This window comes from Naumannella huperziae, from assembly GCF_054073625.1.
Map to the genome: position 1 here is coordinate 57,143 of NZ_JBSXPH010000001.1, position 57,098 is coordinate 114,240.

General features: G+C 71.0%; 52 protein-coding genes (2 of these 52 running past the window's edge). 34 read left to right on the top strand and 18 right to left on the bottom strand.

All coding sequences use genetic code 11. From position 1 onward, the window contains the following. The 5 genes from bla to ACXDC7_RS00275 all read left to right on the top strand — a co-directional run. Positions 1 to 609: the 3' portion of a class A beta-lactamase gene (bla, locus tag ACXDC7_RS00255; protein ID WP_179445375.1), read on the top strand. It extends 189 nt beyond the left edge of the window; only the last 609 of its 798 coding nucleotides appear in the window; the start codon falls outside the window, past its left edge; the stop codon is at positions 607 to 609. Positions 610 to 659: 50 nt separating this feature from the next. Beyond that, the gene (locus tag ACXDC7_RS00260; RefSeq protein ID WP_459220791.1) at positions 660 to 1,916 is read left to right on the top strand and encodes a glucose-1-phosphate adenylyltransferase family protein; all 1,257 of its coding nucleotides are present in this window, start codon (positions 660 to 662) and stop codon (positions 1,914 to 1,916) included. A gap of 1 nt (position 1,917) precedes the next feature. Next, a complete protein-coding gene (locus ACXDC7_RS00265) occupies positions 1,918 to 3,036 on the top strand; it encodes a GTPase family protein (protein ID WP_459220792.1) in 1,119 nt (372 codons plus the stop codon). 75 nt (positions 3,037 to 3,111) lie between these two features. After that, entirely contained in the window at positions 3,112 to 3,945 is an 834-nt protein-coding gene (locus tag ACXDC7_RS00270) for a hypothetical protein (protein ID WP_459220793.1), read from the top strand. A gap of 179 nt (positions 3,946 to 4,124) precedes the next feature. Beyond that, positions 4,125 to 5,474, top strand: coding sequence for an HNH endonuclease signature motif containing protein (locus ACXDC7_RS00275; RefSeq protein ID WP_459220794.1), 1,350 nt, complete (start codon positions 4,125 to 4,127; stop codon positions 5,472 to 5,474). A 52-nt stretch (positions 5,475 to 5,526) separates the two neighbouring features. Here ACXDC7_RS00275 and ligD read toward each other — a convergent pair whose 3' ends face one another. Beyond that, entirely contained in the window at positions 5,527 to 6,456 is a 930-nt protein-coding gene (gene ligD, locus ACXDC7_RS00280) for a non-homologous end-joining DNA ligase (protein WP_459220795.1), read from the bottom strand. Positions 6,457 to 6,553: 97 nt separating this feature from the next. Between ligD and ACXDC7_RS00285 the strand changes: the two genes are divergently transcribed. From ACXDC7_RS00285 to ACXDC7_RS00325, 9 genes are all read left to right on the top strand, one after another. After that, on the top strand, positions 6,554 to 8,314 hold the full coding sequence (locus tag ACXDC7_RS00285) for a glycoside hydrolase family 3 protein (RefSeq protein WP_459220796.1): 1,761 nt from the start codon (positions 6,554 to 6,556) through the stop codon (positions 8,312 to 8,314). Beyond that, positions 8,311 to 10,038, top strand: a complete 1,728-nt coding sequence (locus tag ACXDC7_RS00290; protein ID WP_459220797.1) for a serine hydrolase domain-containing protein — start codon at positions 8,311 to 8,313, stop codon at positions 10,036 to 10,038. Before ACXDC7_RS00285 ends, ACXDC7_RS00290 begins: the two co-directional genes overlap by 4 nt. A gap of 72 nt (positions 10,039 to 10,110) precedes the next feature. Beyond that, on the top strand, positions 10,111 to 11,730 hold the full coding sequence (locus ACXDC7_RS00295; RefSeq protein WP_459220798.1) for an ABC transporter substrate-binding protein: 1,620 nt from the start codon (positions 10,111 to 10,113) through the stop codon (positions 11,728 to 11,730). Beyond that, positions 11,727 to 12,746 carry an ABC transporter permease gene (locus ACXDC7_RS00300; RefSeq protein WP_459220799.1) on the top strand — a complete coding sequence of 340 codons (1,020 nt, stop codon included), beginning with the start codon at positions 11,727 to 11,729 and terminating at the stop codon, positions 12,744 to 12,746. The genes ACXDC7_RS00295 and ACXDC7_RS00300 overlap by 4 nt, the downstream gene beginning before the upstream one ends. Then, the gene (locus ACXDC7_RS00305) at positions 12,743 to 13,606 is read left to right on the top strand and encodes an ABC transporter permease (protein ID WP_459220800.1); all 864 of its coding nucleotides are present in this window, start codon (positions 12,743 to 12,745) and stop codon (positions 13,604 to 13,606) included. Before ACXDC7_RS00300 ends, ACXDC7_RS00305 begins: the two co-directional genes overlap by 4 nt. Next, the gene (locus tag ACXDC7_RS00310; protein WP_179445365.1) at positions 13,603 to 14,589 is read left to right on the top strand and encodes an ABC transporter ATP-binding protein; all 987 of its coding nucleotides are present in this window, start codon (positions 13,603 to 13,605) and stop codon (positions 14,587 to 14,589) included. The genes ACXDC7_RS00305 and ACXDC7_RS00310 overlap by 4 nt, the downstream gene beginning before the upstream one ends. Beyond that, positions 14,586 to 15,572, top strand: a complete 987-nt coding sequence (locus tag ACXDC7_RS00315; protein WP_459220801.1) for an ABC transporter ATP-binding protein — start codon at positions 14,586 to 14,588, stop codon at positions 15,570 to 15,572. The genes ACXDC7_RS00310 and ACXDC7_RS00315 overlap by 4 nt, the downstream gene beginning before the upstream one ends. Positions 15,573 to 15,642: 70 nt before the next feature. Then, complete coding sequence (locus ACXDC7_RS00320) at positions 15,643 to 17,469, top strand: gamma-glutamyltransferase family protein (protein WP_459220802.1); 1,827 nt, start codon at positions 15,643 to 15,645, stop codon at positions 17,467 to 17,469. Beyond that, a complete protein-coding gene (locus tag ACXDC7_RS00325) occupies positions 17,453 to 18,331 on the top strand; it encodes a transglutaminase domain-containing protein (RefSeq protein WP_459220803.1) in 879 nt (292 codons plus the stop codon). The genes ACXDC7_RS00320 and ACXDC7_RS00325 overlap by 17 nt, the downstream gene beginning before the upstream one ends. Here ACXDC7_RS00325 and ACXDC7_RS00330 read toward each other — a convergent pair. Next, positions 18,264 to 21,281, bottom strand: a complete 3,018-nt coding sequence (locus tag ACXDC7_RS00330; protein WP_459220804.1) for a glycoside hydrolase family 2 TIM barrel-domain containing protein — start codon at positions 21,279 to 21,281, stop codon at positions 18,264 to 18,266. The two genes, ACXDC7_RS00325 and ACXDC7_RS00330, sit on opposite strands and share 68 nt — an antisense overlap. Positions 21,282 to 21,375: 94 nt before the next feature. Here ACXDC7_RS00330 and ACXDC7_RS00335 point away from each other — a divergent pair, with 94 nt between their 5' ends. Genes ACXDC7_RS00335 through typA form a run of 3 tightly spaced genes read left to right on the top strand, consistent with a single transcriptional unit; the run spans position 21,376 to position 26,859 of the window. Further along, positions 21,376 to 23,163: an outer membrane protein assembly factor BamB family protein gene (locus ACXDC7_RS00335; protein WP_459220805.1), complete on the top strand. Its 1,788-nt coding sequence runs from the start codon at positions 21,376 to 21,378 to the stop codon at positions 23,161 to 23,163. Continuing rightward, positions 23,160 to 25,010 carry a hypothetical protein gene (locus ACXDC7_RS00340; RefSeq protein ID WP_459220806.1) on the top strand — a complete coding sequence of 617 codons (1,851 nt, stop codon included), beginning with the start codon at positions 23,160 to 23,162 and terminating at the stop codon, positions 25,008 to 25,010. Before ACXDC7_RS00335 ends, ACXDC7_RS00340 begins: the two co-directional genes overlap by 4 nt. Beyond that, the gene (typA, locus tag ACXDC7_RS00345) at positions 24,961 to 26,859 is read left to right on the top strand and encodes a translational GTPase TypA (protein WP_179445359.1); all 1,899 of its coding nucleotides are present in this window, start codon (positions 24,961 to 24,963) and stop codon (positions 26,857 to 26,859) included. Before ACXDC7_RS00340 ends, typA begins: the two co-directional genes overlap by 50 nt. Here typA and ACXDC7_RS00350 read toward each other — a convergent pair whose 3' ends face one another. Next, positions 26,860 to 27,285: a MarR family winged helix-turn-helix transcriptional regulator gene (locus ACXDC7_RS00350; protein ID WP_459220807.1), complete on the bottom strand. Its 426-nt coding sequence runs from the start codon at positions 27,283 to 27,285 to the stop codon at positions 26,860 to 26,862. Between the two features lie 86 nt (positions 27,286 to 27,371). Between ACXDC7_RS00350 and ACXDC7_RS00355 the strand changes: the two genes are divergently transcribed. Continuing rightward, positions 27,372 to 27,734, top strand: a complete 363-nt coding sequence (locus ACXDC7_RS00355) for an MFS transporter (RefSeq protein WP_459220808.1) — start codon at positions 27,372 to 27,374, stop codon at positions 27,732 to 27,734. After that, positions 27,731 to 28,864, top strand: coding sequence for an MFS transporter (locus ACXDC7_RS00360; protein WP_459220809.1), 1,134 nt, complete (start codon positions 27,731 to 27,733; stop codon positions 28,862 to 28,864). Before ACXDC7_RS00355 ends, ACXDC7_RS00360 begins: the two co-directional genes overlap by 4 nt. Before the next feature lie 9 nt (positions 28,865 to 28,873). Here the strand turns inward: ACXDC7_RS00360 and ACXDC7_RS00365 are convergent, their stop codons facing one another. From ACXDC7_RS00365 to ACXDC7_RS00385, 5 genes are all read right to left on the bottom strand, one after another. Further along, positions 28,874 to 30,169: a sulfatase family protein gene (locus ACXDC7_RS00365; protein WP_459220810.1), complete on the bottom strand. Its 1,296-nt coding sequence runs from the start codon at positions 30,167 to 30,169 to the stop codon at positions 28,874 to 28,876. Between the two features lie 3 nt (positions 30,170 to 30,172). Further along, entirely contained in the window at positions 30,173 to 30,844 is a 672-nt protein-coding gene (locus ACXDC7_RS00370; RefSeq protein WP_459220811.1) for a hypothetical protein, read from the bottom strand. 2 nt (positions 30,845 to 30,846) lie between these two features. Beyond that, entirely contained in the window at positions 30,847 to 31,278 is a 432-nt protein-coding gene (locus ACXDC7_RS00375; protein ID WP_459220812.1) for a helix-turn-helix domain-containing protein, read from the bottom strand. A 54-nt stretch (positions 31,279 to 31,332) separates the two neighbouring features. Next, positions 31,333 to 33,864, bottom strand: coding sequence for a glycoside hydrolase family 65 protein (locus tag ACXDC7_RS00380; RefSeq protein WP_459220813.1), 2,532 nt, complete (start codon positions 33,862 to 33,864; stop codon positions 31,333 to 31,335). A gap of 98 nt (positions 33,865 to 33,962) precedes the next feature. Then, a complete protein-coding gene (locus ACXDC7_RS00385) occupies positions 33,963 to 34,697 on the bottom strand; it encodes an HAD family hydrolase (protein ID WP_179445352.1) in 735 nt (244 codons plus the stop codon). A 200-nt stretch (positions 34,698 to 34,897) separates the two neighbouring features. On the opposite strand from ACXDC7_RS00385, the gene ACXDC7_RS00390 reads away from it, so the two are divergent. Next, positions 34,898 to 35,224, top strand: coding sequence for a hypothetical protein (locus tag ACXDC7_RS00390; protein WP_179445351.1), 327 nt, complete (start codon positions 34,898 to 34,900; stop codon positions 35,222 to 35,224). A 2-nt stretch (positions 35,225 to 35,226) separates the two neighbouring features. Here the strand turns inward: ACXDC7_RS00390 and ACXDC7_RS00395 are convergent, their stop codons facing one another. Beyond that, positions 35,227 to 35,817 carry a TetR/AcrR family transcriptional regulator gene (locus ACXDC7_RS00395; RefSeq protein WP_459220814.1) on the bottom strand — a complete coding sequence of 197 codons (591 nt, stop codon included), beginning with the start codon at positions 35,815 to 35,817 and terminating at the stop codon, positions 35,227 to 35,229. Between the two features lie 75 nt (positions 35,818 to 35,892). Between ACXDC7_RS00395 and ACXDC7_RS00400 the strand changes: the two genes are divergently transcribed. Continuing rightward, on the top strand, positions 35,893 to 37,047 hold the full coding sequence (locus tag ACXDC7_RS00400) for a DUF418 domain-containing protein (protein ID WP_459220815.1): 1,155 nt from the start codon (positions 35,893 to 35,895) through the stop codon (positions 37,045 to 37,047). 19 nt (positions 37,048 to 37,066) lie between these two features. On the opposite strand, the gene ACXDC7_RS00405 is transcribed toward ACXDC7_RS00400, so the two are convergent. Genes ACXDC7_RS00405 through ACXDC7_RS00420 form a run of 4 tightly spaced genes read right to left on the bottom strand, consistent with a single transcriptional unit; the run spans position 37,067 to position 39,634 of the window. Beyond that, positions 37,067 to 38,014: an asparaginase gene (locus ACXDC7_RS00405; RefSeq protein ID WP_459220816.1), complete on the bottom strand. Its 948-nt coding sequence runs from the start codon at positions 38,012 to 38,014 to the stop codon at positions 37,067 to 37,069. A 24-nt stretch (positions 38,015 to 38,038) separates the two neighbouring features. Then, entirely contained in the window at positions 38,039 to 38,989 is a 951-nt protein-coding gene (ygfZ, locus tag ACXDC7_RS00410; protein ID WP_459220817.1) for a CAF17-like 4Fe-4S cluster assembly/insertion protein YgfZ, read from the bottom strand. After that, entirely contained in the window at positions 38,989 to 39,489 is a 501-nt protein-coding gene (locus ACXDC7_RS00415) for an FABP family protein (protein WP_459220818.1), read from the bottom strand. The genes ygfZ and ACXDC7_RS00415 overlap by 1 nt, the downstream gene beginning before the upstream one ends. Positions 39,490 to 39,502: 13 nt before the next feature. Continuing rightward, on the bottom strand, positions 39,503 to 39,634 hold the full coding sequence (locus tag ACXDC7_RS00420; protein ID WP_281370017.1) for a hypothetical protein: 132 nt from the start codon (positions 39,632 to 39,634) through the stop codon (positions 39,503 to 39,505). A gap of 42 nt (positions 39,635 to 39,676) precedes the next feature. Between ACXDC7_RS00420 and dtd the strand changes: the two genes are divergently transcribed. Together dtd and ACXDC7_RS00430 are read left to right on the top strand one after the other, a co-directional pair. Beyond that, entirely contained in the window at positions 39,677 to 40,102 is a 426-nt protein-coding gene (gene dtd, locus ACXDC7_RS00425; protein WP_459220819.1) for a D-aminoacyl-tRNA deacylase, read from the top strand. Positions 40,103 to 40,287: 185 nt separating this feature from the next. After that, entirely contained in the window at positions 40,288 to 41,133 is an 846-nt protein-coding gene (locus tag ACXDC7_RS00430) for an endonuclease domain-containing protein (protein ID WP_459220820.1), read from the top strand. An 86-nt stretch (positions 41,134 to 41,219) separates the two neighbouring features. Here ACXDC7_RS00430 and ACXDC7_RS00435 read toward each other — a convergent pair whose 3' ends face one another. Continuing rightward, entirely contained in the window at positions 41,220 to 41,459 is a 240-nt protein-coding gene (locus tag ACXDC7_RS00435) for a MoaD/ThiS family protein (RefSeq protein ID WP_179445344.1), read from the bottom strand. 50 nt (positions 41,460 to 41,509) lie between these two features. On the opposite strand from ACXDC7_RS00435, the gene ACXDC7_RS00440 reads away from it, so the two are divergent. After that, the gene (locus tag ACXDC7_RS00440; protein WP_179445343.1) at positions 41,510 to 42,166 is read left to right on the top strand and encodes a winged helix-turn-helix domain-containing protein; all 657 of its coding nucleotides are present in this window, start codon (positions 41,510 to 41,512) and stop codon (positions 42,164 to 42,166) included. Here ACXDC7_RS00440 and ACXDC7_RS00445 read toward each other — a convergent pair. After that, positions 42,163 to 42,702 (bottom strand): hypothetical protein, encoded by a 540-nt coding sequence (locus ACXDC7_RS00445; protein WP_459220821.1) that lies wholly within the window; start codon positions 42,700 to 42,702, stop codon positions 42,163 to 42,165. The two genes, ACXDC7_RS00440 and ACXDC7_RS00445, sit on opposite strands and share 4 nt — an antisense overlap. A 24-nt stretch (positions 42,703 to 42,726) precedes the next feature. On the opposite strand from ACXDC7_RS00445, the gene mshD reads away from it, so the two are divergent. The 8 genes from mshD (at position 42,727) to ACXDC7_RS00485 (ending at position 52,225) form a co-directional block, all read left to right on the top strand. Further along, complete coding sequence (mshD, locus tag ACXDC7_RS00450; protein WP_459220822.1) at positions 42,727 to 43,602, top strand: mycothiol synthase; 876 nt, start codon at positions 42,727 to 42,729, stop codon at positions 43,600 to 43,602. Between the two features lie 113 nt (positions 43,603 to 43,715). Then, entirely contained in the window at positions 43,716 to 45,821 is a 2,106-nt protein-coding gene (locus ACXDC7_RS00455; RefSeq protein WP_246293351.1) for an RNA degradosome polyphosphate kinase, read from the top strand. A 2-nt stretch (positions 45,822 to 45,823) separates the two neighbouring features. Next, positions 45,824 to 46,708, top strand: coding sequence for an NUDIX hydrolase (locus tag ACXDC7_RS00460; protein ID WP_459220823.1), 885 nt, complete (start codon positions 45,824 to 45,826; stop codon positions 46,706 to 46,708). A 103-nt stretch (positions 46,709 to 46,811) separates the two neighbouring features. Then, positions 46,812 to 47,912 carry a phosphate ABC transporter substrate-binding protein PstS gene (gene pstS, locus ACXDC7_RS00465; RefSeq protein WP_179445338.1) on the top strand — a complete coding sequence of 367 codons (1,101 nt, stop codon included), beginning with the start codon at positions 46,812 to 46,814 and terminating at the stop codon, positions 47,910 to 47,912. A 115-nt stretch (positions 47,913 to 48,027) separates the two neighbouring features. After that, positions 48,028 to 49,029 carry a phosphate ABC transporter permease subunit PstC gene (pstC, locus tag ACXDC7_RS00470; RefSeq protein WP_343045928.1) on the top strand — a complete coding sequence of 334 codons (1,002 nt, stop codon included), beginning with the start codon at positions 48,028 to 48,030 and terminating at the stop codon, positions 49,027 to 49,029. Further along, a complete protein-coding gene (pstA, locus tag ACXDC7_RS00475; RefSeq protein ID WP_459220824.1) occupies positions 49,029 to 50,102 on the top strand; it encodes a phosphate ABC transporter permease PstA in 1,074 nt (357 codons plus the stop codon). The genes pstC and pstA overlap by 1 nt, the downstream gene beginning before the upstream one ends. Before the next feature lie 37 nt (positions 50,103 to 50,139). Next, positions 50,140 to 50,919 (top strand): phosphate ABC transporter ATP-binding protein PstB, encoded by a 780-nt coding sequence (gene pstB, locus ACXDC7_RS00480; protein WP_179445336.1) that lies wholly within the window; start codon positions 50,140 to 50,142, stop codon positions 50,917 to 50,919. Positions 50,920 to 51,241: 322 nt separating this feature from the next. Continuing rightward, positions 51,242 to 52,225, top strand: a complete 984-nt coding sequence (locus ACXDC7_RS00485) for a DUF2510 domain-containing protein (RefSeq protein ID WP_459220825.1) — start codon at positions 51,242 to 51,244, stop codon at positions 52,223 to 52,225. A gap of 9 nt (positions 52,226 to 52,234) precedes the next feature. On the opposite strand, the gene ACXDC7_RS00490 is transcribed toward ACXDC7_RS00485, so the two are convergent. Further along, complete coding sequence (locus ACXDC7_RS00490; protein ID WP_179445334.1) at positions 52,235 to 53,452, bottom strand: glycoside hydrolase family 3 protein; 1,218 nt, start codon at positions 53,450 to 53,452, stop codon at positions 52,235 to 52,237. Next, a complete protein-coding gene (locus ACXDC7_RS00495; RefSeq protein ID WP_459220826.1) occupies positions 53,449 to 54,846 on the bottom strand; it encodes a mycothione reductase in 1,398 nt (465 codons plus the stop codon). The genes ACXDC7_RS00490 and ACXDC7_RS00495 overlap by 4 nt, the downstream gene beginning before the upstream one ends. Positions 54,847 to 55,070: 224 nt before the next feature. Here ACXDC7_RS00495 and ACXDC7_RS00500 point away from each other — a divergent pair, with 224 nt between their 5' ends. Next, entirely contained in the window at positions 55,071 to 55,739 is a 669-nt protein-coding gene (locus ACXDC7_RS00500; RefSeq protein WP_179445332.1) for a helix-turn-helix domain-containing protein, read from the top strand. 487 nt (positions 55,740 to 56,226) lie between these two features. Here ACXDC7_RS00500 and ACXDC7_RS00505 read toward each other — a convergent pair whose 3' ends face one another. Further along, entirely contained in the window at positions 56,227 to 56,706 is a 480-nt protein-coding gene (locus ACXDC7_RS00505) for an Lrp/AsnC family transcriptional regulator (RefSeq protein WP_459220827.1), read from the bottom strand. A 110-nt stretch (positions 56,707 to 56,816) separates the two neighbouring features. On the opposite strand from ACXDC7_RS00505, the gene hppD reads away from it, so the two are divergent. Next, on the top strand, positions 56,817 to 57,098 hold the beginning of the coding sequence (gene hppD, locus ACXDC7_RS00510) for a 4-hydroxyphenylpyruvate dioxygenase (protein ID WP_459220828.1). The gene runs 924 nt beyond the window's last position; only the first 282 of its 1,206 coding nucleotides appear in the window; its start codon is at positions 56,817 to 56,819; its stop codon lies off the right edge, out of view.

Sequence of the window (57,098 nt, forward strand, 5' to 3'; positions counted from 1 at the left end):
GACCGGCGCCAGCACTTCCCGCCGTCGCTGGTGGACGGAGCCGGGTACGCCGCGGTGATGGCGGCCTGGCTGGAACAAGGACACGTGCCGACGACTGCCGAGGTGTGCGAGGCGGCCGTCGCCGATTCGGACAACGCGGCCGGAAACCTGCTGTTGCAACTGATCGGCGGGCCGGGTGCGATCACGGCGCTGGCGCGTGACCTCGGCGATCGGGTGACGGAACTGACGCGGTGGGAGCCGGCGCTCAACGAGTGGGCACCCGGCGACCTGCGCGACACCACGACTCCGCGCGCGATGGGCGAGAACTACGGGCAGTTGGTCGCCGGGCGGGCTCTCGGGGGGGCCGCCCGGCGCCGGCTGACCGGTTGGCTGTTGGCGAACCGGACCGGAGCGGACGATCTTCGCAAGGGCCTGCCGGCGGGCTGGCGGCTCGGTGACAAGACCGGCAGCGGGGCGTACGGCACGCGCAATGACGTCGGGATCGCCTGGACGCCGGCGGGCGTACCGATCGTGATCAGTTGCCTGACGAACGCCGATTCGGCGGACGCCGAAACCCGCAAGGAGCCGCTGGCCGAGGTCGGCCGGCTGTGTGCGGAGCTGCTGGGCTGACGCCGAGACGGGCGCCCGGCGGTGCGCCGGGCGCTCGCTAGCATGGCCGCATGGCTCGAGTACGGACGCTTGCGCTCGTCCTCGCCGGCGGTCAGGGCAGCCGGATGGACGTCTTGACCCGGGAACGGGCGAAACCTGCCCTGCCGCTGGCCGGCAGCTTCCAGTTGATCGACGTGGCGATGTCGAACCTGCACCACAGCGGCATTGACGACGTGTGGCTGGCGGTGCAGTACCAGGCGCGCTCGCTCGACGATTCGGTCGGCAATGGCCGGCCGTGGGATCTGGACCGGACGCGCGGCGGATTCCGGCTGCTGCCTCCCCAGGAGGGCGATTCGGCGGTCGAGGACGGTTTCGCGACTGGCAATGCCGATCAGTTGTTCCGGCTGCGCAGCGAGATCACGGCGCACGGCGCGGAGGAGGTGATCGTGCTGAGCGCGGACCATGTGTACCTGACCGACTATGCCGACGCCCTGGCGACCCACCGCCGCAAGGGCGCCGGGTGCACGATCGTCACCTACGACCTGGGCGCCGACCTCGGCATCGAGGAGGCGAGCAACCACGCGACCGTCGAGTCGAACCGGCTCGGCCGGGTGACCGACTTCGCCTACAAGCCGGAACGGCCGAGCACCGGGGTGGTCGCCACCGAGGTGTTCGTCTACGACACCCAGGTGCTGGTGGACACGCTCGGGGACCTGCACCGCGAGCTCGATGGTCGGCAGGAGGACGAGGACGACTCGGGTCTGGGCGACTTCGGCGAACATCTGGTGCCGCGGCTGGTCGAGCAGGGCCGGGCGTACGAGCACCGCATCGGCGGCTACTGGCGTGATCTTGGTCGGCCGTCGACCTATCTGACAGCGCACCGGGATCTGGCGCGCGATGATCATGGCGTGCTGAATCGCACCGACTGGCCGCTGCTGACGCGACAGATCCCGGCGGCCCCGGCCCGGTTGTCCGGCGGCGCCCGGGTCGACGAGTCGCTGATCAGCGGCGGTTGCCAGGTGGACGGTGAGGTACGCGGGAGCGTGCTCGGGCCGCGCGTGCGCGTCGCGGCGGGCGCGAGCGTGCGAGATTCGGTGATCTTCGCCGACTGCGAGATCGGGCCGGATGCGGTGGTCGAGGCAACGATCATGGACACCGGGGTACGCGTCGGCGAGCACGCCCGGATCGGCGGCGAGCCGAGTCGGCCCGACAGCCCGGATGACGACGAGATCACCCTGGTCGGCGCGGACACGACTGTGCCCGCGGGCGCGGAGGTGGAGGCCGGAGCGCGACTGGAGCCCGGCACCAGCCGGGTCGGGGGCGAGTGAGGTGTCGCAGTGGTTCACCGACGCGTTCCGGGCCGAGTATGACAAGCAGTCCGACGAGATCGGCCGGTTCAATCTGGCGGTGTTCGGCAAGACCGGGGTGGGCAAGTCCACGCTGATCAATGCGGTCTTCGGTGAGCCGGTGGCCGCGACCGGCATCGGCGAGCCGGTGACGAAGGACTCACATCTTTATCTTGATCGGCGTGGGCGCCTCGGCATCGTGGACACTCGCGGGCTGGAGATCGGCCGCGACGACAAGGCACTGGCGGCCGATCTGTCGAAGTTCGTGAAGGAGTATCGACGCAAGCCGATCAACGAGCAGGTGCATGCGGCGTGGTACTGCGTACGACCGATGGATCGACGATTCGAGGAGTCCGAGGCGCAGTTCATCCGCAATCTCGTTGATCACGGACTGGGCGTGATCTTGGTGTTCACCCAGGTGCCGTCACGCGACGGGGTGGTGCATCCGGACGTGATCGAGCTGGCGCGCCGGATCGAGCAGCTCCGGTTGCCGATCTTCGGCGAGCGGCCCGTGTTCACCAACGCCATGAGGGATCCGTTCACGGGTCAGCCGGCCTTCGGCTTGATCGACCTCGTCCAGGCGACCTTTCGCATTGTGCCGGAGGCAGCACATGCAGCCCTCGTCGCCGAACAGCAGGTGGACCTTGCGTCGAAGGCGCGCGAGTCGCACAAGACGATAGGGGCGGCAGCGGCCGGCGCGGCGGCGGCCGCGGCGACGCCGATCCCGTTCTCGGATGCGGCGGTGCTGGTGCCCATCCAGTTGGCGATGATGGGCCGGCTCGCGATCATCCACAAGCTGCGGTTCGACCGCGCGGCCATGCTGGCGGTCGCCTCGACCGCGGCCGCGACCACCGGTGGCCGGGCGGCGGTGACCGGGCTGTTGAAGTTCATCCCCGGGGCCGGCACGATCGCCGGCGGGGCGATCGGCGCGGGCGTCGCGTCCACCTTCACCTTTGCCATGGGACAGGCCTGGCTGGTGGTCTGCCAGCGGGCCGCGTCCGGGAATCTGCCGATGATCGGCGGGGTCGTCGATTCCGATGCCGTACGCGAGGTCTTCCTCGGCGAGTTGGGCAAGCGGATGCCCAAGATCAGGCGGGAGTAGCCGCGCGTTTCTTGCGTTCTTGGCAACCCTGCTGAACAGCGCGGCTTGGTCATACGGTCCCGCTATCTTGCAGACATGACTTCCGGAGGCGCTGAGAAGGAAAAGCCCCTGAGTTCCACCCGTGCACTGCACGACCTACTCCGTACTGTTCGGGCCGAAGCCATGCAGGGCGGACACTCTGTAGTGAAGGCTTGGTCAGGAGCGCTCGGGGTAGAGCACGGATCGCCGGAGTTTGTCAGGCGCCACATACGAGCAACTGGCCTGTTCAGCGAGATGCTTGCCGAACTCGACACCTTGGACGAGCCCGCCAAGAGCCGCTATGAGTCACGGCTGTGGATTTGGTGGGATGCCCTCGTCGAGCCAGCCGGGTGGTCAGAGACGGTCCGCGATCGGGACGACCCGCTCGATCACCTCGAGTCCATGGCCGACATCGTCGAGGCGCAGAGCGTCGAGCTCCGCACGGCGGCACAGAAGCTCAGGGATGCCCTTACCACGGCTCGCAGGATCGTTGTCCAGGCAGTCAACGACGGGGAGGTTGAGGAGTCTGCCGGCTCGCGGCTCATCGACTTGATCGATCGCCTCCTGCATGAGATCGATGATCCCCAGAAAAGCGTATTCCGCCTGAAGGATGTTGCCGCGACGTTCTTGGGCGATCTCCAGATCTTCCTCATCCGTTACCCACAGGCCGTTGGTGTGTTGTCCCGCGTAGTAGGAACGGTCATTGTCGGAATCACGGTCCTGATTGACCCGGTCGCGGCCGCTGGCCTCGCGAGCGCCGTCGCGGCTGGGTCATGGACTGCCGACAGAATCCTTGCGAGCGCCGAGCCAGTAATGCTCAAGGCATTGGAGTCGGGCGCGACGAGGGAGCTCGAGTCCGGGTCAGGCGACAGCGAGGAAACCGACAGCTAGTCCCAGTCCAATCAACGACCCGTTGCATGGTCCTGCTGGTGCGACCGGGACATCTGTGGGCACTCGAACTGTCAGTCGGTTCGCGGCGTCGACGCCGCGAGCAGCCGCGAAGCACTTGCTGTGAACAACGCGATTCGTTGCGCGGGAGATTGTCAGACCTCCTCCCTAGAGTTGGTTTCATGAATCGGGGGGCGATGAGCACGGCGGGCGCGCTGCTCGGCGCGGTCGCCGACCTGCGCCATGATCAACTTCGCGCCGAGGCCGATATCCTCGACGCGGCCGCCGAGTGGGCCGTGCTGCACCCCGACCTCGATGATCAACCGGCGACCCTGTGGTCGCGCGGCGAGGACACGCTGATCCCGCTGGCCGGCGCCGGCGCCCCCGGGGTCGACCCCGCGTGCGTTGCCGAGTTCGCGGCGGTCCTCGGCGTCACGACCGAGTCCGGGCAGCGACTGATCGGCGACGCGCTGGAGCTCCGCCACAGGCTGCCGCTGCTCTGGGCCGACGTGCAGGCGCTACGGGTGCCGGCCTGGCGCGCCCGCACGGTGGCCGAGGCGACCCGCGCGCTGCCCCCGGCCGCGACCGCCTACGTCGACCGACAGGTCACCGCGGTCGCCGGCAGGATCGGCCATGCCCAGCTCGCCCGGCTGGTCGCCGCCGCGACGGCGCAGTTCGTCGCGGCCACCGAGGATCCGGCCGGCGGTGACCCGGACGACGCCCGCGGCCGCGACGACGACCTGTTCGTGGAGGTCGAGTGCGATGTCACGGGCGTCGACGGCCGGGCGTACCTGTCGGGGACGCTCGAGCTTCCGGACGGCCTCGACCTGGCCGCCGCGCTCAGCGCGGGCGCCGAGGCCCAGCGGGCCTGGGGATCCGACGCCCCGCTGCACGCCCGCCGCGCCCGCGCCCTCGGCGACCTTGCCCGCCACCAGCCCCTGCTTGATCCCTCCCATTCCGACCCGGCCGGCGACCTGGACCAGGCTCGACCGGCGGATCCGGACGGCGCCCGACCGGCGGGGCGCACGATCGTGTTGTACGCCCATCTGAGCGCCGACGGCGCGCGGGCGCCGTTCGGGCCGGTCGGTCGGCTGGGCAACACCGACTCCCCGATCACGCCCGATCAGGTCCGCGGCTGGTGCGCCGCGCCGGGCACGACCGTCGTGGTGAAGCCGGTGATCGACCTGAACCGGCCGCGGACGTCACCGCGCTACGCGATCCCCGATCCCATCCGCGAGCAGGTCATCCTGCGCGACCCGACCTGCGTGTTCCCGTGGTGTGCGAAGAACAGCCTGCGCGCCGACATCGACCACATCACGCCCTGGCCGCACGGCCCGACGCACACCGACAACCTGGCGCCGCTGTGTCGCCGCCATCACCGCCTGAAGACGCTCGCGGGTTGGCGCTACCGCCGCCTGCCCGGCGGCGGCTACCTGTGGACCAGCCCGAACGGGTGGACCATCGTCCGCGACCGCACCGGTACGCGGCCCGCCCGGCGCCCACCCGAGCGGCCACCGCCGGACAGCGGCTGATCGACCCCGGCGACCCCTGCTTGTCCGGCAACCCCTACTTCTCCGGCAACCCCTACTTCTCCGGCAACCCGTCCCGATCGGCCCACTCGAGCAACGGCTCGATGGCGAACGGATGATCATCGATGCCCGCATGCAGATCGCCGAGCTCGGCGAAGCGCCCCGGCATCGTGAGCACCGTGAAATCGTCCGGCTCGGCATCGCCGACCTCGTCCCAGGTCAGCGGCGCCGAGACGGTCGCGCGCTGGTTCCCACGCACGGAGTAGGCCGAGGCGATCGTGTGGTCGCGGGTGTTCTGGTTGTAGTCCACGAACAGCTTCGCCGGATCGCGATCCTTGCGCCACCACGTCGTCGTCACCTCCTCGGGCAGCCGCCGCTCGACCTCGCGGGCGAACGCGAGCGCGGCCCGGCGTACCTCGGCAAAACCATGATCGGGATCGATCCGCACATAGACGTGCATCCCGTGGCCTCCCGAGGTCTTCGGCCAGCCGACCGCTCCCAGCTCGTCCAGCACCTCGTGCGTCACCTCGGCCGCCCGCAGCACCCGCGACCACGGGCACTCCGGCCCGGGGTCAAGATCGATCCGCCACTCATCCGGGCGCTCGACATCGGCGCGGCGCGAGTTCCACGGATGGAACTCCACCGTCGACATCTGTACCGCCCAGATCACCTGCGCAATCTCCGTCACGCACAACTCATCGGCCGTCCGCCCGAAGCGCGGGAAGAACAGCTCGACCGTGTCCACCCAGTCCGGCGCGCCCTGCGGCAACCGCTTCTGGTGCACCTTCGGCCCCGACAACCCCTTCGGGAAGCGGTGCAGCATCGTCGGCCGCTCGCGCAACGCGTTCACGATCCCGTCGCCGATCGACAGGTAGTAGTTGGCGAGATCCAGCTTGGTCAGCCCGAGCTCGTCGAAGTAGACCCGCTCCGGATTGCTGATCCGGACGGTACGCCCGCCCGCCGCCAGCTCGATCGCCTGACCCATGCGATCACGCTACCGAGGGTTGACCCCGAGATGCCCGCTGGCTAGCTTCGCAGAACGGCCCGATCCGGGCGCTCCCCCAGAAGGAGGTCGGTCGACGATGACCACCTTGACCCGTCCCGCCCGCCTGTTCGCGGCCGCTGTCCTGGCCGGGGCGCTCGCCCTCGCCACGGCCGCCACCCCGGCCCGGGCCGCCGATCCGGCGACCCGCTGGGCCGACGCGACCCTGCGCCGGATGAGCCTGGAGGAGAAGGTCGGCCAGCTCTTCGTCAACTATGTCTACGGCGCGAGCGCCGACGCCGCCGACAGCCGCAATACGGAGCGCTACGGCGTCGCCACCCCCGCCGAGGTCGTCGCCAAGTACCGCCTCGGCGGCGTGATCTACTTCGCCTGGTCCGACAATGTCGCCGACCAGTCCAAGATCGCCGGCCTGAGCAACGGCCTGCAGCGCGCAGCCCGCGACGCCAGCCCGCGTACCGACATCCCGCTGACCATCAGTACCGACCAGGAGACCGGGCTGGTGGCCCGGATCGGACCACCGGCGACCGAGTTCCCCGGTGCGATGGCGCTCGGTGCCACCCGCGATCCCGAGGCCACCCGCACCACATACGCGATCACCGGCCGCGAGCTGCGCGCCTTCGGCATCAATGCCGACTACGCCCCCGACGCCGATGTCAACGTCAACCCGGCGAACCCGGTGATCGGCGTACGCTCCTTCGGCTCCCGCCCCGACCTGGTCGCCGAGCACGTCCCGCAGGCGATCGCCGGCCTGCAGAACGCCAAGGTCAGCGCCGCCGCCAAGCACTTCCCCGGCCACGGCGACACCAATGTCGACTCCCACACGGGATTCCCGGTGATCAACCACACTCGCGAGGAGTGGGAGACCATCGACGCGCCGCCCTTCCGGGCCGCGATCGAGGCCGATGCCGACATGATCATGACCGCCCACATCTCGGTGCCGGCACTCGATCCCAGCGGCGACCCGGCCACCTTGTCCGAGCCGATCGTCACCGGCATCCTGCGTGATCAACTCGGCTACGACGGAGTGGTCGTCACCGATTCCCTCCGGATGGATGCGGTACGCCAGAACTATCCCGACGCCGAGGTGGCGGTGCGGGCCATCGAGGCGGGCGTGGACGTGCTGCTCGACGCGAACTCGCCCGACGTCCAGTACCGGGCGGTGATCGATGCCGTCCGCTCCGGCCGGCTCACCGAGGAGCGGATCGATCAGAGCGTCCGGCGGATCCTCGCCATGAAGTTCGAGCGCGGGGCCGTCGCGATGTGGCAGACCAACCCGAACCTGCGTGATCGCGTGGTCGGCACCGCCCGCAATCTCGCCACCGCCCAGGAGATCGCCGACCGCAGCATCACCCAACTCACGGACGCCGCCGACCTGGTGCCGCTCGGCGCCGGGCGCACGCTCGTCACGGGCGCCGGAACGGCCCCGGTCGATTCCCTCACCCGGGCGCTGCGCGACGGCGGCGCGGACGCCGAGGCCCACGCGACCGCGACCAACCCCGATGCCGCCGCGATCACCGCCGCCGTCGAGCGCGCCCGCACCGCCGACCGGGCCGTGGTGATCACCAACAACGCCCGGGCGAACACCGGTCAGGCCGCGCTGGTCGACGCGCTGAACTCGGCCGGCGTACCGGTCGTGGTGGTCGCAGTCGGCGTGCCCTACGACATCGCCTACCTCGACACCGAGAGCTATCTGGCGAGCTATTCGCGCAATGATGTCGCCCTGCGCTCCGTCGCCCGGGTGCTCACCGGGCAGGTCGACCCGTCCGGTCGGCTGCCGGTCGACATCCCGTCGGCCGACGACCCGGACGAGATCATCTACGAGTTCGGGAGCGGCGAATGAGCCGCCGGCTGGGCGTGCTCGCCGCCCTCGCTATGGTCCTGATCATGGTTCCGAGCAGCCCGGCGAGTGCCGCCGACGGTGCGGCCCGAGGGCGCTTCGATCGCCCGCAGGACGGCTTCGCGCGGCCCACCACCTCGCTGGGCGAGAGCACCCCGCAGCGGATGCGGCTCGACCCGGCACCGATCGCGGAGGCCTGGCGACAGGTGCAGTCCTATGCCGAGGCGCAGCCGGACGGCCGTCCGCGCTACCCCGGCGGCGTGCTCACCTACGGCTATCAGGGCAAGATCGTCTTCTCCGAGGCGTTCGGCGAGGCGGTGCGCTACGGGCCCGGCCAGACGGTGCTGCCGGCCGACCAGCGGATCGCCACCCGGACCGACACCATCTATGACCTGGCCTCGATCTCGAAGCTGTTCACCTCGATCGTGGTGCTGCAGCAGGTGGAGCGCGGCCGCGTCGACCTGGACGCCGCGGTCGCCGACTATCTGCCCGAGTTCGCCGCGAACGGCCCGGACGATCCCGATGGCAAGGCCTCGATCACGGTACGCCAACTGCTCACCCACACCTCGGGGCTGCCTCCCTTCCTGCCGCTGTGGCGTGATCAACCCGATCCGGACAGCCGGCTTCGAGCCGCCCTGACCGCCAAGCTGAGCAACCCACCCGGCAGCACCTACACCTACAGCGATCTGAACCTGATCGCACTCGGCGAGCTGGTGCACCGGGTGAGCGGCAAGACCCTTGATCGACTCGTCGCCGACGACATCACGGGCCCGCTGCGGATGACCGACACCGGATACAACCCCGACCCGTCGCTGCGTCCGCGGATCGCGGCCACCGAGGAACAGCGCGCCCCGGACCGCGGCGTCGTGTGGGGCGAGGTGCACGACGAGAACGCCTGGAGCCTCGGTGGCGTCGCCGGGCACGCGGGCGTCTTCTCCACCTCGGCCGACCTCGCCCGGCTGGCCCAGGCCATGCTGAACGGCGGCGTCCTGGACGGCCGGCGGATCATGCAGCCCGAAACCGTCGAGGCGATGATCACCAACGAGAACACCGGGTTCCCGGGAGACGATCATGGGCTGGGCTTCGAGCTGAACCAGCACTGGTACATGGACGGGCTGTCGGGCCCGCGTACCGCCGGACACACCGGCTACACCGGAACCTCGCTGGTGATCGACTTCGACAGCCGGTCGTTCGTGCTCTTGCTGACCAACCGGGTCCATCCGTCCCGCGAATGGGGCAGCGTCAACCCCGCGCGCACCGCCGCAGCCCGCGGGCTCGCCGATGCCCTGGCGGTGCGCCCGGTCGCCGGCAAGCGCGCCTGGGTCTCCACCCGGCCGAACAACGCGGAGACCTCGCTGCGCCTCGCGGTGCCGGCGGGCAGCACGGAACTGCGCTGGCAGAGCCTGGTCGACCTCGAGCCGACCGACCCGTTGATCATGGAGACCAGCCGCGACGGCTCGACGTGGCAACCGCTGGCGTACCGGCTCGGCGACGACGAGATCGACGGCGAACTGACCGCGTCCACCGGGCGCACCTGGCGCGCGGGGCGGGCCTCGCTGCCCGCGGGCACCACCGCGGTCCGCTGGCGCCAGACCTTCGATGCCAGTGCGGCCGGTCGCGGCGTGTTCGTCGACGATGTCCGGATCGGCGCGGGCGCCTCCGCGCGGCCGATCGATGAGTCCGATCCGGCCTGGTCGGCCGACGGCTGGCAGATCACGGACCGCTGACCGCAGGTGACGAGCACATCTCGCTGCGAAGAACCCCCCTCACGCCCACGGGATTCTGGATACCGTCACCCCATGGCGGTTCGCACGATCGGCGGGCGAAGCCGCGGACTGCTGGGCGCACTGGCCGCGGCGGCGGTGCTGCTGGCCGGCTGTGCCCCGATGGGTCCGACCACCGGCACCGAGTTCGGCGAACGCTCCGTCGACGCCCGCACCCCCGGCCGGGGCGGCAGCGCGCAGGTCGCACTGGCCAGCGAACCCGACCTGCTCGACCCGACGCAGTCCTCGACCCTGGTCGCCCGTCAGGTCTTCGCCTCGATGTGCGAGAAGCTCTACGACTACGACGAGTCGATGACGATCGTGCCGCAGCTCGCGACCGAGTTGCCGCAGACCTCGCCCGACGGGCGCCAACTCACGGTGTCCGTGCGCCGCGACGCGCGGTTCGCCGACGGCACGCCGCTGGACGCGGCCGCGGTCAAGAAGTCGCTCGACCGGCACCTGCAACTGGAGTCCTCCAGCCGCACCGCGGAACTGGCGAGCGTCGAGGAGGTGACCGTCCGCGACCCAGGCACGGTCGTGCTCTCGCTGAGCCAACCGGATGCGTCCCTGCCGAGCGTGCTGGCCGACCGCGCGGGGATGATCATGTCTCCCCAGGCGCTCGATCGGCTCGGCGAGGACTTCGGTACCGAACCCGTCTGCGTCGGTCCGTTCGCCTTCGTCAGTCGAGCGATCGGCGACCGGATCGTGCTGCGCCGCGATCCCAACTACTACGCCGCCGACGAGATCGCCCTGGACGAGGTGATCTACCGGGTGATGACCGACTCCTCCGTGCGGTTGGCCAATCTCCGCTCGCGCGATGTGGTGGTCGGGGACCAGATGGCGCCGGTCGACGTGCTCTCGACGAGCGGCGACGGCGAGCTGCAGCTCTTCCGGAGCCCGTCGTTCGGCTACTACGGCCTGACCGTCAATACCCGCACCTCGGGCGGGCCGGCGCCCGGCGCGGTGGTCGACACCCCGCTCGCCACCCGCCCGGAGCTGCGCACCGCGTTCGCGCTGTCGCTCGATCGGGCGCTGATCAACAAGATCGCCTTCCAGGACATGTACGCCCCGGCCTGCGGGCCGGTGCCGCTCGCCAGCGCCTACGCCGACCCCGACCTGGTCTGCCCCGGTCGCGACCTCGAGCGGGCCCGCCGGCTGGTCGCCGAATCGGGTCTGCCGACGCCGGTGCCGGTCGAACTCAGCATTCCCAACACCGCCAACGATCTGCGCACCGGGCAGATCATCCAGGCGATGGCGAACGAGGCCGGCTTCGACGTCCGGCTGCGCGCGATGGAGTTCACCAGCCTGCTCGAAGCGGGCAAGAACGGGGACTTCGAGATGTTGCTCTCCGGCTGGTCCGGGCGCGTCGACCCCAATGGCAACATGGCCTCCTTCCTCCGCTCCGGCGCACCCAACAACTACGGCGGGTACGCCAATGACGAGGTCGATGCCCAGCTCGCCGAGGCCCTCACCATCAGCGATGTCGGAAAGCGGCGCGCGGCGTACCGGGCACTGCAGGAGAAACTGGCCGAGGACCTGCCGATCATCTACCTGTTCCGCCCCTCCAGTCTGGTGCTCGCCAGCAACCGGCTGGCCGGCCTGCGGGTCTATGCCGACGGCCTGATCCGGCTGCGGGACGCGGGGTATGCGACATGACCGTCACCGCACCGCCTGCCACCCAGCCGTCGGCGACCCGGCCGAACGCCCCGCGCGGCCGCGCGCTGCGCCATCTCGCCGGTCGCGCCGGCCAGGCGCTGGTGACGATCTTCCTGGTCAGCATCGCCGTCTTCGCGGGCATCCGGGCGATCCCGGGCGACCCGGCCCTGGTGCTGGCGGGCGAGGACTCATCCCCCGAGGCCATCGCCGCGATCCGCGAGCGGTACGGCCTGGACGATCCGCTGCCGATCCAGTACCTGAACTGGCTCTCCCACGCGATCCGCGGCGACTTCGGCACATCGGTCCGCACCGGCGAGCCGGTGATCGAGGCGATCCTCGCGGCGCTGCCGGTGACCCTGGAGCTCGCGCTGCTCAGCATGCTCTTCGCCACCGCGATCGGCGTCGCCGCCGGCGTCGTTGCGGCCGTCGAGCGCGGCCGCCCCGGCGAGTGGCTGGCCAACGGCGCCGCCCTGCTCGGCCTGTCCATCCCGAACTTCTGGCTCGGCATCCTGCTGGTGCTGATCTTCGCGGTCGGGCTGCGCTGGTTGCCGGCATCCGGGTTCGTCCCGTTCACCATCGACCCGCTGGAGAATCTCGCCCGGATGATCATGCCGGCCTTCGTGCTCGGCAGCGGTCTGGCGGCCGTCGTGATGCGCCAGACCCGCTCGGGCATGCTGGAGGCGCTGTCCGCCGACTATGTGCGTACCGCGCGCGCCAAGGGGCTCACAGGCCGCGCAGTGGTGCTGGACCATGCGCTGCGGAACAGCCTGATCACGGTGGTCACCGTGCTCGGCCTCAATCTCGGGCAGTTGATCAGCGGGGCGGTGGTCACCGAGCAGGTGTTCACGCTGCCCGGCTTCGGCAAGCTGACCCTCGATGCGGTCTTCACCCGCGACTACCCGCTGATCCAGGCGGTGGTGTTGATCACCTCGGTCGCCTATGTGGTGATCAACCTGCTGGTGGACGTCTGCTACACCCTGCTCGATCCGCGGATCCGGGTCGGTGGTGTGTCGTGAGCGGCATCGTCACGCCGGCCCGCCGCCGATCGCGCGCCCTGAGCCGTCTGCGCGCCAACCCGCTCGCGGTCGCCGGCGCCGTCGCGGTCGGTGTCTTCGTGCTCGCCGCACTGGCCGCGCCGCTGCTCGCCCCCTATTCCCCGATCGCCCCCGATTTCGACGCCGTCCTCGCGCAACCCTCGCTCGCCCACTGGCTCGGCACCGACGATCTCGGCCGCGACCAGCTCTCCCGGATCCTGTTCGGCCTCCGTGCCTCGCTGCAGGTCGGGCTGCTGGCGGTGATCGGCGCCGCGGTGATCGGCATCGCGACGGGCATGCTCGCGGGCTACTACGGCGGCGTGATCGACATGATCGCCTCGCGGCTCACCGATGCACTGCTGGCATTCCCGTTCCTGATCCTCGCGGTCGGGTTGGCGGCGATCCTCGGCCCCTCGCTGACCAATGCCACCCTCGCGGTCGCGATCTCGCTGGTTCCCGCGTTCTTCCGGGTGGCCCGCGGCGAGGCGCTGCGGCTGCGCGGCGGGGAGTATGTGCAGGCCGCCATCGCCAGCGGCTCGCGGCCGGTCACCGCACTCGCCCAACACGTCCTGCCCAATGCCGCGTCGGCCCTGATCGTGCAGACCACCATCGCCATTCCCGGCGCGATCCTCGCCGAGGCCGTGCTGAGCTTTCTCGGTCTCGGCGTACAACCGCCGACCCCGTCGCTCGGCACCATGCTCTCCGCCGCGCAGTCCTTCCTCTACCCAGCGCCGTGGATGGCGGTCTTCCCCGGTCTGGCGATCGTCGCGCTCACGCTGGCGTTCAATGTGCTCGGCGACGGGGTGCGGGATGCGCTCGACCCGAAAGGAGACGGCCGATGACCGGCCCGGTGCTACGCGTGCGCGACCTCGACATCACCTTCCGCAGCGAAGGCCGCACCGTGCACGCGGTCCAGGGGCTCGGCTACGACCTCGCGCCGGGCGAGGTCTTGGCGGTGGTCGGCGAGTCCGGCTGCGGCAAGTCGATCAGCGCCCTGTCGGTGCTCGGCCTGCAACCGCGTACCGCGACCGTCACCGGATCGGTACGCCTGGGCGAGGTCGAACTGGTCGGCGCGTCCACGGCGACGCTCCGCGACATCCGCGGCGATCGGGTCTCGATGATCTTCCAGGAGCCGTTGTCGTCGCTCAATCCCGTGCTGACGGTGCGGCGCCAGCTCACCGAGGTGCTCCGGCGCCATCGCGGCCTGTCCGGTACGCGGGCCCGCGAGCGCGCGATCGAGCTGCTGGGGCTGGTCGGCATCCCGGCACCGCGGCAGCGGATCGACCTCTACCCCCACCAGCTCTCGGGCGGCATGCGGCAGCGGGTGATGATCGCCATCGCCATCGCCTGCGATCCCGAGGTGCTGATCGCCGATGAGCCGACGACGGCGCTCGACGTGACCGTGCAGGCCGGCATCCTGACGCTGCTGGACCGGCTGCGCGCCGAGCTGGGCATGGCGATCGTGTTGATCACCCACGATCTCGGCGTGGTCGCCGACATCGCGGACCGGGTGCTGGTGATGTACGCCGGTCGCGGCGTGGAGACCGCGCCCGTGGCGGAGCTGTTCGCCAACCCCGAGCACCCGTACACGAACGGCCTGCTCGGTGCCGTCCCGCGGCCCGGATCGGTGGCCGACCGGCTGGCCGAGATCCCCGGCACGGTGCCCGCGTTGGCGGTGCAGCCCGACGCGTGCACCTTCGCGGATCGTTGCCCGCGCGCCGCCGACGACTGCCGGGCCGCCCGACCCGCGCTCGCCGGCCCGGGCGAGCATCTGGTCGCCTGCTGGCACCCGATGACGAACGCGACCGCGGGAGCGCAGCGATGACCGGTTCCCCCGCGCTGGAGCTGTCCGGGCTGACCCGCCACTTCGGCGCGGTCCGCGCCGTGGACGGCATCGACCTGGTGGTCGCCGAGGGGGAGATCCTCGGGCTGGTCGGCGAGTCCGGGTCCGGCAAGTCGACGGTGGGGCGGCTGGCCGTGGCGCTGGACCGGCCGAGCGCGGGCACGGTCCGGGTGCTGGGGACCGAGCTGACCGGCCTGCGCGGTGGGCGGCTGCGCGCCCTGCGGCGACGCTTCCACCTGGTCTTCCAGGACCCCGCCTCCTCCCTCGATCCCCGCCAGACCTGCGCGACGATCGTCACCGAGCCGCTGCGGCACCACGGCATCGGGACGCGCGCGGAGCGCCGGGCCCGGGCCGCCGAGCTGTGTGGGCGCGTCGGCCTGCGCGAGGACCTGCTGGATCGCTACCCGCACGAGCTCTCCGGCGGGCAGCGGCAACGCCTGTCGCTCGCCCGGGCGCTGATCCTCGATCCGGACCTGATCGTCGCCGACGAACCGACCAGCGCGCTCGACGTGTCCGTACAGGCGTCCGTGCTGAACCTGCTCAAGGAGCTGCAGCGCGAGCTCGGCTTCGCCGCGCTGTTCATCACCCACGACCTCGGCGTGGTCGAGTACCTGGCCGACCGGGTCGCCGTGATGTATCTCGGCCAGCTCGTCGAGGTCGGCCCGACGGCCGAGCTGACCGCCGACCCGCTGCATCCCTACAGCCAGGCCCTGACCGCCGCCGCCCCCGTACCCGACCCGGTCGAGCAGCGTTCCCGCGAACGGATCGAGATCTCCGCCGACCTGCCCGACCCGGCCGATCCCCCGAGCGGTTGCCGATTCCGCACCCGCTGCCCGATCGCCGTGGCACGGTGCGCGACCGAGGTGCCGGAGCTGCGCGAGGTTGCGCCGGGGCGGTTCGTGCGCTGCCATCTGGTGACCGACGGTGCGGCGCCGGTCGCGCTCACGCCGGCCCGCGTCACGTGAGACGCTCCCCCCACCCGATCTGTCCCCCCACCCGATCTGTCCCCCCACCCGATCTGTCGAGGAGACGCCCGTGGAGTTCACCACCCGCCCCACGCTGGAGGGCACGTTCGGCATGGCCACCAGCACCCACTGGCTGGCCACCGCCACGGCGATGTCCGTGCTGGAGCGCGGCGGCAACGCGTTCGACGCCGCCACGGCCGGCGCCTTCGTGCTGCACGTGGTCGAGCCGCACCTGAACGGGCCGGGCGGCGACGCCCCGTTGATCATCAGCGAGCGCGGGGGCGCCCCCGAGGTGCTGTGCGGTCAGGGCGTGGCGCCGGACGGCGCGACCATCGCCCACTATCGCGACGAGCTCGGCCTGGATCTGGTGCCCGGCACCGGTCCGCTCGCCGCCGCGGTGCCGGGGGCCGTCGAGGCCTGGCTGGTGTTGCTGCGCGATCGGGGCACCTGGTCCCTGCGGGATGTTCTCGACCACGCGATCGCCCTGGCCAGCGACGGACACAGCCCGGTGCCCGCCGTCGGCGCGACCGTGGAATCGGTACGCGACCTGTTCACCCAGCACTGGCCCACCTCGGCCGAGGTCTGGCTGCCGGGCGGGGACAGCCCGCGGAACGGCGCCCTGCTCCGCAACCCGGCGCTGGCCCGGACCTGGCAGCGGCTGATCACCGAGGCCGAAGCGGCATCGGCGGACCGCGAGGCCCAGCTCGACGCCGCGCTGCGGGTCTGGAAGGAGGGCTTCGTCGCCGAGGCGATGGTGCGGACCGCGCGTACCCCGGTCATGGATTCGACGGGTACGCCGCACGCCGGCGTGCTGACCGGCGATGATCTTGCCCGACCCCAGGCGGTCTGGGAGCGACCCGCCGCCGTCGACTACGGGCCATGGACGGTGCACAAGTGCGCGGCCTGGTCCCAGGGCCCGTCGATGTTGCAGCAGTTGCGGCTGCTCGGCGACTGCGAGCCGGCCGATCTCGGCGCATTCGATGCCGCCGTCGTGCACCGGATCGTGGAGGGCGCCAAGCTGGCGTTCGCCGACCGCGACGCCTGGTACGGCGATGCCGCCGAGGTCGACCTCGCCGGGTTGCTCGCGCCGGGCTATGCCCAGCAGCGGCGGATGTTGATCACCGATGCCGCCAGCCGGGAGTTCCGGCCGGGTACGCCGGACGGCCGCGAGCCCGTGCTGGCCGAGCACATCCGCCGCGTCGTCGCGGGCGAGGTGCGCTCGTCCGCCGCGGGGGGCGCGGGCGAGCCCACCGTGCAGAGCCACGCCGCGCCACGCGCCGACGCGGCCGGGCAGACCGGGGACACCTGCCACATCGACGTCGTCGACCGCTGGGGCAACATGATCGCGGCCACCCCGAGCGGCGGGTGGCTGCAGTCCAGCCCGGTGATCCCGGAGCTGGGTTTCCCGCTGGGCACCCGGTTGCAGATGTGCTGGCTGGATGCCGGCCTGCCGAATTCGCTGACCCCGCGCCGGCGCCCGCGGACCACCCTCTCGCCCAGCCTGGCCAGCCTGCACGGCGAGCCCACCCTCGCCTTCGGTACGCCGGGCGGCGACCAGCAGGACCAGTGGAGCACCAGCTTCTTCCTGCGGGTCGCCGCGACGCAGGCGCGTACCTCCGCGCTGGATCTGCAGGGCGCGATCGACGCCCCGAACTGGCACACGGATGCGCTGATCGCCTCGTTCTGGCCGCGCGGCTACCGGCCGGGCTCGCTCGTCGTCGAGGCGAATGCCGACGCCGAGCTGGTCGCGGGGCTGCGGGCGCGTGGTCACGACGTGACCGTGGGCCCGGCGTGGTCGGAGGGCCGGCTCAGCGCCGTGTCCCGCGACGCCGCGACGGGGCTACTGCGCGCGGCGGCCAATCCCCGCGGGATGCAGGGCTATGCGGCCGGGCGGTGAGCCGGCGCGGATCAACCGAGCGCCTCGCTACTCCTCTCTCCGGGAAGCCAAAGCGGACAAACACGTGGCGTCGTCGTCCAATGTTTCACCGACACCAATTCTCGATTTCACTCATGAGAATGTTGCGAAGCTTGCCCGTCGAGCCCTCGAGAGCGCTTCCACGCCTCCACCGACGAAGTTCCTGGGCGCGGCTCACAAGGTCATTGCGGAGTCGATCCGCCCCGTCTACTCCGTGAACGAAGAACTTCCCGCATCCAGAGTGATCGGGCGCGGCTTCGGGTCGTGCAGTCAGCGACTGGCCGTCCTCGAAGCCGTGGCAAGGTCGGCAGGGATTCCGACACGGGCACGGGGATTTGTTGTCCGCGGCGAGTTCTGGCGACCACGTTTCCGGGTGCCTCGCGTGCTGATGCCGCGCGAGGTGCTGCTCTGCTGGCCAGATTTCTGCATTGATGATCAGTGGGTGACGTGTGGTGAGATCTTCTGTGGGCCAGGGAACGCCTGCGAGGCGCAAGCTTTCACCAATTCCGGCCCAGAGACACTGTTTGAAGCGATCCGAAACCGCCAGGTGAGCTGGACGAAACCCGGCACCGGCAGCGCCACCGGAGATCTGAGCGCGTGGGTCATCCGTGATCTCGGCACCTTCTCGAGCCGCGACGCACTGTGGCAGGCACACAACCAGACCTTTGACGGAGTCGTCCTGCCGATTGTTGACGCCGCGCTGCGACTTGGTTCGCGCGCCGCAGGCTGGGGCAGGCGCGAACCGTCACCGGGGAGCCGCGGGCGGCGCCACCCGGTCAGTCCGACAGCCCCGCGCCACCCTGCACGGGCCGGGTGTTGCCCTCCGCCCGAAGGGCCAGGGTGATCGCCTCCGCGCGGGGCCACAACTGTGCCTCGGGCAGCACGTCCGGCCCGCACGAGCGCGAGCCGAGTCCGTGCACGTCGGCATCGACGAACAGCCAGGTCCGCTCGGGCGTCGGCAGTTCGTGACGGTGCGCCGCGGCAGCCACCTGCTGCGGCGTGTGCCGGGCGATCGTGAAGCCGGGCAGCCGGCCGGCCTCGGCGTACGCCTCCACGGTCAGCGCCCGCCCGGGGCCGCTGAGCGTCAGCTCGCGCAGCCCGGCGCGGTGCCCGCTCTCCTGCGGGCGGGTCGGGGCGAAGTTGAGTTCGTCGATGCCCGCGGCGAACCGACCGACCCGCACGGCGCGGCGGCTGTCCGGCCACGATTCGCCCGGCCCGGTGCCGAACCATGCCGCCTCGTCCAGCTCCGCCGGCAGCCCGAACCGCAGCCCGATCCGCGGCCAGGTGCAGTCCCAGTCGCTGGACGGCGTCACCTCGGCGCGCAGCATCAGCCGGTCGTCGGCCCACCACCAGCGACAGGTCAGGTCCGCATAGGCGCGGGTCGCCGCGGCGCCGACGCGATAGGTGGCCACGATCCCGTGGGCCGCGGCCCGGAACTCGACCAGTCGGTGCTTCAGCCGGTCCAGCCCGCGCTCGGCCCAGCGCTGCGCCGATGACGGGCCGGGTACGCCGTCACCGCCGGTGGTGGCCGGGTCGGCCAGCTCGAAGGAGCCGAAGATGGCGCCCCGGTCGTTGTCGGTCGGCGCGCGCCACAGCTCGAGAATCGGCCCGGTGACGGCCAGCTCGCCCAGGGCCGTGAGCAGCCCGGTGGCCGGGTCGAACTCGGCGGCCCCGAGCGGCGCGTGCTCGGCCGAGGTCGGGTCGAACTGCGCCGGGCGTGGCGCCTCGCGCGCCGGCACCGTCAGCGGCCACTGGCCCTCCGCCACCGGGTGTCCGGCGCCCGCCCACGGCTCGTCGGCGGCCAGCTCGGCGCGTACCCGCAGCCAGCACTCGCCGCCGGACCGCGGCGCGAGCACCGCCTCCGGGAGCGTCACGGACACGGATTCGCCCGGCCCCGCCGCGGGCACGGCCACCTCGGCCTCGACGGAGTCCTCACCGTCCAGCTCGCTGCACGCCACGAACCGGAGATGATCAAGCCCGCGGGTGTGCTGCCGGTTGCGGACGGTGAGCACCCCGTCGGCGACGGTCAGCGAGACGGGCGCGTTGACCGCGGCGAACTCGGCCAGACCCGGCGACGGTACGCCGTCGGAGCGGACCAGCCCGTCCAGGACGAAGTTCCCGTCGTGCAGCTCCTCGCCGAAGTCGCCGCCGTAGGCGTACCACTCGCCCCGTTCGTCGCGTCGCCGCAGACCATGATCACGCCACTCCCAGACGAAGCCGCCGTGATAACCCGGGTACGCCTCGACCAGCTCGTCGTAGACATCCAGCGCGCCGGGGCCGGTGCCCATCGCGTGGGCGTACTCGCACTGCAGGAAGGGCATCGCGCGCACCCGTGCCGCCTCGCCGGCGGTGCAGCCGGGCAGCGGTCCGGCGCCGAAGATCACCTCCACCTGCCCGGGGCTGGCATACATCCGCGAGTAGAGGTCGGTGTAGGCGCCGGTGCGGTCGCCCTCGTAGTGGATCGGCCGGCCGCCGTCGCGGCCGCGGGCCCAGTTGGCCATCGCCGCGAGGTTCTCGCCGGTGCCCGACTCGTTGCCGAGCGACCAGATGATCACCGACGGGTGGTTCTTGTCCCGCTCGACGGTGCGCGCGATCCGGTCCAGCAGCGCGCCGCGCCAGCGGCCGTCGTCGCAGGGGTTGTCCCGCCAGCCCAGCAGCTCGAAGCCGTGGGTCTCCAGATCGCATTCGTCGATCACCCAGAAGCCCAGCTCGTCGCACAGGTCCAGCAGGTCCGGGTGCGGCGGGTAGTGTGAGGTCCGGATGGCGTTCACATTGTGTCGCTTCATCATGATCAGGTCCGCGCGGGCGGCGTCGGGATCGAACACCCGGCCGCGATCGGCCAGCACCTCGTGCCGGTTGACGCCGCGGAAGATCACCTGTCGCCCGTTCACCGACAGCCGATCGCCGTCGATGCGTACCGTGCGGAAGCCGACCCGTTCGGTCAGCGTCTCGCCGGCCGCGGAGATGATCACCTGATACAGCCGTGGCTCCTCCGCGCTCCAGGGTTGCGCCGGCGCCGCCAGGTCGATCGGCTCACCGGGACCGGCGAGCTCCTGGCGCAGGCCCAGCTCGGCGATCTCGACCGTGATCGGGTACGCCTGGGCCGGCGCCGACACCTCGCCGGTGAGCAGGCCCATCCCGGTTCGATGATCGAAGTCGGCGCGCAGGAAGACGTCGTCGATGCCGCCCACCGGGCGCTGCAGCAGCGTCACATCGCGGAAGATCCCCGGCAGCCACCACTGGTCCTGGTCCTCCAGGTAGCTGCCGTCGGACCACTGGTGCACCCGCACGGCGAGCACGTCGGTCCGGCCGCCGGCGACCAGCGCCTCGGTGACGTCGAACTCGACCGGCAGCCGGCTGCCCTTGCCGACGCCGATCTCGATCCCGTTCAGCCAGACCCGGAACGCGGACTCGACCCCGTCGAAGCGCAGGATCGCGCGGCCCGAGCCGACCCAGTCGGGCCGATCGAAGCGCAGCCGGTAGTCGCCGGTCGGGTTCTCGTCCGGCACGTGCGGCGGGTCGACCGGGAACGGGAACGCCACATTGGTGTAGGCGGGGTGGCCGTAGCGGCCATCGCCGTGCAGCACCCAGTGCGCGGGCACCGGCAGGCTGTCCCAGGCGGTGTCGTCGAAGTCGGGCTCGGCGAAGCCGGTCGGCCCGTCGGCGCGGGGGGCGTACCGGAATCGCCAGGCCCCGTTCAGGCTGGTGGATTGCGCATCGCTGTGCACCCGGGCGCGCGGCGGCAGCCCGCCCCGGCCGGGGGAACGATCGGTGAGATATTCCGGAGTTGCCACTGACACCCATTCATCCAACCACGCGCGGCACGCCGCGCCTCCAATCACGCGCGGCCGGTTGCCGATCAGCCGTGCCTCGCGCAAACTTCGGCTCGTGTCGCCGACCGCCCTCGCACCGCCGCCCGCGGCGCCGACCGGGCAGCCCGCCCGTCGTCGGACCGAGGCGTTGGCGATCGCGCTGCTGGCCGGCCTGACCGCAGCCGCCGTCGCGGTGTCGGTCGGCTGGCTCGCGCCGCGACCGGCGGCGGGCCCGTTCGAGGAGTTCCTGGCCGCCGACGGGGCCACCACCCCCGTCGTCGCGGCGAACGGCAGCGGCGACACCGCGGTGCTCACCCAGACCCGGCCGACCAATTGGTACGAGCTCGGCAACACCCTGGCGCCGGCGCTGCTCGACGGGTTGAGCGCGCCGGACCGGGGCGACCGGCTGCTGGTGGCCCGGTTCACCGCGCCCGGGGCCGACGGGCCGACCGAGCTCGGGTTCTCCTTCGGCGAGGAGGTACGCCTGCTCTACCTGAGCGCCCCGGTCGGGCGGGTGGCCTATGCGCCGAGCGTGCCGCTGTTCACCGCGGCCACCCGGCGCGGCGAGACCGTCACCGCCCGCACCGAGCTGAGGACCGAGCTCGAACCCGCCGCGGCCGACCTGCGGGTACGCAACGAGCCGGCGCCCGGCCGGCCCGGGTGCACGAGCGCGGTGCTGACCCCGGAGGGCGGCGACGACCAGCGCTACACGTTCTGCCCGCGGGACAGCCCGGGCGGCGCGGGCCTGGTCGGGATCGAGTACGGCGGCGCCGACGAGGTGACCGGGTGGGTCGCGGCCGCGGGCCCTCGACCGGCGGTCTCGATCGGGGGGCGAGATGCTGCGGCACTGCCGGACTGGGCCCCCGCCGCGGGGACGGGCAGCGCGGCGGAGGTGGTCTGGTACCGCGCCGCGGCCGAGTTTGGACAGATCGTTCCGGACGTCCGCCGTCCGCTGGCGCCGGTCGGAAACCGTTGGCTGCTCGTCGGGCCCCGCGAGCTGATCGTCGCCGACCCGATGCCCGCCGCGGCCACCCGGGCGACCGACGGCGACCGCCTGGTCACCGACTTCGTCACCCCGGGCGGCTGGGTCACGGCGGCGGCCCGGACCGCCGGCCTGGTCGTGACGGCGACCGACCGCGGGGAGCTGTCGGCCCGCACGCTCGCCGGGGAACCGGTCTGGTCGCGGCGGACCGACTCGCCGATCAGCGAGCTGCAGCCGAGCGGGGACGCACTGCTGGCCACCGGGGCCCGCGGCGGCGTCGAGCTGATCGATGCGGCCACCGGGGCAACCCGCTGGCGGACCGCGACCGGCCGGCTCGACGCCGCACCGGTGGTCGACGACACCCGCATCGCCGTGCTGGACAACGGCACGCTCGTGCTGTTGTCGGCGGCGGACGGCGAGCAACTGTGGACCGTGCGCGATCGCACCATCATCGGCGCGGCCCTGTTGCCGGGCGGGGTCACCGTGGCGGCCGCCGGCGACGGCACCGTCCTCGGCCTCGGCGCGGACCGCTCCCTGCTCTGGTCGCAGTCGCTGCCGGAGCCCCCGCAGACCGTCGCCGGCGGGGGCGACCTGGCCGTGCTGGGCGGCCCGGACGCCACGGTGGCGCTGCGCGGCGACGGATCGACCGCCTGGCAGCAACCCGGCGTACTCGGCATCGCCGCCGGCCCCGGCTGGACCGCGCTGGCCACCGACGGCCGGGTGCTGGTGCTGGACGATGCCGGCGCGCCGGTGCGCGACCTCGCGCTGCCGAACGACACCACCCCCAGCCAGGCGATGACCTTCGGCAGCGGCCCGGACGGGCTGCTGGTGACCGGGTCCACGCGCGAGGACGACACCCGGGAGCTGTGGTGGATCCGGTGAGCCCGCGGCGCACAGGCGTCGGCGGGCTGGTGGTCGCCCTGGTCGATCGCGTCTTCGTCGAGCCGGTACGCCAGGGCGCGCCGCGGGTCCGCGACTGGGCGCCGGGGATGCGCGCGATCGGGCTGCTGGTCGCGATGATCATCGTCGCCGCGCTGGCCGCGGTGTCGCTGGCCGAGACGGAGCTGCTGCCCCTGCGCGGCTCGGCGTCCGGGTTGGCCGTGCCGCTGGGCCCGCAGTTGGTGCTGTTCGCGCTGACCGTGGTGCTGGCGCTGGCGCAGACGACGGCCCTGCACGCCCCGCTGCCCCTGGCGCTGGCCCTGTGGGGCTTCGTCGGGGCCGCACTGACGGTGATCGCGGCGCTGCCCGGTCACGTCTGGCCCGATCCGGTCTCGGCCGCCGGGCCGGTGACCTGGCTGGTGTTGGGCGGCCTGGCCGTGCTGCGCCGTCGGGCCGCGCCGCGTTGGTGGGAGTTCGCGGCGGTCTGGGCGCTGGTCCTCGTCACGACCTATCTGCCGCTGGCGCTCGCGGCGGCCCGGATCGCCGACGGTCAGGCGCGTCCGTCGGCGGGATCGGTGCAGATCCTCGCGCTGGCCGCCGCCTCCGCCGCGGTGCCGGCCGCCCTGCTGGCGGGGGCATCGCTGGCCGCGGTCGCGTGTTCGCTGTGCCTGTGGGTGGTGGAGCTGGGCACCGCGCGAGCGCGGGCGGCGGGCCGGCCCGGCCGGGTGCCGCGCGGCCTGGTCGTGGCCACCGCCGTGGTGGCGGTGGCGGCCGTGGGCGGTGCCGGCTGGCAGCTCGTGGCCGGGTCGCTGGGCTGGCTCGACGCCGCGACCGGCCTGGCCTCGGCCGCGGCGGTACTGCTCGCCATCGCGATCGGTTGGGCGCTGCTGGACGCGCTTGCCGACGAGCGCTCCCCCGCCTCCACCGGCGTCGGGGAGCTGATCGACCACCTGCCCACCGTGGCGTGGCCGGCCGCGGTCGCGCTCGGCGCGGTGTCGGCGGTGCTGATCCTGCCGGTGGTGATGTTGGCGACCTGGCAAGTCACCTGGGCGGCCGTCCCGTTCAGCGACGCGGTGGCCGAGATCCTCACGGCCGTCTCCGCCAACCCGACCCTGGTCGGCTCGATCGGCGCGGTGGCGGCGGCGGTGATCTGCATCGGCCTCGGCCTGCGCCTGGCGGTGCGCGGGGTACGCGGTCCGGCCGAGCTGTTGTTCGCCGTAGGCGTCGTACAGGGTCTGCTGCAGTTCGGTGAGGTCTCCTCGTTCCGGATCGAGCCGGCTGCGGTCGGGCTGCTGGCCGGGCTCGTCGTGGCGGCGATGTTGATCATCACCGCCGCGCGCGGCCGGCTCACCGGCCCGGTCGCCGAGGCGTACCTGACGGCGCTGCTGATCACGGTGGCGATCGCGAATCTCGAGCTGTTGGCCGACCCGGTCGGGACGGTGCTGCAGTCGGTCGGCGGGGTGGTCGCGGTGCTGGCGCTGTTCTGGACGGTGCTGACCTCGGGCGATCTCGCCAACGGCGACTCCCCTCGCTTCCCCCGTTCCTCCCGGATCACCCTGGTGCTGGCGAATCTGCTGGTGGCGGTGCTGCTGGTCGCGGCCACCACGCTCACCACGAGCACCGGGAACACGACCAGCTTCGACGGGATCGTCAGCTCCGGGGCGCGCGATCTCGGCGTACCGCTGCTGCTGGTCGTGCTGGCCTCCGTGCTGGCGGCGGCGCTGCGCGGCGCGGAACCGGGCGAGCCCGCGGCACCGGTAGACTCGCCCGGTCATCCGCCCCACTTCCGACGGAGCCCGCATGCCCAACGACCTGTCCACCGCGCCTTCCGAGGTACGCCGCAGCCGTGACGATCTGCGCAATGTCGCAATCGTCGCGCACGTCGACCACGGCAAGACCACCCTGGTCGACGCGATGCTGTGGCAGTCCGGCGCCTTCCGCGACAACCAGTCCGTCGACGACCGGGTGATGGACTCCGGGGACCTGGAGCGGGAGAAGGGCATCACCATCCTCGCCAAGAACACGGCGGTCGAGCACCGCACGCCGGCGGGCGATTCCGTGACTATCAACATCATCGACACCCCGGGCCACGCCGACTTCGGCGGCGAGGTGGAGCGCGGGCTGGAGATGGTCGACGGTGTGGTGCTGCTGGTCGACGCCTCGGAGGGCCCGCTGCCGCAGACCCGGTTCGTGCTGCGCAAGGCGCTGGCGAAGAAGCTGCCGATCATCGTGGTGGTGAACAAGGTCGACCGGCCCGATGCGCGGATCTCGGCGGTGGTCGAGGAGACCTACGACCTGTTCATGGACCTGCTGGACGACGACGCCGCCGACGATGCGCTGGACTTCCCGGTGGTGTTCGCGTCGGCGAAGGCGGGGCGGGCGTCGCTGACCCAGCCGGGCGACGGCGATATGCCGGACAGCGACGATCTCGGGCCGCTGTTCGCGACGATCCTCGATCACATCCCGGCGCCGTCCTATGTCGAGGGCGCGCCGCTGCAGGCGCACGTGACGAACCTGGACGCCTCGCCCTATCTCGGCCGGCTGGCGCTGTGCCGGGTGGTCGCGGGCGAGCTGAACCGCAACCAGCTCGTCGCCTGGTGCCGGGCCGACGGCAGCGTACGCAACGTCAAGCTGAGCGAGTTGTTGATCACCAAGGCGCTGACCCGCGAGCCGGCCGACCATGCCGGCCCGGGCGACATCGTCGCGATCGCGGGCATCGACGAGATCACCATCGGCGAGACGCTGTCGGACCCGGAGAATCCGCAGCCGCTGCCGTTGATCACCGTCGACGAGCCGTCGATCTCGATGACCATCGGCATCAACACCTCGCCGCTGGCCGGCAAGTCGGGCAAGAACCTGACCGCGCGGCTGGTGAAGGCCCGGCTTGATCAGGAGCTGATCGGCAATGTCTCGATCCGGGTGAACCCGACCGAGCGTCCCGACACCTGGGAGGTCCAGGGCCGCGGCGAGCTGCAGCTCGCGGTGCTGGTGGAGACGATGCGACGCGAGGGTTTCGAGCTGACCATCGGCAAGCCCGAGGTGGTGACCCGCGAGATCGATGGGAAGCTGCACGAGCCGGTCGAGCGGCTGACCATCGACGTGCCCGAGGAGCACATGGGCACGGTCACCCAGTTGCTCGGCACCCGCCGCGGCCGACTGGAGCAGATGATCAACCACGGCACCGGTTGGGTACGCCTGGAGTACCTCGTGCCGGCGCGCGGGCTGATCGGCTTCCGCACCGAGTTCCTCACCGAGACCCGCGGCACGGGCCTGATGCACCATGTGTTCGAGGAGTACCAGCCGTGGTTCGGCGAGTTGCGCACGCGGCCCACGGGCTCGCTGGTGGCCGACCGTTCCGGGGTGGTCACGGCGTACGCGCTGTTCAACCTGCAGGAGCGCGGGACGATGTTCGTCGCGCCCGGGGCCGAGGTCTATGAGGGCATGATCGTCGGGGAGAACTCGCGGGCCGACGACATGGATGTCAACCCGACCAAGGAGAAGAAGCTCACCAACGTGCGCTCCTCCACCGGCGAGGAGCTGGAGCGGCTGATTCCGGCGCGGTTGCTGAACATGGAGCAGGCGCTGGAGTTCTGCCGCGGCGACGAGTGCCTGGAGGTCACCCCGGACGGGGTGCGGATCCGCAAGACGCTGCTCGCGGCGAACGATCGGTCGAAGGCGCGCAACCGCGCCCGCGGCTGATCAGGCCCAGCCGCAGCGGCTGGTCTCGGCGCGCAGGGCGGCGCGCTGGGCCGGCCGGGCCTTGCGGTAGCGGGCCCGCCCGGCGGCGGTGATCTTGACGAAGATGCTGCGCCGGTCCTGCGCGCACATCATGCGCTCGACCAGCCCGTCGCGCTCCAGCCGCGCGACCAGGCGGGACAGGGCGCTCTGGGTGAGGTGGCCGTTCTCCGCGAGCTGACCGATCCGCAACTGGCCGCCGTCGGCGCCCGCCAACTGCTCCAGCGCGTCGAACTCGCTGCCGCTCAGCCCGTGCTCGGCCAGGGCGCGATCGAGCGCGCAGGCGACCCGGTGGTACTTCGCCATCAGGTCGTGCCAGATGGTAGCCAGCTCGTCATCGTCCTCACAGCGGGCGTCGACGACCCGTCCGGCGGCGGCATCAGTCGACATGCCGGCGATGCTACCACGGTCCCGCCAGATATTTGTTCACGCATTTGTTACTTGCGCATCTAATGCACATGCATAGAGTGTTCCTCATGACTGCTCCCAGGACGTGCTCCGTCGACGCCACGCCGCCGTCGATCCCGGCAACCGATCCGGACACCTCGAACACCTTCGCCATCACCAGCTCCGCCGGCTGGACCTCACGAACCTGGCTGCTGCTGGTCGTTCTGTGCGGCGCGCTTTTCCTCGACGGCCTCGACATCTCCATGGTCGGCGTCGCCCTGCCCTCCATCCGGGCCGCCCTCGGACTCGACCCCTCGACCCTGCAGTGGCTGGTCTCGGGCTATGTGCTCGGGTACGGAGGCCTGCTGCTGCTCGGCGGGCGGGCAGCCGACCTGCTGGGCCGGCGGCGTACCTTCCTGGTCGCCGTCGCCGTGTCGGCATCGCCTCGGTGATCAGCGGGCTGGTCTCCTCGGCGGAGTTGATCATCGCGCTGCGCTTCATCAAGGGCGTGGCGGCCGCGTTCACGGTGCCGGCCGGGTTGTCGATCATCACTACCACCTTCGCCGAGGGACCGGCCCGCAACCGCGCGTTCTCGATCTACACGGTCTGCGGGGCGAGCGGGTTCTCGCTGGGTCTGGTCTTCGGCGGGCTGCTCACCGAGGTCGACTGGCGTGCCACGCTGCTCTTCCCGGGTCCGGTGGCGATCGTGCTCACCGTGCTCGGTCTGCTGGTCATCCCGCGGGCCGCGTCGAGCGCCTTCCGCCTCGCGCACTTCGACCTGCTCGGGGCGCTCACCTCGACCGGGTCGCTGCTGCTCCTGGTCTACGCCGTCGTCAACGCGCCGCACGCCGGCTGGGCCGCGCCGTCCACCATCGCCATGCTCGCCGGCGCGGCGCTGCTGGCCGTCGCCTTCGTGATCATCGAGCTGCGCCACCCGCACCCGCTGGTCCGGCTGGGCATCCTGCGCTCGGTGCTGCTGGTGCACGCCAATCTGACCGGCTTCGTGATGTTCGGCGGCTACGCCGCGTTCCAGTTCCTGGTCACGCTCTATGTCCAGGAGGCGCTCGGCTGGTCGCCGATGGCGATGGCGCTGGGCTTCCTGCCGGCCGGGATCCTGGTGGTGGCGTCGGCGACCAAGATGGACAAGGTGCTGGGCCGCGTACCGACCGTGGTGTTGATCACGCTCGGGCTGGCATTCTTCTCCGCGGCGTACCTGCTCTTCCTGCGCACCGAGCCCGGGATGAGCTACTGGAACTTCCTGTTCCCGACGATCCTGCTGCTCGGCGCGGGCTTCGCGGTACTGTTCCCGGCGATCAACTCCCAGGCGACGGCCGGGGTCGCCAGCGCCGAGCAAGGGCTGGCCTCGGGGCTGCTGAACACGTTCATCCAGGTCGGCGGCGCGGTGATGATCGCGGTGGTCACCGCGATCGTCGCCAGCTCCGGCGCGGGCGCGGCGGCTGCACCCGGCCGGCTGCTGCCCGGGATGCCGACCGCGATCGCCGTGGTGATCGGCCTGACGCTGGCCGGCCTCGCCGCGACCGGCGCGGTGCACCTGCTGCGCCGCCGCGCGGTCCGGGCGTGACGGGGCGGGTCAGCCGCCGACCCAGCGGGCCATGAACTCCGCGGCCCGGGCGTTGCCGGCGGCCTCGTCGGGCAACTCGTCGCCGGTGTCGGCACGCCAGTACGCCAGGCGTTCGGCGAGTTCGTCGCGGATCCGGGCGTACCGCTCGTCCTCGGCGAGATTCGTTGTCTCGTAGGGGTCGTCGGCGAGGCGGTAGAGCTCGCGGCGTGGGCGGGGCGCGCGGGCCGACTCGTCCAGCGCGGTCGCGCTCGGGCTCTCGGCGATGTCCAGCGGGAGCGCGATCCGAGGCCGGTCGGCATAGCTCTCCCGGTACGCCCAGTCACCGGTCCGCACGGCCCGCATCGGGTCGTAGTCGTCGTGATAGGTGCGCTCGGTGAAGATCGACTCGCGCGGCGGCGGCGCGTGCCGCGGGTCGCGGATCCGGTCGGCGTGGGAGACCCCGCTGACCTCGTCGGGGATGGGTACGCCGGCCAGGCCGAGCATCGTCGGCAGCAGGTCGACCCCGGAGAACAAGTCTTCGCGGACGGCCGGCGCGATGCCGGAGGCTCCCGGCGGGCGGATGATCAACGCGATCTCGGTGCCGGCGCCAGCCAGGGTGGATTTGGCGCCGGGGAAGGCAATCCCGTGGTCGGTGGTGATGATCACCCAGGTGTGGTCGGCCAGACCGGAGGCGGCCAGCCGGTCCAGCAGGCAACCGATCGCGGCGTCCGCGCGCTCCAGCGCCCCGTACATCCCGGCCAGGTCGCCTCGCACCGCCGGCACGTCGGGCAGGAAGCCGGGCGGGCGGATGGTGTCCGGATCGACCGGCTCGTAGTCGTCCCAGGGCCGGTGCGTCTCGAACATGCCCGCGACCAGCAGGAACGGCTGATCGGGCGCGCGGTCGGCATGATCATCGAGCCAGGCGCCGGCGTGATCGGCGACCCAGTCGCAGCGGTCGTCGCCGGTGTCCCACGCGGCGAAGCCGAGCGTGGCGGGGTCAAGACTCTCGTGTTGCATCCCGAACAGTGCCGTGGCGTACCCGTGCTCCCCGAGGATCGCCGGCATGGTGCGCACGCCGGGCGGGTAGCCGAAGCCGTGGTGGGCCAGGCCGTCCATGCCGACCTCGTGCGGATAGCGCCCGGTGAACAACGACGCGCGGGCGGGCGAGCAGAGCGGGGCCGTGGAATGGGCATCGGTCCAGCGGATGCCCTGCGCGGCAAGGCGATCCAGCCGAGGGCTCCGTGCGCCGACCGCACCGTAGCTGCCGAGCTGGCGGCCCAGGTCGTGCAGATGGACGAACAGGAAGCTCTCGGCCGGATCGCCCATCGATCAGGCCTGGCGGTTGCCGGTGTCGGTGTTCGGGTCGATCTCGTCGGCCAGCTTCTCGGCGCGCTCGGCGGCCTCGTCGGCCGCCTGCCGCGCGTCGGCATCGGCGGTCTCGGCACGCTGCTCGGCCTCGGCCTTGCCCTCCTTGGCGCCCTCGCGGACGCTGGTGGCGACCTGCTCGCGGACCTGGTCGATCCGCTCGCGCCCGCGGCCGGCCAGCTCGTCGAAGGCCTCCATGAACTTCTCCAACTGCTCGCGCAGGGTGTCCGGCAGCGCCTTGATCTGCTCCGGGGCGTCGTTCAGCGCCTTGCGCAGCCGGTCGGCCTCCTCCTGGCGCTTGTTCTCCCGCTCCGAGGCGCGCTGCTGGCGGGCCTCGCCCGCCGCCTCGGCCTGCTTGCGGATCTGCTCGGCGACCGCATCGGCGAGACCCGCGAGGGCGTAGAGGCTCTTCACACCGGCGTCGGCGATCTGCGCCGAGGTGGCCTTCAGGTCCTCCTTGACGTCCTCGCTCGGGCTGCCCGTGTCGGCCGCCGCACCGCCGCCCGTCGGGTCGGTGCTCGCGTAATCGGTGCTCGCCTGATCGGTGGCCGGAATGTCGCCGGCGGCGTGCTGCGGTCCGGACTCATACGGCCCGGTCGGCTCGCTGGTGTGCTCCTGGTTCGGATCTGAGGTCATGATCAACTCCCTTGCTCGGTCTGCGGGACAGATGCTGGTTGGCCCTCGGCCGGTCGGCCGGAGGCGTTGAGCTGCACGAACGCGGAGTAGACCTCGACCAACGCCTGCTTCTGGCGTGGGTTGAGCTGCTGGTCCGACGCGATCACCGTCACCACGTCCAGCGGAGCAGCGGCATCGTCGGGGTCGAGGATTCCGGCACGTACATACAGCGACTCCGCGGACACGCGGAGCGCTTTGGCGAGCTGGGCCAAGACCTCGGCCGAGGGCTTGCGCAGTCCGCGCTCGATCTGGCTCAGGTAGGGATTGGAGACCCCGGCCTGTTCGGCGAGCTGCCGCAGGGACAGCTCCGCCGACCTGCGTTGCGCCGCGATGAACTCCCCGAGGGAGCTGACATGCTCCCCCAGTTGCTCGCTCACCTTCGGCCGCGCAGACATGGCCCCATCCTGCTAGCTGTAGCTAGCACTTTCAAGGGGCCCAGCTAGCAATCCTCAGGTCGCGGCCGGCCCCGAGGCGCCGAGATCCAGCCGGGTACGCGGCACGGTCGAGGTGATCGTGCTGCCGTCCTCGCGCTTGCCGGCCACCATCGGCAGGGTGCCGACATTGCCGCCGATCCGGTTGCCCTGCCCGTCGAGGGCGACCTCGCGGGGCTCGCCGGGCTCGACGGTGATCTTCTCGCCGCGCACGGCCAGGCGTACCGGCTCGCCGTCGGTGACGGTGAAAACGATCTTGTCCTGGGAGAGCTCGACCAGGATCCGCGAGTCGTGCCAGCGCAGCCGGAAGGTGAGCCCCTCCCACTCGCTCGGCAGCCGCGGGTCGAAGGTCAGGTCGCCCCCGAAATCGCGCATCCCGCCGAAGCCCGCGACCAGGCAGGACCAGATGCCGCCCGCCGATGCCACGTGCACGCCGTCGCTGGCATTGCCGTGCCGATCATCCAGATCGACGAACAGCCCGGCATAGAAATAGCGCAGCGCCAGTTCGTGATAGCCGACCTCGGCCGCCACGATCGACTGGACGACCGCCGACAGGGTCGAGTCGCCGGTGGTGATCGGGTCGTAGTACTCGAAGTTCGCCCGCTTCTCCGCCTCGGAGAAGTAGTCACCGCGCAGGTACATGGCCAGCACCACATCGGCCTGCTTGAGCACCTGGAAGCGGTAGATCACCAGCGGGTGATAGTGCAACATCAACGGGCGTTGATCATCGGGCGTGTGATCAAGATCCCAGACCTCGCGCTCCAGGAAGTGCAGGTCCTGGGGATGTACGCCGAGCTCGGGATCGAACGGGACGAACATCGCGTCCGCGGCCCGGCGCCAGGAATCCACCTCGGCATCGGACAGGTTGAGCTGCCGGGCGATCCGCTCGTAGGCCTCCGGATCGCGCTCATGGATGGCGGCCAGCACCTTCGCCGCCGCGTCCAGGTTGAACATCGCCATCACATTGGTGAACAGGTTGTCGTTCACCACGGTGGTGTACTCGTCCGGGCCGGTGACGCTGTGGATGTGGAAGGACTTGTCGCCGTTGGCGCGCCAGAAGCCGAGGTCCTCCCACAGCCGGGCGGTCTCGACCAGGATCTCCGCGCCCTCCCTGATCATGAAGTCCCAGTCCTGGGTGGCGGCGAAGTAGCGCATCAGCGCATAACTCACGTCGGCGTCGATGTGGTACTGCGCGGTCCCCGCGGCGAAGAAGGCCGACGCCTCCTCGCCGTTGATCGTCCGCCACGGATACAGCGCGCCGAGCTGGGCCAGCTCACCCGCCCGCTTCCGCGCGGCCTCCAGCATTCGGTAGCGGAAGCGCAGCGCATTCCGGGTCACCCGCGGCGTCGTGTAGGTGAAGAACGGCAGCACATAGACCTCGGTGTCCCAGAAGTAGTGCCCGCCGTAACCGGAGCCGGTCATGCCCTTGGCCGGTACGCCCTGGGTCTCGGCCCGCAGCCCCGCCTGCGCGAGCTGGAACAGGTTCCAGCGCACGGCCTGCTGCACCTCGGGCTGGCCGTGGATGATCACATCGGAGCGCTCCCAGAAGCCGTCCAGCAGCTCGCGCTGCCGCTCGAACAGGCTCTCCACACCGTCCACGCGTACCCGGTCCAGTGTCCGCCGGCAGCGGTCGACCAGCTCGCGCACCGGAACGCCGCGCGAAGTGTGGTAGGTGACCACCTTGTCCAGCTCGATCGGTACGCCCTCGCGCGCATCGACCCGGAACACCGACTTGGCCGAATCGTCCTCGGCCTCGGAAAAGATCTTGTAGCTGTTCTCGGTGCGGATCAGGTGCTCGGCGCCGACGGCCAGGGTCATCTTCGATTCCGCGGTCCGGTAGCCGAGCAGCAGCCGGGTCTCGTTGACGACCTCCTTGAACTGCGGCTCCAGCACCCGACGGTCGAAGCTCTCGGCCTTGCGCGGGTCCGTGCCCTCACCCATCGCCGCCGACCGGACGTGGTACTCGTCCTTGCCGTCCTGGCGGTTCAGCACCTGGCTGGAGATCACGATCGGCGCGTCCCCGTCCAGCAGCTCGACGGTCATGGTCATCAGCGCGACATGGCGCTCGGCGAAGGAGACCATCCGCCGGGTCCGGATGCGTACCCGCTTGCCCGAACCGGTACGCCAGATCAGCTCGCGGGTGAGCATGCCGTCGCGGAAGCTGAGGACGCGGGAATACTCCTCGAGATCGGCGTCGGCGAGCAGCAGCGGCTCGTCGTCGACGTAGATCTTCATCACCTTGGTGTCCGGCACGTTCACGATCGTCTGCCCGACCCGCGCCAGGCCGAAGGCATCCTCGGCGTGCTCGATCCGCCAGGTCTCGTGGAAGCCGTTGATGAAGGTGCCGTGGGCATAGGTGTCGCGGCCCTCGACCGGCGTACCCCGCATCCCGAGATAGCCGTTGCCGACGGCGAACAACGTCTCGGTCACGCCGAGGTCCTCGCCGCTGTAGTAGTCCTCGACCAGCCCCCACTCATCGACCGGGAACCGGGTCCGGTCCATCGGGTCGAGCGCCGGGGGCGGCGTGTGTGGGGAGGGGTACTTGTGCATCGCGGGTTCTTTCGCGGTGGTGGGTTGGCGGGAAGTCGATGGTGGCGGCCCGGCGGTGCTGCCCGGGCGAGCGTAGCCCCGCTGTCAAGCCGCCCGGTTCACTGTCGGGGCAGGAGTTCGGCGAGGTCGGCGACGACGACATCGGCCCCGGCATCGGCCAGCGCCTGAGGCCCGGCACCGCGGTCCACCCCGACGACGTGGGCGAAGCCGCCGGCACGGCCCGCGCGGACCCCGGAGATCGCGTCCTCGAAGACCGCCGCACGGGAGTTGGGTACGCCGAGCTGGCGCGCCGCATCGGCGAAGGTGTCGGGCTCGGGCTTGCCCGGCAGACCGCGCTCGGCGGCCACGATCCCGTCGACGATCACCTCGAAGCGGTCCAACAGCCCGGCGGTGGCGAGCACGTCGCGGGCATTCTTGGACGAGGAGACGATCGCGGTCCGCGTACCCTTCTTGGCCAGCTCGTCCAGGTAGCGCACCGAGCCCGGATAGGCCTCGATCCCCTCGTCGGCGAGCACCTTGGTGAACAGCGCGTTCTTGCGGTTGCCGAGGCCGCCGATGGTGTCGGCCTCCGGCGGGTCCTCGGGGCTGCCGTCGGGCAGCTCGATGCCCCGGGCCTGCAGGAAGGAGCGAACCCCCTCGTAGCGGGGCTTGCCGTCGACGTAGTCGTAGTAGTCCTGCTCGGTGTAGGGCGCCTGGCCCGGGCGGGTGGCGAGGAACTCGTTGAACATCTTGTCCCACGCCCGCATGTGCACCACCGCGGTCGGCGTGATCACCCCGTCAAGATCGAACAGCACGGCGTCGACATCGTCGAGATTGAACGAGTGCTCGGTCATGGACCCACCCTAGGGGCGCGGGCCGGATCGCCGCGCCACCGGCGCCGGGGATGTTCCACTCGGCGAGACGCGGTGCCGACCCGATCCCGCAACGGCGCGGTTCGGCGCGCGCGACGCCGAGCCGAAAGGAACCTCCGACGCGCGCTTGCCGGGCAGGGCTAGGTTCGGGTGCGGATGCTCGCGACGGCTCGGGAGGTGCGATGCGGCGACGCCGGGGGCTCACCCCGCTGTGGGACTGGGTTGCGTTCGGCGCCATCATCGGCGCCGTGGCGGGGTTCGTCGTGGCGCTGGTCGCGCAGCTCCCGCTGCGGGACGTGTTCTTGTGCCGATACGTCGCCACGCCCGACGGGGCGGTGTCCTACCAGTGCGGGCCGTGGACCGGACTGATCCCTGCCGTGCTGGCGATCATGGCGATCGGCGCGGTGATCGGTGGCCTGGTCGCGGCCCGGCGCCGACGGCGGCGCGCCGCGGAGCTGGAGCGCGAGCGCGCCGAACGCAAGCGCTCGGGGAGGCGCGGGCGCCGCTGAGCTCAGGTCAGGGTGCGGGTGAGCTGCCAGCGCAGGATCGCGCGCACGCGCCGGCGGTCGTAGGCGGCCGGGTCGTGCAGCGTCGCGACGGCCAGCCCATCGAGCACGCAGGCGAGCGCCTCCGCGGGCACGGCGGTGGCACTCACCCCGGCCGCGGCGAGCAGGCGCCCGGTGAACTCGCGGATGCCGCCCGCCATCTCGGTCGCGAGCCCGCCGATGTCGTCGTGCACCCGCGCATGCTCCAGGAAGGCCTGCCACAGCGCGGCCTCCTGGCGCCGCTCGGCATCGAGCGGGACCAATTCCTCGAGCATGTCGATGGCGATCTCCCCGCGCCGTGTCGCCGCGACGTCGGCACGGAGGCCGTCCGCATGCCGAAGCAGCCGGGCCGTCACCCGCTCCTGGAGACGGCCGACCGCGCCCCGCAGCAGCTCGGTGTGGCTGCCCACGTAGTGCCGCACGGAACCGACGTTCAGGCCGGCCTCGTCGGCCACATTGCGCAGCGAGGCGGCGGGTACGCCACCCCGCTCCACCAGCCGGAACACCGCCTCGTGGATCGTGGCAAGTCGCTCGTCCGCGTCGACGATCTTCGGCATCTGCTTATTGTGTCACGCCTGTGCTACGTTGCCTTCTATCTCATCTGTGATAAATAACGCTGAGAAGGAGACCCCATGGCTGACCGGATCCACGGGCTCGACATCGCCCGCGGGATTGCCATTCTCGGCACGCTGGGCACCAACATCTGGATCTTCAGCCACCCGGCCGGGATGCTCGGCTACCTCGGCTCGCCCACCACACCGGGCGCCCCGGCCTGGCAGGCGAGCGCGGAGCGGGCGATGCAGCAAGTGGCCAACGGGAAGTTCCTCGGCCTGCTGACCCTGATGTTCGGGATCGGCCTCGCGATCCAGGCCGACGCCGCCGCCCGCCACGGTCGGCGCTGGCCCGGCAGCTATCCGTGGCGGGCGGCGCTGCTGTTCCTCGACGGGGTGCTCAACTATCTGCTGGTGATCGAGTTCGACGTGTTGATGGGGTACGCCGTGACCGGGGCGATCGTGGCGTACCTGTTGGCGACCAGCCCGCGCAGGCAGCGTACCTGGATCCTGATCATGGGCGGCCTGCACCTGCTGTTGATCGGCTGGCTGACAGCCGCCTTCGTGTCGGGGGTCGCCTCCTTCGGCTCGGCCGCACCGATCGACCCGAACCCCTACCGCGACGGCAATTGGTGGGATCTGGTGGCGTTGCGGATCGACAATGCCGTGATCTTCCGGTTCGAGCCGGTGTTGATCGGCTTCGGCAGCATCGCGCTGTTCCTGATCGGCGCCAAGCTGTATCGGGCGGGCATGTTCGACCCCGAACGCGGATCCCTGCGTCGGCGCTGCATGATCATCGGAGCGATCGCTCTGGTGGCCGACCTGACCCTCGGGATGACGGGCACCGGGTGGCTGCCGCTGACCCGCTGGGTGCTGGCGCCGATCGCCGCCGTCGGGCTGCTCGGCCTGATCGCCGAGCTGACCACCGGGCGGTCCCCCGGCTGGATCGGGCGACGCCTTGCCGACCTCGGTCGGGTGGCGCTCAGCGGCTACGTGCTGCAGAACGTGATCGCCTCCGTCGCGTTCTACGGCTGGGGTTTCGGCCTCAACTCGATGCCGCCGACCTGGCGGTTGCCGGTGACCGTCGTCGCCTGGCTGGCGATCTCGGTGATCATCTGCGCCCTCGCCCATCTGTGGCTGCGGCGCTTCGAGCGGGGTCCGCTGGAGTGGCTGTGGGCCCGCGGGTACGCCGCCCTCACCACCCGCCGCAGGCCCGACCCGGTTGACGCGCGCTGACCCTGCCCGATCGGGGCGGCTACAACCGCACCCGCAGCTCGCCGACCGGCTCGCCATGCCCCAGCACGGGCACGGCGAGCTGGGCGTCGAGGGTGGCATTGGCGTACCCCAGCTTGCGCAGGGTCGCCGCCATCAGCGGCGCCCGGCCGCGGAAGGATCCGTCGTCGATCTTGAGCGCCACCCCCCGACCGTCGGGCAGCCCGACCGCATAGACGGCCTCGGCGCCGGCCTTGCCGACCAACCCGGGGATCGCCCGGTGCAGGGCGGCCTCGTCGCGGCGGGTGCCAGAGGCCCACTCCGGGTACGCCCGGAACGCCTCGGCGAGCTTGCGTTCCGGGCCGTCGGCGGCCGCGGCGATCCGACCGAAGGCGCGGGCCAGGCCGGTCAGCGAGATCGCGAACAGCGGGGCACCGCAGCCGTCCACGGCCGCCGGCCCGACCGGTTCTCGGGCCAGCTCCGCGATCGCGGAGGCGATCGCCACCTGCAACGGATGTGCCGGATCGCGGTAGTTCTCGATCGGCCAGTCGTTGATCACGCAGGTCCTGATCATGGCCGCGTGCTTGCCCGAGCAGTTCATCGCGATCACCTCAGGGCCGTGGCCCGCCCGGATCCATTCGATCCTGGCGTCGTCGTCGACCGGCCAGTCCGGGATGTTCTGCAGCACCTCCGGCCCCAGGCCGACGCCGGCCAGGATCTGCCGCGCACCCTCCCGATGGAAGTCCTCACCCGAGTGCGATGCCCCGGCCAGGGCCAGCAGCTCGCCGTCGAGATCAAGCCGGCTGCGCAGCATCCCGACGGCCTGCATCGGCTTGCTGCTGCTGCGCGGGTACATCGGCTCGGCGACCGGGCCGGCCGACCATTCGACCGCACCGCCGGGCGCGGTGATCACCACCCGCGCACGATGCTCGCTCTCGACAAGATCGTTTCGGACCACCTGGACGACGACCGGGTCAGACTCACTTCGCATCCGGCGAAGGTAACGCATCACCGATCAGAGCCGCGCCCGCACGTGCAGGCCGACCTCGGGGTCGACCAGGACCTGCTGGGCAGCGCTGATCTCGCCGGCGGCGAGCGTCGCCTCCACCGGCACATTGCGCTTGATCAGTCCGAGCCCGATCGGCCCGAGCTCGTGATGGCGTACCGATGAACCGACGAAGCCGACCGTCTTGTCGCCCAGGGTCAGTTCCGCGCCCCGCTCCGGGAGCGCATCGACGCTGCCGTCCAGATGCAGCAGCACCAGTCGTCGGGGAGGGCGGCCGAGCGTGTGCACCCGCGCGACGGTCTCCTGCCCGCGGTAGCAGCCCTTCTCCAGGTGGGTGCCGAGCAGTCCGATCTCGTTCGGGATGGTGCGGTGATCGGTGTCGACGAAGACGCGGGGTACGCCGGCGGCGATCCGCCGTGCCTCGTAGGCCCAGGTGCCGGCCCGCTGCTCGGGCTGATCCAGGTAGTCGGACAGATGATCACGCGGGACGAACGACTCATAGCCGCCGAGCGAGTCCTCGCCCGATCGGGTGATCCGGCCCGCGGGCGGCGTACCCGGCTGCCAGACGATGCCGAGCTGTTCGGTGCGGTCGGTCACCTCGACGCGCAGCATGAACCTCATCGATTCGAGGAAGGCGACCAGATCACCGACCCGGCCGGGCTCGGTCTGGGCCCAGACGGTCTCGCCGTCATCGACGAGCTGGAGCACGTGCTCGATGTGCCCGGTCGGCCCGAGCAACAGCGCGGTGCTGGACTCGCCCGGCTGCAGCCCCTCGAGGTGCTGGGTGCTGAGCGAGTGCAGCCAGCTCAGCCGGTCGGGGCCGGCGATGGTCAGCACGCCGCGGTGGGAGAGGTCGACGATGCCGCTGCCGGATTCCAGCAGGCGCTGTTCGGCACCCGGGTCGCCGTAGTGCCACGGCACCCCGGCGTCGGGGCCGTCCTCGGCGATCACCGCGCCCATCAGTTGCTCCGGCGCTGCAGCCGCGCCCACATGTAGGCCTGCAGCGGCACCTCGGTGGTGGCCTTGTCCCAGGTCCACAGCAGGTCGTTCTCGACATTGCCGTAGAGCCGGCTGCCGCCGGTGACGGGCTCGGCGTCCTTGGTGCGCATCACCGCATCCGTGGCGAGTTCGATCTTGGCGCCGTCGACGTGGCCGTACCAGATCTCGGCGTACCCCTGCGGATGGGCGAGGACCAGATCGACATTGCCGTCGCCGCCCGGCAGCCAGAACCCGGTCTCCATCGACAGCGGCCGGACCGCCTTGCCCTCGTCGTCGGTCTCGAAGGTCTGGGACAGGTAGTGCAGGTAGTCGCCGCCGTTGTGGGAGATGTCGACCTGTTGGCCGTACTCGAAGTCTCCGGTGCCGGGCCAGGTGCCCTTGCCGGTGCCCTCCCAACGGCCGATCAGCCAGGCCAGCGGCATCAGGTCGGGATTGAGGTTGTCGGGAATCTCGAAGGGCACGGGTCGGCCTTCCTCACTCGTCGCTCTCGGTCGGTGTGCGGAAGGCCCCGATCAGGAGGCGGACCAGCACCACCAGGATGATGATCGCCACCGCGCCGGCCGCCCCGGCCAGGAGCCAGGCGTGAACCACGGGCGCAGTTGGCATCACCCCACTGTAGCCAGCCCGCGCGGCGCTAGCCTCGCGAGTGTGCGGGTGGTGGTGCAGCGGGCGAGCCGGGCGAGCGTGCGGGTGGGCGCGGAGGTGGTCGGCGAGCTGAACGGACCGGGGCTGGTGGTGCTGGTCGGGGTCACCCACACCGACGACGCGGCCACCGCGCGGGCCCTCGCCGCGAAGGTCTGGCGGCTCCGGATCCTGCGCCAGGAGACCTCTGCCGAACAGGCGGGCGCGCCGCTGCTGGTGATCTCGCAGTTCACGCTCTACGCCGACACCGCCAAGGGCCGCCGCCCGTCGTGGTCGGCAGCGGCCCCGGGCTCGGTGGCCGAGCCGCTGGTGGCGGAGTTCGTCGCCGAGTTGCGACGGCTCGGCGCCACGGTCGAGACCGGGCGATTCGGCGCCGAGATGGCCGTCGAGCTGGTCAACGACGGGCCCGTGACCCTGGTTCTGGACGGCTGACCGCACTTTCCTGGCCAGGGGTTCCGGTCCGTCCCAGCCGAGGCCCGCCGCCATGCGATATCCGCCTCAAGGTGCCAAGCTTCTGCCCAGAAAAGTGCGGATCCACAGGGCAATCCGACCCCGTGATCTGTCCACAGATCCCCGCCCGAGTCACAGAACCGCGCCCGTGAAGCCCATGTATGGGCATGCACCCATTACTGAACGACGCCCTTGCCGACCACGGCTTTCTCGCCATCGCCGATCATCCGGACCTGCGCGATGTGATCAAACGCGCCAGCCGAGCGGGAGCACTGCAGCGCCTCCTGCCGGGCATCTGGGCCCCGCCCGGCACTCTCCACTGGGCGTTGTGCGCTTCGGCCCTGCATCGATTCGATCCCGATGCCGTACTCACCGGCGCCACAGCATTGGCGATCCTGCGACAAGACGCGCCGACCTTGCCTCTTGCCGTGGCGGCGCCCCGGCACCACGTGTCTAACGCCATCGCCCGATTCACCCGTCGACAGGTACCTCCGGAGCTCACCGCCCGCGGCGGGGGCCCGGCGTGCACCGTGCCCGCACTCACCGCTGTCGACCTGGCTGCCGGCGACGGGGGCGACGCGATCGACCAGGTCCTGCGGATGCGACGTGCCACCTTGACCCAGATGTGGCTCGCCTTCGAGACATGCGGGCGTCGGCACGGCGATCCCGTACGCCGCGCCGTGCTCCGAGCGTCCCGTGCCGAGCCATGGTCGCGAGCCGAACGGGTCGCCCACGCGATCCTGCACGCCGCCGGCATCACCGGCTGGACCGCCAACGCCGGGATCGAAGCCGGCGGTTCGCGCTACTACGGCGACATCGTCTTCCGTAAGCGCCGGGTGGTCGTGGAGATAGACGGGTGGGAGCACCACCGCTCGTGGGAGGCATTCGAGCGCGATCGGACCCGCCAGAACGCCTTGGTGCTCGCAGGGTGGACGGTCCTGCGCTTCACCTGGGCGACGCTGACCGGCCAGCCCGATCTGGTCGTCGAGCAGATCGTGGCCGCACTTTCCTGACCGCGAGCAGCCACTGGAGTGTCGCTCCGGGCAACACGGCGCGGCCCCGCCCGACAGCGTCAGCGCTCCCCGTCAGAAAAGTGCGCTCAGCCGCCCGCGAAGGGGGGAAGCACCTCGGCGACGACGGGGCCGGTCAGTTCGGCATCCAGATCGGCCGACCGGCGCCCGTCGACCAGGATCGAGCTCAGGCCAACGATCCGGTCCAGCTCGGGCCCGCGGTCCAGCCCGGCCAGCGCCTCGGCGACCGAACGCGCACCGACCGCGATCTCGGGCGTGCCCGCGGCCGCCCGCGCTGCGGCCCAGAACCGGATCGTCACCTGATACATGCCATTATCCTGTGCCACGGTCGCCGGTCGATGCCAACTGAGGAGGTGCGGTGGCGCAGATCCTGCTGCTCGCGAAGCACCTCCGCGACGCGAACTCCGTCGACATCTTGCCGGCGCTCGGCCTGCTCTCCCACCAGATCCGCGTCATTCCCTCCGACGCCTCCCAGCTCGCCGAACTCCCCTCGGCCGATCTGATCCTGCTGGACGCGCGCAGCGACCTGGTCAACGCCCGCGCCATGTGCAAGCTGCTGTCGGGCACCAATCAGGCGCCCGTACTGGTGATCATGACCGAGGGCGGCCTCGCCACGCTGGCGGGCGACTGGGGCTTCGACGACTTCGTGCTGGCCGACATCAGCCCGGCCGAGCTCGACGCGCGGGTTCGGCTCAGCCTGTCGGCGAGCACCGCGGACGAGGTGATCTCCTCCGGCGGGATCGAGATCGACGAGTCCGCCTATGCAGCACGCCTGAACGGTCGCGCGCTCGACCTGACCTACACCGAGTTCGAACTGCTCAAGTACCTGGTCCAACACCCCGGACGCGTGTTCAGCCGCGAGCAGTTGCTGTCGGACGTGTGGGGCTATGACTACTACGGCGGCACCCGGACCGTCGATGTGCACGTGCGCCGCCTGCGGGCCAAGCTCGGGCCGGAGTACGAACAGATGATCGTCACCGTCCGCAATGTCGGCTACCGGCTGGCGATCCGCTAGCGCCCGAGCCGCGCCGACCCGTCGAGCAGCCGTCGGAGATGGGCCGGCAGCGTGCCGGGCGGTCCCGCCTCCCGCAGATACTGCACCGCCCCCGATGCCTGGGCGGCGAGCAGCCCCAGCGCCGCCAGCAGCCACAGCCAGAAGCCGAACCACACGGGACCGTCGGTGTTCATCGACACCAGCAGCGCGAACAGCCCGAGCAGCGCCACCAGATAGGACAGCAGGTGCGCCGCCCACGAGGCGGTACGCCACGACCACACCCCGTCGACGCCGCGTCGCACCCGCCCCCACAACCTGAACTGCAGCCCGACGATCGCCGTCATGGCGACCGTCGCCGCGATTGCCAGCCACGGCCACGAGAAGGAGTAGCCCGCGGCCGAGAACAGCGGCGCGACCAGCGCGGCGATCACCGACCCGACGGCCAGCACCAGTCCGACCAGCGTCGCTCGGCGATTGCGCTCGGCCTGGCCCGGCTCGACCGCCGGCTGCTCGGGAACCGACCGGACGGGGTCGGGCTGTGATTGCGCGTTCGACATCGCAGCACAGACTAGTCTTGCCCGGTGACCGAGCAGCCCGTCGCGACCGTGCGCCCCCCGGATCCGGAGGCGGTACGCCGACTCGTGGCCGCGGCCACAGCCACCGACGGCACCCCGCCGCTGAACGAGGCGGCGCTGCGCGCGCTGACCCACCCGGACGGCGAGCGACATGCCACCCTGACCGACGGCGACGAGTTGCTCGGCTACGGCCAGCTCGCCGATGATCATGTCCAGCTCGTCGTGCACCCCCGCGCGCGTCGGCGCGGTCACGGCACCGCCCTGCTCCGTGCCCTCGCCGGTGATCGCGATCCGCGCGAGCTGCGCTACTGGTCCTTCGGTGATCAACCCGCGGCGCGGGCGTGGGCGCAGCGGGCCGGGCTGATCACCGAGCGGGAGTTGTTGATCATGGAGCGCTCGCTCACCGATCCCCCGCCGGACGCGCCGGAAGTGCCGGCCGGGGTCAGCCTGCGCGGTTATCGGCCCGCGGACGCCGACGCCGTGATCGACATCAACGCCCGCGCGTTCGCCCATCACCCCGAACAGGGCGCGATGGATGCCGCCGATCTCGCCTCGCGGATGGCCGAGCCCTGGTACCGCGACGAGGATCTGCTCGTCGCCACCCGCGACGAGCGGATGATCGGCTTCCACTGGACCAAGCGCCACGACGCCGAACTCGGCGAGGTCTACGTGCTCGCGGTCGACCCCGACGCCTCGTCCGGCGGCGTCGGCCGGGCCCTGCTGGGCGCCGGCCTCGCGCATCTGGCCGGCCTCGGCCTGCGGCGCGTCATCCTCTATGTGGAGAATGATCAACCGCGCGTTGTCGACATTTATCGCCGGGCGGGTTTCGTGGTCGCCCACCGCGATGTGGTTCTCGCGGCACCGGAGCCATCCGCGCCCTGATCGGACCGGCCCCGGCCGCGCTCGGTCGGCTACCTTTGATCACGACACCAACGGCAGGCAGAGACGCCCCGGAAATGTCGACACAGTTGAAGGGAGTCGAGGTGGCAGCCGGTCTGGAGCCGCGCACCGAAGAGTCGGAAGCGGGCACCTTCCTGCCCGATGATCGCTTCGCCGATCGGGAACTGTCCTGGCTGGCGTTCAACAACCGGGTCCTCGACCTGGCCCGCGACCGCGCGCGGATCCCGCTGCTGGAGCGAGCGAAGTTCCTGGCGATCTTCTCGGCCAATCTGGACGAGTTCTTCATGGTCCGGGTGGCCGGCCTGAAACGCCGGATGGCCGCCGGGGTCGCGGTGCCGGGCGTGTCCGGCGTACTCCCCCGCGACCTGCACCGAGCGATCCTCGAACGCACCCGCGAGCTGGTCGGCGAGCAGTCGCGGGTATTCGTCGAGCAGGTACGCCCGGAGCTCGCCGGCCACGGCATCGAGATTCTGCGCTGGGACCAGCTCCGGGCGCCGGAGAAGGACCGGATGCGGACCCTGTTCGCCGAGCGGATCTTCCCCGTCCTGACCCCGCTCGCGGTCGACCCGTCGCACCCCTTCCCCTACATCTCCGGGCTGTCGCTCAACCTGGCCGTGCTGCTCAAGCACCCGACCACCGGCGCGCGCCAGTTCGCCCGGGTCAAGGTGCCGAACATCCTGCCGCGGCTGGTGGCCCTCGGCGACGGCCGGTTCGTCCCGCTGGAGGACGTCATCGCCCGGCACCTGGACCAGCTCTTCTCCGGGATGCAGGTGCTGCAGCATCACATGTTCCGGGTGACCCGCAACGAAGATCTCGAGGTGGAGGAGGACGACGCCGAGAACCTGCTCTTCGCGCTGGAGAAGGAGCTGCTGCGGCGCAAGATCGGCCGGCCGCCCGTGCGGCTGGAGGTCGAGGACGACATGGACCCGAAGATGCTCGAGCTGCTGATGGGCGAGCTCGACATCTCCCCCGAGGAGGTCTTCTCGGTGCCGGGGCCGCTCGACCTGACCGGGCTGTTCGGGCTCGGCGGGTTGGATCGCGAGGAGCTCAAGTACCCGGCCTTCCTGCCCTCCACCCACCCCGACCTGGCCGAGGTCGAGACCGCCCAGCCGGCCGACCTGTTCAGCGCGCTGAAGCGCCGCGACGTGCTGCTGCACCACCCCTACGACAGCTTCGCGACCAGCGTGCAGCGGTTCATCGAACAGGCCGCCGCCGACCCGCACGTGCTGGCGATCAAGCAGACCCTCTACCGCACCTCCGGCGACTCGCCCATCGTGGACGCGCTGATCGAGGCGGCCCAGGCCGGCAAGCAGGTGCTCGCGGTGGTCGAGATCAAGGCCCGCTTCGACGAGCAGGCCAACATCGCGTGGGCCCGCAAGTTGGAACAGGCCGGCTGCCACGTGATCTATGGCCTGATGGGCCTGAAGACGCACTGCAAGCTGTCGATGGTGGTACGCGAGGAGCCGGAGGGGCTGCGGCGCTACGCCCACATCGGCACCGGCAACTACAACCCCAAGACCGCGCGGATGTATGAGGACATGGGCCTGCTCACCGCAAATCCGATCATCACCGAGGACGTGGCACGGCTGTTCAACCACCTGTCGGGGATGACCCAGGAGGTCAACTACCGCCGGCTGCTGGTCGCCCCGCACGGCATCCGGCAGGGGCTACTCGCCCAGATCGAGGACGAAATCGCCAACCATCGCGCGGGGCTGCCCGCGGGCATCCGGTTCAAGGTGAACTCCTTGGTCGACGAGGCGATCACCGATGCGCTCTACCGCGCGTCGCAGGCCGGCGTACCCGTTGATCTGTGGGTACGCGGCATCTGCACGATCCGCCCCGGCGTGCCCGGGCTGAGCGAGACCATCCGGGTCCGTTCGGTGCTTGGCCGGTTCCTGGAGCACAGCCGGATCTTCTGGTTCGCCGCCGGCGGGCGCCCGCGGGTCGGGATCGGCTCGGCCGACCTGATGCACCGCAATCTCGACCGCCGCGTGGAGACGGTCGTGTCGCTGAACAACTCCGCCCACGTGCGCCGGATCGAGGAGCTGTTCACCCTCGCCTTCGACGACGGCACCGCGGCGTGGCGGCTGGTGGACGAGGAGTGGACCGAACGCACCCACGACGACGCCGGCGAACCGCTGCTCGACCTGCAGGAGCACCTGATCGAGCAGGTCGCGCGGCGCCGCGTCAAGGACGGCTGAGGTTGTCCGGATCGGGCCGGAAGATCCTGGCCGCGGGCGCCGCCGTCTTCGACAGCTCGGGCCGCGTCCTGGTGGTCCATCGCCCCGGTCATGCCGACATCACGCTGCCCAAGGGCAAGCTGGAGCGCGGCGAGCATCCGGCCGTCGCGGCCGTCCGCGAGGTCGCCGAGGAGACCGGCGCGATCGTCGCACTGGAGGCCCAACTGCCGACGGTGCACTATCCGACGCCCGCCGGACCGAAGTCGGTCGACTGGTGGCGGGCGAGGCTGCTCGAGCAGAGGCCGCGTACCCCCGACGACGAGGTCGACCGCGCGTGGTGGCTGAGCCCGGCAGAGGCGGCCCGCGAACTGACCCACGACTCGGACCGGCAGACCCTGGCCGCGGCGCTGGCGGCCGGCCCCGGCCCGGCCCTGATCGTGCTGCGGCACGGCAAGGCGCTGGCCCGCAAGGCTTGGGACGGCACGGACCTGGCCCGCCCGCTGGCCCCGGCCGGGCAGCGCCAGGCCGACACGCTGGCGGACGTGTTGGCCGCCTACGGGGTGCGCACCGTGATCAGTTCGCCCGCGGAGCGCTGCGTGGCGACGGTACGCCCCTATGCCAGCCGCCACGGGCTCCGGATCGCGCTTCCCGCCGGTCTCACCGAACCCTGCGGGGAGCGAGATCCGGCACAGGTACGCCGGATCGTGGCCGACGCCGCCCGGGAGGCGGCCCGCACCGGCCGGGCGGTGGTGCTGTGCGGCCACCGGCCCGTGCTGCCCGACATGTTGCGCGCGGCGGGGCTGCCGGAGGCGGCCCTCGTCCCGGGCGAGCTGCGTACCCGGAATCTGTCCGCCGACCCCGCGTCCAGCGGGCCCGCGGAGCGTGATCCCTCCGGTATCGGCCGTTAACCCGCGGTTCACCCAAGGCGCACGGTCGCGTCACGGCGGGCGCTTAGCGTCCGAATCGGAAGTCAGCCGCCGGCTGAGCCATGAATCCGAAGGGATACCACTTATGAAGATGCGTGTGGGCGCCGCCGCGCTTGCCTCGGCGGCACTCCTGCTGTCGGCCTGCGCCGCGAACGAAGGCGGCGGTACGCCGGGTGGGGACGCGGGGGGCGGCAGCGCCCTCTCCGGCACCCTGGCCGCCGCGGGCGCCTCCTCGATGGCGTCGGCCCAGGAGGCCTGGGTCGCCCAGTTCCAGACCGCCAACCCGGACGTCACGGTCAACTACTCCCCGGACGGTTCGGGCGCGGGTCGTGAGGCGTTCACCGGTGGCGGCGTCGACTGGGCCGGTTCGGACCGCGCGATGAAGCCCGAGGAGGTGGCTCCGGAGGCGCTCGCCAGCTCGCGTTGCGCCGAGGGCAGCTCGGCGATGAACCTGCCGGTCTACATCTCCCCGATCGCGCTGATCTACAACATCGAGGGCGTCGACAGCCTGCAGTTGGACGCTCCGACCATCGCGAAGATCTTCAAGGGTGAGATCACCAAGTGGAACGACAAGGCGATCGCCGACCAGAACCCGGGCACGACGCTGCCCGATCTGCAGATCACCGCGGTGCACCGCGCGGACGACTCGGGCACCACCGAGAACTTCACCGACTACCTGAACGCCGCCGCCCCCAAGGTGTGGGACGCGGAGCCGGACGGTGAGTGGCCCTACAAGGGTGGCGAGGCCGCACCGCAGACCTCCGGCATGGTCGATGCCGTCACCAACGGCACGGGCACCATCGGGTACGCCGATGCGTCTCGCGCCGGTGACCTCGGCGTGGTCAAGGTGAAGGTCGGCGACAAGTACCTGGAGTACTCGCCGGAGGCCGCCTCGGCGATCGTCACCGAGTCCCCGAAGGTCGAGGATCCGGGCCTGTCGCCGAACGACCAGTCGATCGAGATCGACCGGAACGCCGAGGGTGACGTCTACCCGATCGTGCTGGTCTCGTACGCGATCGCGTGCGACCAGTACAAGGACCCGAAGACCGCCGAGCTGGTCAAGGCGTACCTGTCCTACATCGCCTCGCCCGAGGGTCAGCAGGAGGCGGTGAAGTCGGCCGGCATCGCGCCGCTGTCCGACGAGACCTCCCAGGCCGTCGCCACCTCGCTGCAGGCCATCAAGTGAGCATCGCGGGCGCCTCGCGTACCATTCCCGGGTGCGCGAGGCGCCCGCATGCACTCCCCGTCCCCAGCACGGCCGTGGATCGGGCCCGACCGACTGTCCGTCTTGTAGGAGAACAATGAGCAAGGTGACACCGGCCGCGCGCGCAGCCGCAGATCCGGCCCCGAAGGACCCCATGGAACCCGGCACCGTCACACCTCCCACCAGCAGCAAGCCGGTCAGCCGACTGGGCGACACCGTCTTCAGCGGCCTGGCCACCTGGTCCGGCATCATCATCCTGGTCGTGCTCGCGCTGGTCGCGGCGTTCCTGCTCTGGCAGGGCGCCCCGGCGCTGATCGCCCCGGCGGAGGAGCTGCCCTACGGGTCGTTCTGGCCCTGGGTCGGGCCGCTCGTCTTCGGCACCGTCTGGGCGGCGTTCCTGGCGCTGGTGATGGCCGTCCCGGTGTCGATCGGGATCGCGCTGTTCATCAGCCACTACGCTCCCCGCCGGCTGGCCGCCGGACTCGGCTACGTGATCGACCTGCTGGCCGCGGTGCCGTCGGTGGTCTTCGGCCTGTGGGGGATCAGCGTGCTCGCCCCCGCGCTCCAGCCGGCCTACTCCTGGCTCGCCGACAACCTGGGCTTCATCCCACTCTTCGCCCCGCCGGCGTCCGGCACCGGGCGCACGATCTTCACCGCCGCCGTGGTGCTGGCGGTGATGATCCTGCCCATCGTCACCGCCCTGAGCCGCGAGCTGTTCCTGCAGACGCCACGCCTGCACGAGGAAGCGGCGCTGGCGTTGGGGGCCACCCGGTGGGAGATGATCCGTACCGCCGTGCTGCCCTATGCCCGGCCCGGTCTGGTCTCGGCCGCCATGCTCGGTCTCGGCCGGGCGCTCGGCGAGACGATGGCCGTCGCCATGGTGCTCTCGCCGGCGCTGCTGATCTCGTTCGCGCTGCTGCAGCCGACCAACCCGAACACCATCGCCGCGAACATCGCCCTGAGCTTCCCCGAGTCCTACGGGCTCGGCGTCAACCAGCTCATCGCCAGCGGCCTGGTGCTGTTCGTGATCACCCTGGCCGTCAACATGATCGCGCGCTGGATCGTCAGCCGGCGCAAGGACTTCTCGGGAGCCAACTGATGGCCGTCACCACCGCACCCCCCTCCTCCGACCCCTCGCAGGCGCCCAGCCTGACCGGCAACCAGTTGCGCTGGCCCGTGCTGGTCGGCATCGGGATCGCCAGCCTCGTCCTGTCCGCCGGCATCTGGGCCGCGGCCGGCAGCCTCAGCCCGGTCCGCACGATCATCGTCGCGTGGCTGCTGTTCGCCATCGGCACGGTGGTCGCCTCCAGCGTCGTCGAGGGCGGCCGCAAGGCCAAGGACCGGTTGGCCACCGTGCTGGTCAGCTCGGCCTTCGTGCTGGCGCTGGTGCCGCTGATCTCGCTGGTCGTCGCGACCCTGACCAACGGCCTGGCGCGCTTCGACGCGGAGTTCTTCACCTATTCGATGCGCAGCGTGGTCGGCGCCGGCGGCGGCGCCGTGCATGCAATCGTCGGCACGCTGTGGGTGACCGGGATCGCCACCCTGATCTCGGTGCCGATCGGCCTGCTCACCGCGATCTACCTCGTCGAGTACGGGCGCGGCAACCTGGCCCGGGCGATCACCTTCTTCGTCGACGTGATGACCGGCATCCCCTCGATCGTCGCCGGCCTCTTCGCGTACTCGCTGTTCGTGATCTTCCTCGATCCGGGCACCAAGACCGCCATCGCGGGCTCGGTGGCGCTGTCGGTGCTGATGATCCCGGTCGTGGTCCGGGCCACGGAGGAGCTGCTGCGGCTCGTGCCGAACGAGCTGCGCGAGGCGTCGTATGCGCTCGGCGTACCGAAGTGGCGGACGGTGCTGCGGGTCGTCCTGCCGACGGCGCTGGCCGGCCTGGTCACCGGCGTGATGCTCGCCATTGCCCGGGTGATCGGTGAGACCGCGCCGCTGCTGGTGGCCGCGGGCTTCACCCAGTCGCTGAACAACGACCCGCTGGACGGCCCGATGATGACGCTGCCGGTGTTCGTCTACCGCTCCTATGTCGACCAGGGCAGCGATGCCGCGGCGTACCTGGAGCGGGCCTGGACCGGCGCGCTGACGCTGATCCTGATCGTCATGTTGTTGAACCTCGCGGGCCGGGCGATTGCCGCGCGCTTCGCGCCGAAGGGCCGCTGATCATGCCCGCCATCCCCCTGGGTGAAAGGAAAGTTCGTTGAGCAAGCGCATCTATGTCGAGGACCTGAACGTCTACTACGGCAAGTTCAAGGCCGTCGAGGACGTCAACCTGAAGATCGAGGCGCGTACCGTGACCGCCTTCATCGGGCCTTCGGGCTGTGGCAAGTCGACCTTCCTGCGTACCCTGAACCGGATGCACGAGGTGATCCCCGGCGCCTACGTCGAGGGCAAGGTGCTGCTCGATGATCACAATCTGTACGGGCCCAAGATCGATCCCGTGCAGGTCCGCCGCCAGGTCGGCATGGTCTTCCAGCGACCGAACCCGTTCCCGACGATGTCGATCAAGGAGAACGTGCTGGCCGGGGTGAAGCTGAACGGTGCGCGGATGTCGGGCAAGGCGACCGACGAGCTCGTCGAGCGGTCGCTGAGGCACGCGAACCTGTGGAACGAGGTCAAGGACCGGCTGAACCTGCCCGGCTCGGGCCTGTCGGGTGGCCAGCAGCAGCGCCTGTGCATCGCGCGTGCGATCGCCGTGCAGCCCGAGGTGATCCTGATGGACGAGCCCTGCTCCGCGCTCGACCCGATCTCCACTCTCGCCATCGAGGACCTGATCGGCGAGTTGAAGGAGAAGTACACCGTGGTGATCGTGACCCACAACATGCAGCAGGCGTCGCGGGTCAGCGACCAGACGGCGTTCTTCAACCTCGCCGCCCAGGGCAAGCCCGGCCGCCTGATCGAGGTCGGACCGACGGAGAAGATCTTCTCCAAGCCCGAGGAGCAGGCCACTGAGGACTACATCACCGGCAAGTTCGGCTGAGCCGGCACCGTCCCTTCGCACGCACACGCCCGTCGGTCTCCGGCGGGCGTGTTTGCGTGCACCCTGCCGACTGAGGCCGCGGATCCACCAACTCCCCCACATCCGCGAACCGAACCGGCACCCGCGAGCGGTACAACACCCGCGTCTGCCGAACCAGCCCGCGGATCCACCGACACCCCCACATCCGCGAACCGAACCGGCACCCGCGAGCGGTGCAACACCCGCGTCTGCCGATTGAGCCCGCGGATTCACCGGCAAGACCGCGGCACGCGGACGTTCGGCTCGATCCGGGTACGCCCCCGGGCCACCTACACTGAACCGCGTGAGTGGCCAGGCAGGGTGGTATCCCGATCCCGGGGGTCAGCGCGGCATGTTCCGATACTGGAACGGCTCCGCATGGTCCCACGAGCTGTCGCCGGACCCGGGTGCGCCGCCGCCCGGCCGAGGCGCCCCTGCCGGTCCCCCGCCGGCCCAGCGCGGCGCGTTCCCCGGCCAGCAACAGCCTGGCCAGCCCCAACCCGGCCAGCCCCAACCCGGCCAGCCCCAACCCGGCCAGCCGATGCCGGGCCGGGCGCCCACGGCGTACCCCGTCCAACGCCCGCGTTCCGGGGTGTTGTGGTGGGTGCTCGGCGGCGGACTGATCCTGGTGTTGATCATCGCCGGGGCGTTCATCCTGCCGGGCCTGTTCGGCTTCCGCGAACAGCCGGGGCTGCCCGGCGGTCCCGAGCCGGATATCCCCACGCCGACCAGCGTCTGCCCGCCGTTCCCCAGCGAGGCGCCGACCCAGGCCCCGCAGCCCAACGACGGTCGCGTCCATGCCGGCAACATGTCCTACCCGACGCTCGGCTCCCCCTGGTCGTCGCCGGCGCCGGACAACCGGGTCCCGTTCGGTCGCGACACCCAGTACCAGTCGGTGACGATCGAGGCCAACTACGACGGGATGAGCAGTTGGGTCGCGTCCGTGCTGATCGCGGAGCTGGCAGCCGGTGACGGCTTCTTCTCCCCGGAGCAGGGTTCGGAGATCGTGGTCAACTGCATCGTCGGATCGTTCTACGGCGATGCCGAGGTGACCCGCGACGACCAGGTCAACGAGGCACGGACGGTGGACGGCCGCGACGCGTGGCTGGTGGAGTCCCAGCTCAGCTTCGACATCCCCAACCTGAAGACCAAGGGCGAGCGGTTGATCGTGTTGATCGTGAAGACCACCGACACGACCTCGGCGCTGTACTACGCCTCGATCCCCGACACCTCACCGGAGCTGCTGGAACCGGCGCGGCAGACGATGGAGCAGTTGCGCGTCGACTGAGCCACGGGCTCAGTTCCCGGCGGCGGGCGGGGTCGGCAACGGACGTCCCGGACGGCAGTTGGCCCGGCCGACCTCGGACTTGAGCTCCAGCACCCGGGCGGCCTTGTCGGGCAACTGATTGGCGAAGGCTTCGTCGGAGACGGCGCGCTGGCGTACCCCCTCCATCATCGCCGCCAGAGTGTCGGGGTCGGCGGTGATCACCAGGTCGCCGCCGGCGCCCAGGAAGGCCGCCCCGCGCTCCACCACGGGCTCGGTCGCGGCTGCCTTGGCCACTCCAAGATCATCGGAGACGATCACGCCCGACCAGTCGAGCTGGATCCGCAGCATGCCAGTGATGATCTTGCGCGAGTAGACCGCCGGGGTGCCGGGATCGAGGTTCTCATAGACCGCCGACGACACCATCACCGAGTCGAGATTCTCGTATCCGACGAAGTCGCGCAGATCCTCCTCGGTGGTGGTGGAATCCACCACCTCCCCCTGCAGATCCGTATTCCCGACCACCCGTCCCAGTCCCGGGAAGTGCTTGGTGGCGGTCGCAATCTCGGCCTCGTCCATCCCGTTGATGAACGCCTGCGCCTTCTGGCGTACCTGCGCGGGATCGGAACCATAGTCGCGATCCAGCGCACCGATCGGCGTATTGGTGTCCTTGTTGTCCGCCGGCACCACATCGGCAACGGGCGCCAGGTCGTAGTCGATACCCGCCTGGCGCAGCGCCTCGCCCCACTGCCGGGCGTTGACGGTGAGCTCATCGTCCGACATCGCGGCCTGCGCGCTGGCCGACGGCATCTCCGGGAATCCCTCGCCCTGCAGGCGTTGCACCCGGCCACCCTCCTGGTCGGCCGCGATCATCAACTCGACGCCGCCGGGCTGACGCGAGTCCCCGCGCAGGGAGGAAGCGATCTCGCTCACGCCGGCGACCCCGGCCTCGGAATTGCCGAGCAGCAAGACATTCCCGACCCCGGTGTCGTCGAGCAGGTTCGCCGTCGCCGGATCGATCTTGCCGCTGCCGATGTCGACGCCGACCATGAACAACTGGGCGATCTGCTCGTTGCGGCCCATCGCGTCGACCAGGTCCACGCACAGCGGCTCGGTCGGGGTGCTCGGGGCGAAACTCGGTGTCGTCGGCACCGACGGCTGCGGGCCCGGGGCGGGCGGAGGGGGCGTACAGGCGGTGAACAGCGCCGCACCCGCGAGACCTGCGGCGAGCAACCGCGTGGTGTTGATCATCGGCCACCGCCGAGGGGCAGCGCCAACAGCGCGTTCTCGACCACCTCGGTGAGGGCCGGGTGGATCCAGTACTGCCCGCGGGCCATCTCGCGGGCCGGCAGGCCGAAGGTCATCGCCTGCACCAGGGGCTGGATCAGAGTCGATGCCTGCGGGCCCATGATGTGACAGCCGAGCAACTGGCCGCCATCGGGATCGGCGATCAGCTTCACCAGGTGATCGGTGTCCTCCAGCGCCCATCCGTAAGCGACGGCACCGTAGTCCTGGATCGCGATCACGTGCGGTACGCCGCCGCCGACCGCGTCCTGTTCGGTGAGCCCGACCGAGGCGATCTGCGGATCGGTGAAGATCGCGTGCGGGATGAATCGATGATCGGATTTGATCAGGTCATCCGGATGCAGCAGGTTGTGCTTCACCACGCGGGCCTCGGCATTGGCCACATGCTTGAGCTGCCACGGCGAGCAGACGTCGCCGAGCGCGTACACACCCTCGGCGGTCGTGCGCTGGTAGTCGTCGACGATCACATAGCCCGCATCGTCGACGTTGACACCGCCGGCGGCGGGATCGAGCTGCGCCGAATTCGGCGCGCGACCCGTCGCGACCAGCACGATGTCGGCCTGATAGGTGTAGTCCACGCCGTCCGCGTCGCGGGTGATCACGGCGGTACGCCCGTCCGCCCCCTCCTCGCAGGCGACGATCTCCTGATTCAGCCGCAGGGTGACCCGCTCGGCCGCCAGCTCGGTGAATCGGCGCGAGATCGTGATGTCCTCGGCGCGCAGCAGCGCGTCGGACCGGCTGATCTGGGTGACCTTGGCACCGAAGGCGGAGAAGATGTGGGCGAACTCGGCGGCGACGAACCCGCCGCCGATGATCACCACGCTGCCGGGCAGGTCGGGGATCCGCATCACCGTGTCGGACGTGTGTACGCCGGGCAGGTCCATCCCGGGCACATCGGGCAGCACGGGGCTGCTGCCGGTGGCCAGCACGATCTCGTCGGCACCGAACTCCTGGTCGCCGACGCGCAGCCGCTTCGGCCCGACGAATCGCGCCTCGCCGTCGAACAGCGTCAGGTTGTCGGCCTGCTGGCGCCACTGCCTGCCGCCGGCCGAGATCGGATCGATCCGGCCGAAGATCCGGTCCCGGATCTCGCCGAAATCGACCCCTTCGCGACGCAGGTCGACGCCCAGTCGCGCGGCGGTCGCCGGCGAGGCCGCGAGATCGGCGGGCAACACGAACATCTTCGTCGGGATACAGCCGACGTTGAGGCACGTCCCGCCGAAGACCGGGTTCCGCTCGACCAGGGCGACCGTCCGGTCCGCGAACGCTTCGTCGACGATCGTATTTCCCGACCCCGATCCGATGATCGCCAGGTCATAGTGGTCGCGCGGCCCGAGCATGGGCCCCATCGTTCCATGCCCGATCAACGCCTGCCGCGCACGGTCGCCGCGCGGCGCGCCCGCGCCTGGTGGGGTTGGCGGCGGACCGGAGGCGACGCGTACCGGGCGTGTGGCGCGGAGGGGTCGCCCGGCTCGCCGCGCGCTGTTGCGCGTGCCGGGCACCCAGGATCTGGTGCCGTCGTCATGATCCCGGGTGCGGCGTGGGTCCCGGATAGGGTCGGGCCATGACGGCGCGCTCGGTTGGCGGCGAGACCTCGCAGACCCTCGACCGCGGGCTCGCGGTGCTGGAGCTGCTGGCCCGCGCCGACCGCACCGGCGGGTGGACGGTCACCGAGCTGGCGGCCGAGCTGGGGGTCGGGCGGCCGGTGATCTACCGGCTGGTGGCCTCGTTGGGCGCGCACGAGCTCGCGGCCCGGGGCGAGGACGGCAGGATCCGCCTCGGCCTGGGCGCCGGCCGGATCGCGGGCGCCGTGCTGCCGGTGCTGCGCGCGACTGCCATGCCGGTGCTGCGCGCACTGGCCGACGACCTGGGCGTGACCGCGCATCTGACCGTCGCCGAGCACGATGCCGCGTACGCCCTCGCGGTCGTCGAGCCCCGGGTCGCCGACCTGCATGTGGGCTACCGGGTGGGGACGCGGCATCCGCTGGACGCCGGCGCCGCCGGCCGCGCGATCATCGCGGGCCGGGAGGCCGGGTGGTCCGAGCCGCAGCCGGAACCCGTGCGGACCAGCGGGGAACTGCAGCCGGGCGCGCACGGACTCGCCGCCCCCGTCCTCGGCCTGCCCGGGATCGAGGCGTCCGTCGGCGTCGTGGCGCTCACCGAGCTGGATCGCCCGGAGTACGCCGCGCGCGTCCTCCGCGCAGCCGACGACCTCCGCCGCGCCGCGGGCTGAGCCGATCCGCCGGTTTGAGCCCGTCGAGTCACCGCCTGTCCAGCCCGTCGAGACCCCCGGCCGGTCGAGCCCGTCGGGGTCCCCGGCCGATCGAGCCCGTCGAGTCCACTCCTATCGCCGATACCGACCACTCGCCCCAGTTCTGGCCGCCACCGCACCCTCAAACCCGCCGAAACCCCGACCAGTGGTCGCTTTCGGCACGAGATCTCGACGACGCAAGGCCGGCGACGCAAGGTCTAGGAGGCGCGAGGTCTAGGGGGTCGAGGTCTCGGGCGCGCGAGGGGCGCCGGCGCTCCTTCCTCGCTTGCCCGACCAACGCTTGCCCGACCAACGCTTGCCCGACCAACGCAGGCCCACCGGGTCAGCCCACGCCAGCCGCCAATACCGACCTCTCGCCCCAGTTCTGGCCACCACCTCAACCCCAAACCCGCCGAAACCCCGACCAGTGGTCGCTTTCGGCGCGAGGTCCCGACGGCGCAAGACCGGGTCAGGAACGTTCGACGGCGGCATGGACGAGCGGCAGCGTCCGCGTACCCAACAACTCGGCTAGCGCGATCACGGTGGAGGTCCGCACCACCAGACCGTCCGAGACGACCTGGTCGATGACGCGCTGCAGGTCGGCATTGTCGCGGGCCACCACCCGGGCGAAGACGTCTCCGTCACCGGTGATGGTGTGCACCTCCAGCACCTCCGGAATCCCGGCCAGATGCCGGGTCACCCGGTCGTGCCCGTCGCGCTGGGAGATGGCGAGCGTGCAGAATGCCATCACCCGGTAGCCCAGGGCGGCCGGCGAGATCGTCGGTGCGAGGCTGGCGATCACACCGCGCTCCATCAGCCGGTCGAGCCGCGACTGCACCGTCGCCCGCGCCACCCCGAGGGTCCGCGAGGCGCCGAGCACACCGATCTGCGGTCGTTCGCAGAAGAGGGTGATCAGCCGGCTGTCCAGCTCGTCGATGCCGCGTTTCATGACCGCAAAGTGTATAGACGCAGCGCCTTTGTGCCTAGCATTTTGCGCACCGTGATCACATCGATTCCGAGTGGTTGCCCAGTGACACGGACACCGCGACAGTTTGTGCCATGACTGACACGCTGAACCTCACCCCGGACGAGCGCGACGCCGAGCTCGACCTGAACCAGCTCAAGCAGCTCGTCGGCCTGGTCGAGTACGACGCCGCGACGGACCGCTTCCCGGTGACCGGCTGGGACGCGATCGTCTTCGATGTCGGCAATGCCACCATGACCGCGAACTACTACCAACTGGTCTGGGGCATGGACCTCGTCGCCTATGCGGGGCCCGAGACCGGTCAGCGTGACCACAAGTCCTTCGTCCTGAAGTCCGGCTCGATCCGGTTCGTGATC

Bases quoted from the DNA above. Each gene is read 5' to 3' on its own strand.
- ACXDC7_RS00315 (WP_459220801.1), top strand. From the start codon at position 14,586: ATGACCGGTTCCCCCGCGCTGGAGCTGTCCGGGCTGACCCGCCACTTC.
- ACXDC7_RS00380 (WP_459220813.1), bottom strand. From the start codon at position 33,864: ATGCACAAGTACCCCTCCCCACACACGCCGCCCCCGGCGCTCGACCCG.
- ACXDC7_RS00490 (WP_179445334.1), bottom strand. From the start codon at position 53,452: ATGATCAACACCACGCGGTTGCTCGCCGCAGGTCTCGCGGGTGCGGCG.
- ACXDC7_RS00505 (WP_459220827.1), bottom strand. From the start codon at position 56,706: ATGAAACGCGGCATCGACGAGCTGGACAGCCGGCTGATCACCCTCTTC.
- ACXDC7_RS00385 (WP_179445352.1), bottom strand. From the start codon at position 34,697: ATGACCGAGCACTCGTTCAATCTCGACGATGTCGACGCCGTGCTGTTC.
- ACXDC7_RS00310 (WP_179445365.1), top strand. From the start codon at position 13,603: ATGACCGGCCCGGTGCTACGCGTGCGCGACCTCGACATCACCTTCCGC.
- ACXDC7_RS00300 (WP_459220799.1), top strand. From the start codon at position 11,727: ATGACCGTCACCGCACCGCCTGCCACCCAGCCGTCGGCGACCCGGCCG.
- ACXDC7_RS00495 (WP_459220826.1), bottom strand. From the start codon at position 54,846: ATGCTCGGGCCGCGCGACCACTATGACCTGGCGATCATCGGATCGGGG.
- ligD (WP_459220795.1), bottom strand. From the start codon at position 6,456: ATGGGTCAGGCGATCGAGCTGGCGGCGGGCGGGCGTACCGTCCGGATC.
- ACXDC7_RS00350 (WP_459220807.1), bottom strand. From the start codon at position 27,285: ATGTCGACTGATGCCGCCGCCGGACGGGTCGTCGACGCCCGCTGTGAG.
- ACXDC7_RS00400 (WP_459220815.1), top strand. From the start codon at position 35,893: ATGGCTGACCGGATCCACGGGCTCGACATCGCCCGCGGGATTGCCATT.
- ACXDC7_RS00420 (WP_281370017.1), bottom strand. From the start codon at position 39,634: ATGCCAACTGCGCCCGTGGTTCACGCCTGGCTCCTGGCCGGGGCGGCC.
- ACXDC7_RS00370 (WP_459220811.1), bottom strand. From the start codon at position 30,844: ATGACCTCAGATCCGAACCAGGAGCACACCAGCGAGCCGACCGGGCCG.
- ACXDC7_RS00290 (WP_459220797.1), top strand. From the start codon at position 8,311: ATGAGCCGCCGGCTGGGCGTGCTCGCCGCCCTCGCTATGGTCCTGATC.
- ACXDC7_RS00355 (WP_459220808.1), top strand. From the start codon at position 27,372: ATGACTGCTCCCAGGACGTGCTCCGTCGACGCCACGCCGCCGTCGATC.
- ACXDC7_RS00390 (WP_179445351.1), top strand. From the start codon at position 34,898: ATGCGGCGACGCCGGGGGCTCACCCCGCTGTGGGACTGGGTTGCGTTC.
- ACXDC7_RS00260 (WP_459220791.1), top strand. From the start codon at position 660: ATGGCTCGAGTACGGACGCTTGCGCTCGTCCTCGCCGGCGGTCAGGGC.
- ACXDC7_RS00445 (WP_459220821.1), bottom strand. From the start codon at position 42,702: ATGTCGAACGCGCAATCACAGCCCGACCCCGTCCGGTCGGTTCCCGAG.
- ACXDC7_RS00500 (WP_179445332.1), top strand. From the start codon at position 55,071: ATGACGGCGCGCTCGGTTGGCGGCGAGACCTCGCAGACCCTCGACCGC.
- ACXDC7_RS00275 (WP_459220794.1), top strand. From the start codon at position 4,125: ATGAATCGGGGGGCGATGAGCACGGCGGGCGCGCTGCTCGGCGCGGTC.
- ACXDC7_RS00405 (WP_459220816.1), bottom strand. From the start codon at position 38,014: ATGCGAAGTGAGTCTGACCCGGTCGTCGTCCAGGTGGTCCGAAACGAT.
- ygfZ (WP_459220817.1), bottom strand. From the start codon at position 38,989: ATGGGCGCGGTGATCGCCGAGGACGGCCCCGACGCCGGGGTGCCGTGG.
- typA (WP_179445359.1), top strand. From the start codon at position 24,961: ATGCCCAACGACCTGTCCACCGCGCCTTCCGAGGTACGCCGCAGCCGT.
- ACXDC7_RS00270 (WP_459220793.1), top strand. From the start codon at position 3,112: ATGACTTCCGGAGGCGCTGAGAAGGAAAAGCCCCTGAGTTCCACCCGT.
- pstC (WP_343045928.1), top strand. From the start codon at position 48,028: ATGAGCAAGGTGACACCGGCCGCGCGCGCAGCCGCAGATCCGGCCCCG.
- ACXDC7_RS00295 (WP_459220798.1), top strand. From the start codon at position 10,111: ATGGCGGTTCGCACGATCGGCGGGCGAAGCCGCGGACTGCTGGGCGCA.
- ACXDC7_RS00365 (WP_459220810.1), bottom strand. From the start codon at position 30,169: ATGGGCGATCCGGCCGAGAGCTTCCTGTTCGTCCATCTGCACGACCTG.
- ACXDC7_RS00395 (WP_459220814.1), bottom strand. From the start codon at position 35,817: ATGCCGAAGATCGTCGACGCGGACGAGCGACTTGCCACGATCCACGAG.
- ACXDC7_RS00325 (WP_459220803.1), top strand. From the start codon at position 17,453: ATGCGGCCGGGCGGTGAGCCGGCGCGGATCAACCGAGCGCCTCGCTAC.
- ACXDC7_RS00285 (WP_459220796.1), top strand. From the start codon at position 6,554: ATGACCACCTTGACCCGTCCCGCCCGCCTGTTCGCGGCCGCTGTCCTG.
- ACXDC7_RS00430 (WP_459220820.1), top strand. From the start codon at position 40,288: ATGCACCCATTACTGAACGACGCCCTTGCCGACCACGGCTTTCTCGCC.
- ACXDC7_RS00435 (WP_179445344.1), bottom strand. From the start codon at position 41,459: ATGTATCAGGTGACGATCCGGTTCTGGGCCGCAGCGCGGGCGGCCGCG.
- pstS (WP_179445338.1), top strand. From the start codon at position 46,812: ATGAAGATGCGTGTGGGCGCCGCCGCGCTTGCCTCGGCGGCACTCCTG.
- ACXDC7_RS00375 (WP_459220812.1), bottom strand. From the start codon at position 31,278: ATGTCTGCGCGGCCGAAGGTGAGCGAGCAACTGGGGGAGCATGTCAGC.
- pstA (WP_459220824.1), top strand. From the start codon at position 49,029: ATGGCCGTCACCACCGCACCCCCCTCCTCCGACCCCTCGCAGGCGCCC.